This is a genomic window from Micromonospora sp. IBHARD004 (genome assembly GCF_052814115.1).
This window is the reverse complement of the sequence record NZ_CP199934.1, coordinates 6,406,098-6,461,452: the sequence shown is the minus strand read 5'-3', so window position 1 is coordinate 6,461,452 and position 55,355 is coordinate 6,406,098. Positions and strand designations below refer to the sequence as shown.

The following is a 55,355-nucleotide window of genomic DNA, read 5'->3' as shown; positions in this document are numbered from 1 at the left end:
GAGGAAGAAGGCGGCGGCGCCGCCCACGCAGCAGAGCAGGGTGAGGGCCGCCGTCAAGGCGGCGGCCACGACGCCGACCCGCAGCTTCCGGCGTCGGGGCGGAGGTCCGGCGTCCCCCCACTGTTCGGTCATTGGCGCTCCCAGTCCACCGCGTCCACCAGCCACCGGCCGTCGGGGGCCACCAGTTCCAGTCGGAGCCGACCGTTGTCCAGCGGGACGAGGACCTCCACGAAGGACTCCGTTCGGGGGCGGAGCGTGACCTGGCCGGTCACCCGCCGGGCGGGGACGCTCTCCGGGTCCGCGCCGGTCAGCTTCTCGGTCAGCGCGGGGGTCGACATCGGGCGCAGGCGCGCCTGCCAGTCGTCCCCGCTGCTGCCCGGGCCGGCCAGCCACGCGGTGGTGAACCGGCTGGCGGCCTGCTCGGGGGTCAGCTCGCCCGGCCGGGTCTTCGGCCTGGGGGGCGCCGGGCTCGACAACACCCCGTCATCACCGGCCTCCGGGTCCACGGTGCTGATCGGCTCCCGCGGCCGGTTGCTGAGGCCGGTGGACGGGTCGACGGGGCCGGAGACCAGGCGGGCCGCCCCGATCACGCCGAAGACCACGACGGCGATCACCACCGCGACGCCCAGCCGGGACCGCAGTGCCCGGGTGAACAGGAATTCCAGCGCCCGTCGCATCGTGCTCACCGCGCCTCGGAGCGCACCCGCGGACTCGGGTTGGCCGGCGCGCGTTCGGCGGAGCCCGGTCGGTAGATGGCGAAGGAGGGCGATTCCTCGGGCACGTCCGGTTCCCTCCAGGTGGCCGGCTGCCGACGTCGGGGACGCGGTGCGGTGGTCCGGCCGCCGCCCGGCTGCTCCGGTGTCGGCGCCTCGTCCGTCCGCTCCCGCCCGTCCGGCCGCTGCCGGTCGGCCGCGGCGTGCGACGGGTCCTCGTGCCGGGCCTCCGGCCGGAGGCTGCCCTGGCCGAGCGCCACGCCGCGGCGCCGGCCGAGCGCCGGCTCGGCCGTGCCGCCCGGCTCGACCACGTCCAACCGGGCGGCCACCCGCACGTCCCGGAAGAACCGGCGGTGCCACGACCCGGCGGAGCTGATCGCCTCGCTGCTGTCCTTGCCGCCGAGCTGGGTGATCCGCCGGTACGGGCGCAGCAGCAGCCAGCCGACCACGCCGCAGAGCCAGACCAGCACCACCTGGAGCCAGCCGGGCAGGGTGGGCGTGTTCATGATGAGGTCGACGGCGAAGAGGTAGATGGCCGCGCCGGTGCCGAAGATGGCGATGTTGAAGACCGCGGCGACCACGGCGTTCGCCAGCCGGCGCAGCCCGGCGCTGGCCGGGCGCATCAGACCGACCGTGCCGAGGATCGGCGCGGCGATCACCGCCCACCGGAAGATCAGGAAGCCCAGCAGTACCAGCAGCGAGGCGGTCAGGTCGAACATCGCGAAGAGCAGCGAGGCCAGCACCGCGATGAAGCCGGCGCCGATCCGGTCCATGTCCCGGACGCCCTGGAGGTACTCGTAGGCCTCCGGGTCCTCCGTCTTGATCTGCTCGGCGACCCGGGCCCACTGCTGCTGCTTCGCCTTGATGGTCGCCTCTCGGGTGGCCGGGTTCTGGCGGAGCTTCTCCGCCTCCTCCCAGGAGAGCGACTTGGCGTCGTAGAGGGCCGGGCCGTACTTCTTGGCGGTCTCGCTGTCGGCCGAGCCGAGCACCCCGCGCAGCCAGTTCCGGTAGAGCATCGTCTCGGTGGCCGTGTCGCTGGCCCGGACCGCCGGAGGGCGGTGATCCTTGCACGCCTGGGGGTTGGGGTCGTCGCACTGGCCCGGCGGAGTGTCCCGGGTGGCGGGGCCCACCGCGCCGTGCACCACGCTCAGCGTCGTGACCAGGGTGTTGTCGGCGATGTTCGCCGATTTTACCGGCCAGGCGGCCAGGGCGGTGACCGCCACCATCACCAGCAGCGCCCAGCCGGCCGTGGTCATGGCGTTGCTCATGTCCGACTGGCGGGAGCGCCAGAGCAGGTAGAGGCCGACCACGCACAGCGTGATGATGCCGAAGACGCTGAACACCTTCTGGTAGACGGCCTTGGTGGCCTGGTCCACCAGCGGATCTGCCCAGCCCCACATCGAGCGGGGATCCCAGGCGCGTTCCCGCAGCGCGTTCGAGGCGCCGATCACCGCGTTGGCGAACATGAACTCGCCGTTGGCCACCATGGTGGTGAAACGGTAGTCCGGATGGAGCACCGACGACGCGCAGCCGCCGTCGACGTCGTATGTCGTGTAGCTGTATCCGGCGTAGCCGTAGTCGCTGTAGAGGCCCTTCGGACCGGGCAGCTTGGCCGAGTCCGGGCGGGAGGCGAACCAACCGGCCAGACCGGAGTCCGGCGCCCCAGGGACCGGGGCGTTGCGGCACTCGACCTGGTCCTGGCTGACCTCCTTCAGCTTCGCGACGCAGGCGCGGAAGTCGGCCTGCCACTCCTTGGTGCTGCACAGCTCGGCCCGGGCCTGGGCGGCCGGCTCGGCGGCGTACGCGGGTGTCGCCCCGATCACCGGCCAGGCGATGGTGGCCACGGCGAGTAGGCCGAGCGCGAGGAGGAGCGCCGCGATCCGTGCCCGGGCCCTCGCCATGTCACGCCTCCAGATCAGCCAGGACGGTCGGCAGCGCCCCGGCCGCCTGGGCGACGGCCGCGGGAGTGGTGTCCAGGTGCTCCAGCAGCCCGGCGACGTACGACACGTCGACCCGGACCTTCTGCACCCGGCCGTCGACGTCGCGCATCACGAACTCCCGGAAGCCCAGCCGGGCGGCAGAGCCGGCGTCGGCCTGGGAGAGTGAGGCGAGTGTCGCCTCGTAGCCGTCGTTGACCGGCACCCGGAGCAGCCGGAGCGCCTCGGAGGCGATCTCGGTGTCCTCGGCGATCCGGCCGACGAAGACGGTGGAGACCAGGTTCTGCACGTCGAGACCGAGGATGTCCTTCGGGTTCTGCGAGGCGACCAGGGCGGCGAGGTTCCACTTGCGGGAATCCCGGGCGAGGCGGACCAGGAACGAACGCCCGGAGCGCCAACCCTCCATGAAGTGCGCCTCGTCCAGGCCGACCAGCTTCCGAGACGACATCGACCCGCCGTAGCAGCGGCGGACCGCGAGCCGGTGCGCGGTGTGCAGCATCGGCAGGGCGAGGGCCTCCTCGGCCGACCAGTACTCGCGTTCGATCTTGAGGTCGGGCAGCCGCAGCCCGGCCATCGTGATCACGGTGAGCGCCGCGTCGGCGCCGAGCAGCCCCTCCGGCGGCCGGCCGAAGAAGAGCATCGCGAGCGGCATCTCGGCGGTGTCCAGCAGCAGGTTGGCCAGCTCCCGGCCCGCGTCGTCGTCGAGCCCCTGGAGGCAGGCGACCACGTCGTCCAGGGTGGAGGTCTCCTCCGCCGGCACCTGGCGTACGGCGTGCCGGAACAGGGTGGCGGTGGAGGCCTCGCGGGCGACCTGCGGCGGCACCAGCATCATGCAGATGTCCTGCACCAGCATCCGACGCTCGGCGCGGGCGTTGGAGACCGCGATCTCGAACTCCCGGTCGCCGGCCGCGCCCGCGCCGAACTCGCTGCGCAGCGGCGTCGGGATCAGCGCGTACGGCGCCAGCGTCCCCTGCTCCGAGCCGGTCAGGTTGAGCACCCGGGAGTACGGCCGCAGCTCGGGCATCGAACAGAGCCGGGCCAGCGGGCCGGACGGGTCGAGCAGGGTGACCTGCACCCCGCGCCGGGCGGCCAGGTAGCCGAGCGCGCCGAGCAGGGTGGACTTGCCACCGCCCGGCTCGGCGACGAAGACCGCGAGCCCGGAGCGCTCCCGGACCTCCATCGGGAAGTGCAGGTCGAGGAAGACCGGGCGGCGGCAGGTGCCGGCGGTCCGCCCGATCAGGTCGCCCCGCCGGTCGCCGACCGTGGAGGCGGCCTGCGGCAGCGCGGCGGCGAGCAGCGGGACCGGCATCCGCCGGACGTAGCCGGTGTTGGCGATGGGCTCGCCGGGGATGAACTCGCGGGCCAGCCAGTCCTGGTTCTTCGGGTGCTGCAGCGAGATGCGCAGCTCGCGGGAGTAGAGCTGGATGAGGCGGCGGGCCCGCTCCAGGCACTCCTCCCGGGTCCGGCCGCCGACCGCGATCCGGTGCCAGCCGTGCGCGCGGGCCGAGTCCACCGGCAGCCCGGTGGTCATCTCGTCGCCGATCACCAGCGCCCGCTTGGCCAGTCGTTCCAGCTCGGGCGGGGCGTCGATGCCGTGCTCGGCGTAGTCGAGCTGCTGGGACCGGATCATCCGGAGCCGGTGCTCGAGGTTGCGGAAGGAGTCACCCGAACCAAGGATGTCGACCCGGGTGGAGATCTCCATCGGCCAGGGCAGCCGCTCGTGGAAGTGCAGCCAGGGTTCGTGCCGCTCGGGGATCTCCAGCGGCTCCATCCGGCCGACGGCGAGCACGGCGACATGCCGTTCCTCGCCGGTCATCCGGTTCACCAGCTTCACCGTCGAGCCGTACGGGGTGCGGTAGCGCTCCACCTGCTCGGTGAGGGCGAGCAGGTCGCCGCGCTCCCACCGGCCGTTCGTCACCGGGGAGAGGGTGCCCGGGGGCGACATGCAGAGCGCGACGGAGCGGTAGAGCAGCCACTCCAGCTCCTGCGCGGTGACCCGGCGACCCCGCATGCCGAACGCGCCGAGCACCTCGTCGAACTGCTCGACCGTCCGGCCCAGCTTGCGGCGCTCCCCGTCGGCGGTGCCCCGGCCGAAGGTGCGCAGCAGCCGCTCGGTGAGCGAGTCGCCGAGCGACCGGCGGGCGAAGGTGACGCCCAGGTAGGTCTGGCCCTCGGCGTGGTTGACCGCCATCAGGTGCCGCTGGGCGGCGACCAGGTGGTCGGCCCAGCCGGCCGTGCCGGACACATCGGGCAGCGGGGACGCGGTGTGCGCGTCGATGGTGCGGGCCCACTCGTCGGCGGGGAACGGCCGGGTGGTGCGGCGCAGGTGCAGCCGGAAGCCGGCCAGGCCGGCGTACTGCTCGGAGATGGCGGAGAGCAGCGCCTCCCGCTCGGCGTCCGGGCGGAACGCCCAGCGCACCTCGGGCAGCCAGTACCAGGCGGTGACGGTGTTCGGGGTGAAGGTCAGGTGACCGGCGATCTCGGTGATCGCCAGCTCGACCGACGGGTCGCGGTCGCCGAACTTGATCTTCGGGGGGCGGACCCGGACCGGCCTGGCGGGCCGGCCGCTCCGCTCGGCGGCGGAGCGCTGCCGGGGCGTGGCCACCTCGCGGGCGGGTGCCTGCGCCACCTCCCGGCTGGTCGGCGCGGCGATCTCGCGGACGCCCGGCGCGGCGAGCCGCGCCGCGTCGGCCCGGCGCTCGGCCCCCTCGGCGGTCTCCGGTTCGCGGCGCGCCGGGCGCTCCGGCGAAGGCTCGACGCCCGGATCGGTCAGCTCCGGTTCGGCGGTCCGCCGCAGCGCGGGGAGCCGGTCGCCGGGTTGGTGCGGCACCCGGTTGCGGCCGGTTGGCGCGGGCGCCGGATCGAGGGCGGGCACCCGGTCGGAGGGGTCGTCCGCCAGCTCGGGAACACGCGGCGTCGGCGGGACCGGCTCGGCGGGAGCGACGTGCTGGTGCGGAATCGGCAGCGCCTCCCGCCCGACGCCGCGGCGGGGCGGCGCTACCACCGGGGTCGGCTCGACGGCCGGCGGCGCCGGGGTCACCGCGGGCGGCGGCGCCGGGGTCACCGCGGGCGGCGCCGCCGGGCGTCGGCCGCCGGGCTGCGTGCCGCCGAACAGGTCGAGGAACGGCGAGTCGATGTCGCCGCTGTCGCCGACCGTCGGCGCGGACTGCTCGCCCGCCGCCGACTGGCCGTGCGGCCCGGCGGGCCGGGGCGGCTGGAAGACGCCGACCCGGCCGTGCCCGGGACTGGTCACCAGGGCCGGGTCGAGGGTGACCTCGTCCAGCTCCTCGGCCTCTGGGTAGTCGAACGATCGCGCACGGTTACCGTGCGGACCGGCGTGCCGCCCGGCCGGGGAGCCCGGCGTGGAAGAGCGATTCATGCGACCGCCTCACCCGCGTCGTTCGTCTGCCCGATCGGCGTACGCCCGGTCATGCCAGTTCCTCCCGGATCCTGATCCGGCTCGCCACCAGGCGCGGGTCGCGCAGCTCGGCGGCCGGCTCCCGGGTGCGTCGCCAGTCGGTCAGCGCGGTGCGGATGACCATGCGCGCCGGCCGGTCCGGGTCGACGTACCGGAAGATGAACGAGGTGGTCACGATGGCGAGCGAGATCTCCCACGCGGGGAACAGCTCGACCTTCAGCGTGAACAGCCAGTGGATGAACATGTAGAGGGGTACGAGCAGCATGAACAGGCCGTACTGGGCGTACGGCAGGTGCACGGGAAGGGTGTAGCCGGGCGGCCCGAGATAGACGAGACGTGCCCGGTAGATGTCGTCGTCGGTGCGCAGCCGCATGGTCGCCCGCGCCTATTCGAAGATCAGGTTGATCAGGTAGTCGCCGATGAAGAAGAGGGTGGCGGCGCCGGCGATGAAGGCCAGGCCGACGATGGCGATGGCGGAGCTGGTCAGCACCTTCGAGATCTCGCCCCGGCTGGCGCGGCCGATGAAGATGACGCCGAGCACGGCGAGCAGGATCGGCGCGATCTTGCTGGCGAAGAAGGTGACGACACCCTCGGTGTCGATCCCCTTGGGCGCCGGCTCGGCGAGTGGAGTCGACGCCAGGGTGTGGAGCGCGTGGTCGACGGCGGACGACGCCGTCCCCAGGAGCTCGATGGCGATCACTGGAAACCTCCCCATGTCGCGGCCGGCGACGCCGCGGTGGTGCAGTAGTCAAGCCTGGCGGGATCGTTGCTCACTGTGCGCAGCGTCGGCGACGCTGCGCTCGTTACCCACCACGCAGAGTGGTGAGCTTTGGGGGAATTCCTCCCGCTTCGGCCCTCCCTCCAGGCTTCGCCATCTCGATGCTGGGCAATTCCAAAGCGTACGGCCCGGTCACCTTTGCGACAACCCGCGAAGAGTCGACCCGGTTCGCCCCGGACGACCGATCGTACACCTGTTCCAATCGGCATGTCAGGGTCGTCGCGGACGGTCCTGGGCCGGGTCGCCGGAGGCCCTGCTGGCGACCGGTACGGTCTAGTCGTGACCGATCTGGTACGGGCGCAGGCCCCGGTGGTGATGGGCGTCCTGAACGTCACGCCCGACTCCTTCTCCGACGGCGGCAGGTACGCCGATCTCGACGCCGCCGTCGGACACGGAGTGCGACTGCGCGCGGCCGGCGCGGACCTGGTGGACGTGGGCGGGGAGTCGACCCGTCCCGGTGCCGACCGGGTCGACCCGGAGACCGAGACGGCCCGGGTGCTGCCGGTGATCCGCGAGCTCGCCGCCGCCGGCATCCCGGTCAGCATCGACACCAGCCGGGCCCGGGTGGCCGAGGCGGCCCTCGTCGCCGGCGCCGACGTGGTCAACGACGTCTCCGGCGGCCTCGCCGACCCGGACATGGCCCGGGTGGTCCGCGACGCCGGCTGCCCCTGGGTACTGATGCACTGGCGCGGGCACTCCCGCGGGATGCGCGACCTGGCCAGCTACACCGACGTGGTCGCCGACGTCCGGGCCGAGCTGGGTCAGCGGGTCGACGAGGCGCTGGCCGCCGGGGTGGCCGCCGACCGGATCATCATCGACCCCGGGCTCGGCTTCGCCAAGACCGCCGCGCACAACTGGGAGCTCAGCGCCCGCCTGCCCGAGCTGCTCGACCTCGGCTTCCCGCTGCTCTTCGGGGCGAGCCGCAAGTCGTACCTGGGCCGGTTGCTGGCCGGCCCGGACGGCACGCCCCGCCCGACCGCGGACCGGGAGGCGGCCACCGTCGCCACCAGCCTGCTCGCCGTCGCGGCCGGCGCCTGGGGGGTCCGCGTGCACGACGTCCGGGCCACCGCTGACGCGCTCGCCGTCTGGGCCGCCACCGGCCGCCCCCACCTGGTCGCCGGAGCCGCCGGCCGGCCCGCCGGCAGCGGCGGAGAGCCGCCCGGCCGGAGCGGGAGCGACGCTCCCGGCGGGGGCGACCAGCGGCCGCCCGGCGAGGAAGAGGGCCGGCCGGCGGGTGCGGCGCGCGGAGAGGGAGCACGATGAGCGACCGGATCGAGCTGACCGGGCTGCGGGCGCGCGGCCGGCACGGCGTCTACGACTTCGAGCGCGCCCAGGGGCAGGAGTTCGTGGTCGACGCGGTGCTCGAACTCGACCTGGCCCCGGCCGGCCGCTCCGACGAGGTGACCGACACGGTGCACTACGGCGAGCTGGCCGAGCGGCTGGTCGCGGTGATCACGGGGGAGCCGGTGAACCTGATCGAGACGCTCGCCGACCGGCTGCTCGCGGTCTGCCTCGCCGAACCCCTGGTCGGTGCCGCCACGGTGACCGTGCACAAGCCCGAGGCCCCGATTCCGCACGCCTTCCGGGACGTGGCCGTCACGATGCGGCGTACCCGGTGACCCGGGCCGTGCTGTCGCTCGGCAGCAACCTCGGCGACCGGCTCGACCACGTGCGCTCGGCGGTGGCCGCGCTCGGCGACGCGGTGCGGGTGGTCTCCGGCGTGTACGAGACTCCACCGTGGGGGGACGCCGAGCAGCCGGCGTACCTGAACGCGGTGGTGCTGGCCGTGGACCCGGCGGCGACCGCGCGGGACTGGCTGGAGCGGGCCCGGGCCGCCGAGGCGGCGGCCGGCCGGGTCCGTGACCCGGAACGCCGGTTCGGACCGCGCACCCTGGACGTCGACGTCGTCGCGGTCTGGGACGACGCGGGTGAGCCGGTGCTCAGCGACGACCCGGAGCTGACCCTGCCGCACCCCCGCGCCCACCTGCGGGCCTTTGTGCTCCGGCCGTGGATCGACATCGAGCCGCACGGTCGGCTGCCCGGCCACGGCTGGCTGACCGACCTGCTCAACGCCGAGCCGCTGGCCGGGGACGCCCTGGAACTGAGCCCCCGAGCGGATCTGGCGTTAGAGTCGGACGCATGACCCACTGGAGCCGGACGGCATGAGCCAGGCACAGTCCCCGCGCGACCCCGACCGCTTCCGGATGGGTCCGACCCGGATCTCCACGCTGGTGGTGGCCGCCCTCGCCGCCGCCGCGGTGGCCTGGCTGCTGATCAGCGGCTTCTACTACGACGTCGCGCCGAGGCTGCCCTGGCTGCCGGTGGTCACGCTGGCCGGCCTCGCGGTCCTGGAGGCGTACGCGGCGGTGAACACCCGCGGCCGGATCGAGGGGCGCAGGCCGGGCCGGGAGCCGGTCAACCCGCTGCTGGTCGCCCGGTTCGTGGTGCTCGCCAAGGCGTCCGCGCTGGCCGGGGCGATCTTCGCCGGCTTCTACGCGGGGATGACCGCGTGGCTCTTCGTCGAGCGGACCAACGCCGCCGTCGACGACCGGCCCGCCGCGGGCGCCGGGCTGCTCGCCTCGCTCGCCCTGGTCGGCGCCGCGCTCTGGCTGGAGCGGGCCTGCCGGGTGCCCGAGCAGGAGGACGACGAGGACCGCGAGCCCGGCGACCGGGAGAGCCGTCCCGGCCAGCGTTGATCAGGGGCTTCCCCCCACCCCTGCCCGCAGGTACCGTCCCTGGCGACCGGAAGCAACGGCCGCCGCCGGTCCGCCCGTGCGTCGGGCCGGACGGCCGGCGACGTGGGAGGCGCGGGTCATGGCGTACGACGAAACGGGCCGGGACGCACCGGCGGAGCCGTCGTCGGGTGTGCCCGCCGCCGTGCTGGAGAACGTCTTCGACGATCCCCTGCACGGCGAGCCCGGGCGGGACCGGATCGCGGTCCACGTGGTCTGGGAGTCCGTGCTGCTGGCCGGGCTGGGCGGCATGGCGTACCTGCTGTGGCGGGAGAACGCGGACGCGCTGCGCGGCGACGGCCTGAAGTCGCTGCTGGTCGACGCGGTCGCGCTGGGCCTGCTGACCCTCGCCGCCGGGCTGAGCCTGCGCGCCGCCGCGGTCAACCTGGCGGTCGGCCCGGTCGCGGTGGCCGCCGCGCTGCACGTCGCCGAGCAGGGCGACCGGGGCCTGCGGGAGGCGCTCCTCCCGGCGCTGGTGGTGGCCGCCCTGGGCGGCGCGGCTCTCGCCCTGGCGGTGGTGGTGCTGCACGTGCCCGCCTGGGCGGCCAGCCTCGCCGGCGCGGCCGGGGTGATCGTGTACATCGAGCGGCGGGCCAGCCCCGTCGTGGTCCAGGGCACGTACGACCCCCGGGGCACGGCGGTCAACCTCTTCGCCGGCTTCGCCGCGGTGGCCGTCCTCGGCGGCCTGTTCGGCGCGGTCAAGGCGATCCGGCGGCTGGTGGGCCGGTTCCGGCCGGTCGCCGACCCGGCCCGGCGGCGGGGCGTCGTCGCCGCGATGGTCACCGTCCTGGCGCTGGTCGGCTCCACCGTGCTGGCCATGCTCGCCGGGGTGCTGATCGCGACCAACGGGACCGGGCCGGTGGCGCCCACCTCCGGGCTGGACTGGTCGATCCTGGCCATCGGCACGGCGATGCTCGCCGGCACCAGCGCGTACGGCCGGCGCGGCGGGATCCTCGGCACCCTGATCGCGGTCAGCCTGGTCGTGGTCTTCCTCGCCTGGGCGCGGGCCCGCGGATGGACGGTCAGCCGATGGGCCGTCGGCGGGGCGGTGCTCGGCGGCGGGTTGCTGGTCACCCGGCTGGTCGAGGCGCTCGGTCGACCGCGGACGCCCACCGGCGAGGCGCCCGAGCTGGCGCCGGCCGGGGACGGCACGATCAGCACGGGCTGGGCGCTGACCCGCTCCGGCCCGGTCGACACCTGGCCGTCGGTGCTGCCGGTGCAGGCCGAGGAGACCACGGCCGACCCGTGGGAGGCGCACCGCTGGGAGACCGGCCCGCAGCGCTGGGACGCCGACGACCGCTGACCGGGCCGCGTCCGGTGCGCCGAGCCTGATCTCGCCGGTTAGGCTCGGCGGCATGACCGAATCTCCTGCCACCGGCGGCCGTACCTTCGACCAGCTCGACCAGCTCTCCACCGAGGAGCTGCGCGAGCAGGCGTTCGCCCTGGCCCGGGAGCGCCGCGACGTGGGCTTCTTCTGGTCGGTGCTGCGGCATCTGCCGAACGCGGACGAGGCCGCCGCGCTGGACGGCGCGCCCAACTCGGTCGGGCCGATCATCGACGAGGCCAACGCCCTCTGGCGGGAGCTGACCGGCCACGGTTACGAGGAGGCCGAGCCGTTGCTGCGGGCGGCCTTCATCGACTACCTGCTGAAGCACTGACTCCTCCGATGGCTGTCCGCCGACCCACGGCGGTCGCGCGTACGCGCAGGTTTGCCCGGCTGCGCAAGCCGGGAACTGACCGCACCATGGCCCTCACCAACCGCCCCCGGACCGTCAGCGGTTACGGCACCGCCGCGGGCACCGGCACCCTGGCCGCGCTGCTCCTGGTCGGGGTCGGCGGCAGTCCCGCGTACGTGGGATGGGTCCAGGACCACACGGACCCGAACGGCGCGGGCGGCTGGTTCCTGCGGCTGCTGGCCTGGCCGGCCTGGCGGCTGCACTCCGACGACCCGGCACAGGGGGTGTTCGCCACCGACCTGCGGGCCGTGCTGATGGTGATCCTGGCCGCGGTCCTCCTCTACCTGCTGCCCGCCTCGCAGGTGGCCCGGGTGCAGGGCTCGGTCAGCCAGTTCTTCTCCGGCTGGGCGGCGTACGCCCTGGCCGGCGGGTTCACCGGGCTGCTCGCCGCGTTGCTCGGGCCGGACGGGTCGCTGCTCGCGGCCTTCCAGGCGGCGAGCACCGGTGCCACGTACGGCCTCTTCGCCGGCTGGATCGTCGGCACCGCCAGCCTCGGCGGCCGCGCCTGACACGGCCGGGACCCGATGCCGGTCGCGCCTGACGCGGCCCGCCGGAGCGCGGTCGGCAGGCGGCGCGGTCAGGCCGCCACGGCCCCCAGGCTCAGCACCCGGTCCCGGCTGAGCAGCCCGACCGGGCGACCGTCCTCGGTGACCAGGGCGTGCTCGGCGGCCGAGGTGAGCAGCACGCCCAACGCGTCGTACGCGGACCCGCCCAGCGGCACCGCGGGCAGGCCCGCCGCGCCGCCCGCCGGGAGCGGATCGAGCACCGCCCGGGTGACCGGGGTGACCGCCAGCTGGCGGATGCCCCGGTCGGCGCCGACGAACTCGCGGACGAACGGCGAGGCGGGCGAGCCGAGGATGGCGGCCGGCGTGTCGTACTGCTCCAGCCGGCCGCCCTGGGAGAGCACCGCGATCCGGTCGCCCAGCCGGACCGCCTCGTCCAGGTCGTGGGTGACCAGCACGATGGTCTTGCGGACCTCGGCCTGGAGCCGGAGGAACTCCTCCTGCAGCCGGGTCCGGACGATCGGGTCGACGGCGGAGAAGGGCTCGTCCATCAGCAGCACCACCGGGTCGGCCGCGAGGGCCCGGGCCACCCCGACCCGCTGCCGCTGACCGCCGGAGAGCTCGTGCGGGTAGCGGCGGCCGAACTGGGCCGGGTCGAGGCCGACCAGTTCCAGCAGCTCGTCGACCCGCCGGCGGGTCCGCTCCCGCGGCCAGCCGAGCAGGCCGGGCACGGTCGCCACGTTCGCGCTGACGGTCTGGTGCGGGAAGAGGCCGACGTTCTGGATCACGTACCCGATGCGGCGGCGCAGCTTGACCGGGTCGACCCGGGTGACGTCGTCGTCGCCGAGCAGGATCCGGCCGCCGGTCGGCTCGATCAGCCGGTTGATCATCCGCAGCACGGTGGACTTGCCGCAGCCCGACGGTCCGATCAGCACCGCCAGCTCGCCGGCCTTCACCTCCAGGCTCAGCTCCCGCACCGCCTCGGTCCCGTCCGGGTAGCGCTTGCGGATGCCCTCCAGCGTGATGGCGGCAGCGCCGTGTCCGGCGTCGCCGGTGGTCCCCGGGGTAACGTCCACCTGTGTCCCTCCACCTGAGCTACCGGGCCGAGCCGGAGAACCCGTGGTTCTCGTGGCAGTACGTGCGGGACAACTCTGACACGATCCTCGCCGCGCTGCGCGAGCACGCCTCGCTGACCGCCCGGGCGGTGCTGATCGCCGCGGTGGTGGCGCTGCCGCTGGCCGTGGCGGCGTACTGGTTCCGGTCGCTCGCCGGGCCGATCCTGGCCCTCACCGGCGTGCTCTACACGGTCCCCTCGCTGGCGCTCTTCGCCTTCCTCGCGCCCTACCTGGGCATCGGCGCGGTGACCGTGCTCAGCGTGGTGGTGCTCTACGCCCTGCTGGTGATCGTCCGGAACGCGATGGCCGGGTTGAACCAGGTGCCCCCCGAGGTCCGCGAGGCCGCCGAGGGGATGGGGTACGGCCGCTGGGGCCGGCTGTTCCGGATCGACCTGCCGCTGGCCCTGCCCGGCATCCTCACCGGGCTGCGGCTGGCCACCGTCTCCACGGTGGCGCTGGTCACGGTCGGGGTGGTCGTCGGTCGCGGCGGGCTGGGGCAGCTCATCTTCGCCGGCTTCCAGAACAACTTCTACAAGGCGCAGATCATGACCGGCACGGTCCTCTGCGTCCTGCTCGCGCTGGTCCTGGACCTGGTCCTGGCCGGGGTGGGCCGGCTGCTCACCCCGTGGCTGCGCGGACGCGTCTCATGAACGCGATCGAACAGGCCGTGCGCTGGCTGAACGACCCGCTGAACTGGACAAACCCGGGCGGCATCCTGGACCGGCTCGGCGAGCACCTGAGCATGTCCGCCGCGGCGGTGCTGCTGGGCTGCCTGGTGGCCTGGCCGATCGGGCTCTGGCTCGGGCACACCGGCCGGGGCGGCGGCGCGGTGCTGCTGGTCTCGAACGTCACCCTGGCCATCCCGACCCTGGCCCTGCTGACCATCCTGCCGTTGACGTTCCTCGGGTTCGGCCGGCCGTCGGTGGTGGCCGCGCTGGCCGTCTTCGCGGTACCGCCGCTGCTGGCGAACGCGTACACCGGGGTGCGGCAGGCCGACCCGGAGGCCCGGGACGCGGCGCGCGGGATGGGGCTCTCCGGTGGGCAGCTGCTGCGCCGGGTGGAGCTGCCGCTCGCCGTGCCGTACCTGGCCGCCGGCTTCCGTACCGCCGCGGTGCAGGTGGTCGCCACCGCGGCGCTGGCCTCCTTCGTCAACGGCGGCGGGCTGGGCCAGATCATCCGGGCCGGCTTCGGGCTCGACATCGCGGCCGGCGGTGGTCAGATCGTCGCCGGCGGCGTGTTGGTGGCCGGGCTCGCCGTGCTGGTTGAGCTGCTCCTCGCGCTGGTCGAGCGGGTGGTCACGCCGCGCCCGCTGCGCCGGGCCCGCGGCGGCGCGGACCGCCGGGCCGCGGACGCCATCGCCGGTGGCGGCTGATCCGCCGGTACGCCCCGACGGACGCCCGCCGGTGTTCCGGTGACGATCCGGTGACGAAGGTCGCCACATGTTGTCGGTCCCGCCGGGCAAGATGTTGGGTGGACCTTGCGGGCGCATCAGTGGACCGATCGCCCGTCGGACACGCGGCCGGCCCGGAAGGGCCGCGCCGGGACACGGAAGGCGGGCTTTGATGCGCGCACGTACAAGGCTGGCCATCGGGGCGGTCGGCGCCCTGGCTGCGGCCGGGCTCCTCACCGGGTGCGGCAAGGGCGGTTCGTCCGGCACCGAAGCGCCCGAGAAGGGCGCCGCCGGGGCCGGTTGCGCCCCGGTCAAGGGTGACCAGCTGGTCGTCCTCACCGACGACAAGAAGCTCCAGAACACCGACAACGTCATCCCGGCGATCAACGCGAAGGCGGCCAGCCCGCAGCTCGTCGCCGCGCTGGACAAGGTCTCCGAGAAGCTGGACACGCCGAAGCTGATCGAGCTGAACAAGTCCGTCGACGTGGAGCGCCAGACCCCGCAGGTCGCGGCGAAGGAGTTCGCCGACTCCAACGACCTGAGCGAGGGCATCGAGCAGGGTCCGGGCGGCTCGATCACGGTCGGCGCGGGCAACTTCAGCGAGAGCCAGACCATCGCCGAGCTCTACAAGATCGCGCTGACCGCGGCCGGTTACCAGGTCAAGGTGCAGACGATCGGCAACCGCGAGCTCTACGAGCCCGCCCTGGCCAAGGGCGAGATCCAGGTCGTCCCGGAGTACGCGGCCACCATGGCCGAGTTCCTCAACACCAAGGCCAACGGCAAGGCCGCCCAGCCGGTCTCCGCACCCGAGCTGGACAAGACGGTCAGCGCGCTGAAGGCGGAGGGCGACAAGGCCGGGATCACCTTCGGCAAGCCGTCCGCCGCGCAGGACCAGAACGCCTTCGCCGTCACCAAGGCCTTCGCCGACAAGTACAAGGTGGCCACGCTCTCCGACCTGGCGAGCAAGTGCTCCGGCCAGGCCACCGTGCTGGCCGGCCCGCCGGAGTGCCCGCAGCGGCCGAAGTGCCAGGCCGGCCTGGTCGAGGTCTACAACTTCAAGGCCGGCTCGTTCAGCTCGCTGGACGCTGGCGGTCCGCAGACCAAGAACGCCCTGAAGACCGGCCAGGCGAGCGTTGGCCTGGTCTTCTCCTCGGACGGGGCGCTCGCCGCCAGCTGACCCGACCGGTCGCCGACGGGCCCGGGTGGCCCGTCGGCGACCGGTCGCGGTCGGGGTGACGGGTGCGGCGTCCCTGCTAGTGCTCTGACCACAAACGCTGGCCGGGTTGGGGAAAGTGTCGTGCCTGGTCGAGGACCTGGTCGCGGCGGCCAGCATCGCCACCCGTGTTCCGGGCGGCGGATCCACCACCCCGGCAGCGGTTGTGCTGCCGGGGTGGTCACGCACCGTCGAGCCGGCCGGCATCTCCCCGGTGCTGGCCGGTCCCGGCGTGACCCCCGCCGCCCACCGAGGGTGGCGCGAGGATCAGTTGGCCCGCGGAGGCCCGCCCCACCACCCGGTGGGGAGTCGCTCGCCCCAAGGCGAGGATCCACAACATCCACCGGACACCCCGGTGAACGTTCGTGGACACCGCACTAGATCGGTGCGTTCGGCCTGTTCCCAGCCGTGTGAACTCTCGGTACTCTGCACAGCCATGCCCGCCCCGGTTGCGCCCGCCGAGAAGCGCACTTCGCCGCTGCTGACCGTCCTGTTCTGGATCGGTGTGGCGTTCGCGCCCATGGCGGCGCTGATCCTCCTCGTGGCCGACGGCGACGGTCCGCTGCGCTTCGGCGCCGTGCTGGCCATCCTGGCCGTCGTGCTGATCGGTCTCTCCATCGCGCTGCGCGCCGAGGGCGGCGAGTCGCCGGGCTCCGAGCACCTGCTCGACGAGATCGAGCAGCTGCGCCGGGAGCTGCGCGGCGAGATCGTGGCCGCCGCGCAGCGCGGTAACCAGGCGCTCGACCAGGCCCAGCGCGCCCAGGAGTCGGTGACCGCGTTGCGGCGCCGGCTGGACGCCGCGGCCGCCGGCATCGCCGCCGCCGCGGGCATCTCCGCCCCGGCCGCCGAGGAGCAGGCCGGTGGCCGCGCCCGGGTGCCGGCCGCCGAGACGTACGACGACGCGCCGGGCCGGGGTCGCTACGCCCAGGAGGAGGCCCCGACCGGTTGGGGACAGCCCGCGGGCGACCGCCGTGACGAGGAGGAGGCGGTCCGCCGCCCCCAGCCCGCCGACCGGTACGCCGCGGAACGCCCCGCCGGCTACGCCGCCGAACGCCCCCAGGCCGGCGTGTACGGCGCCCCGCGCGCCGCCGAGCCGGAGCCGGCCCCGCGCCAGGTCGGGGTGGTGCACCACACCGAGACCGTGCACGTCACCACCCGGCACACCATTGTGGACGGCGCCGACCCGGTGGCCGGCAACCGCTACGGCGGCGGGTACGCCGGCCGGTGGTCGCCGGCCCCGGAGGAGCGGTCCTGGGGCGGTGCGGAGCCGGAGGAGCGCTCGTGGGCCGGTCACCGGGAGCCGGAGGAGGACCGGGGCTGGTCGGCCGACGACCGGTCGCGGGCCGCTCAGGCCGGTGCGCGCGACGACCGCGCCTGGTCCGGGCCGGGAGCGGCCCGGGACGACCGGTCGTGGCCCGGTGCGCCGGCCGACGAGCAGCGCTGGGCCGGGGCGGCCCAGGACGACCGGACGGGAGCGGGCGCGCCGCGCGACGACCGGGGCTGGGGAGCGGGCCAGGGCGGGCCGCGTGACGACCGGTCCTGGGCGGGTCAGGGCGGGGCGCGTGACGACCGGTCCTGGGCGGGCCAGGGCGCCTCGGGCGACGACCGGTCCTGGACCGGTGCGGGTGAGCCGTACGCCGCCCCGGAGGCCCGCGCCTGGGGCGCGTCCGAGCAGCCCGGCCGGGCCGCCGTCCCGGCGTCGGACGACCCGGACGGCGACTACTGGTCGGAGCTGCGCGCCGGGGACCGCTGGGCCTCGGTCCGCGACGACGAGCACGGCCGCGAGGTGCGGGTCGGTGAGCGGCGCGCGGCGGTGCACGCCGACGGGGCCGGCACGGAGTTCCGGGTCGAGGACCGCTGGGCGTCGGTACGACGTGGCGAGCCGCACCGCGACCAGGACCGGGACGCCGAGCCCGGCTGGGGTGGCGGCTGGTCCGAGGAGAGCCGCCCGGCGCTCCCGGCCGGCGGGGTGCCCGTACCCGACGAGTGGCGTCCCCCGACGCAGCGCACCGCGCAGTCGGCGGGCGAGTGGCGGGCGGCCGAGCCCGAGCCGGTCCGGTACGGCCGGCCGCGCGGCGAGGAGCGGTACGGCTACCCGCCGCAGGACGACGTGCCGCGCGCCGGTGGGGCGCGGTCCGCCGACCGCTGGCGCTGACCGCCCCGGCGGCTACTTGTCGATGTCGCCGACCACGAAGAACATCGAGCCGAGGATGGCGATCAGGTCCGGCACCAGGCAGCCGGGGAGCAGGGTGGCCAGCGCCTGCACGTTGGCGTACGAGGCGGTGCGCAGCTTGAGCCGCCACGGGGTCTTCTCGCCCCGGGAGACCAGGTAGTAGCCGTTGATGCCGAGCGGGTTCTCGGTCCAGGCGTAGGTGTGTCCCTCGGGCGCCTTGACCACCTTGGGCAGCCGGGTGTTCACCGGCCCGGTGAGCCGGTCCACCCGGTCCAGGCACTGCTCGGCGAGGTCGAGGGAGACGTACACCTGGTCGAGCAGCACCTCGAAGCGGGCGTGGCAGTCCCCGGCGGTCTTGGTGACCACGGGCACGTCGAGCTGGTCGTACGCCAGGTAGGGCTCGTCCCGGCGCAGGTCCAGGTCGAGGCCGGAGGCCCGGGCGACGGGCCCGGACGCGCCGAACGCGGCGGCGTCGGCGGCCGACAGCACCCCCACCCCGACGGTGCGGGCCAGGAAGATCTCGTTGCGCCGGATGAGGTGGTCGAGGTCGGGCAGCCGGCGGCGCACCTCGCCGATCGCGGCGCGGGCCCGCCCGGTCCAGCCGGCCGGCACCTCCTCCTTGAGGCCGCCGACCCGGTTGAACATGTAGTGGATCCGGCCCCCGGAGACCTCCTCCATCACCGCCTGGATCGTCTCCCGCTCGCGGAACGCGTAGAAGACGGGGGTGATCGCGCCGATCTCCAGCGGGTACGAGCCGAGGAACATCAGGTGGTTGAGCACCCGGTTCAGCTCGGCGAGCGCCATCCGCAGCCAGACCGCCCGCTCCGGCACCTCCATGCCCATCAGCCGTTCGACGGCGAGCACCACGCCCAGCTCGTTGGAGAAGGCGGAGAGCCAGTCGTGCCGGTTGGCCAGCACGATGATCTGCCGGTAGTCGCGGACCTCGAAGAGCTTCTCCGCGCCGCGGTGCATGTAGCCGACGATCGGGTCGGCGGCGACCACCCGCTCGCCGTCGAGTACCAGCTTCAGTCGGAGCACGCCGTGCGTGGACGGGTGCTGCGGGCCGATGTTGAGCACCATGTCGGTGCCGAGCTGCTCGCCGCCCGCGCCGGTGCCGACGGTCAGTTCGCGGAGGTCGCCGGCGTCCGTGGTCATGTCCGTCATCGTGCCATGAAGGGATCGAGGGTGACGCCGACCGGTTGCAGCAGCCACCAGTGCCCGCCGAGCCCGGCCGGGTCGGTCAGCTCGGCCGCCGTCGAGGCGGCGGCGAGCGCCCGCACGTAACCGGCCGGGTCGCTGGCGGCCAGGCTCAGCGGTGGTCGCGCGCCGTCGGCCCCGAGCGCCCGCAGCGCCTCCCGCTGCGGGACCAGGGTGTACGCACACCGGGCCACCCGCTCACCGGCGGAGGCGACCGAGTCCACGGCCACGTGCGCGGTGACGTCGCCCGACCCGTCCGGCACCGGCACGACCTGCCGCCCGTGCCGGTACCCGGTCAGCGTCCCGTCGACCGGCCGATCGTCTCTCCCGTGCCCGTAGTCCACGGCCAGCGCCAGCCCCCGGTCGATCTTGGTGATCGCGGTCGCCCAGGCCTCGTCCCTGGTCCGGCCGATCTCGGCCCTCGCGCCTGAGCCGGCCGGCGTGGTCGGCCACCACCCGTCCAGCCACTCCTCGTCAGCGGGGCTGACCGGGTCACCCACCGACTCCTCCCCGCTGGCGGGGTCGACCAGGAGGTAGCGCCAGCCATCGTCGGACTGCACGGCCACGTCCAGCGGGACGTTGTCCAGCCATTCGGTGGCCAGCAGCAGGCCGCCGATCCCGTCCGGAATCTCGTCCACCCAGTTGATCTCCTCGGGCAGGTCCTCGGGTCTGGCCGCGCGCTCGACTGCGGTGAGCCGCAGCCGGCGGGCGAGCGACGGACGGACGGCATCCCGGCCGGAGGGTGACGGCCGGGCGGAAACCCCCATCGCGGACCCGGCAGCGAGCGTGAGCAGCGCCCGGAGCAGCTCACCCCGGCCGGCACCCACATCGACCACCTGCAGGCAGGAGGGGTGGTCGAGGGTGGCGTCGACCCGGGTGAGGAGGCGGAGCAGGGCCGAGGCGAAGACCGGGGAGGCGTGCACACTGGTGCGGAAATGGGCGGCCGGACCGGGCCCGGAGACGAAGAAGCCGTCGGGTCCGTACAGCGCCCGGTCCATCGCCACCCGCCAGGGCAGCGGGTCCTCGGGAAACGTCACCCGCCGACCGTAGCGGTGCCCCGAATTCCGCCTTCCACACGCCCGGTGAAGGTTTTCACACATGCTTGTTTTCCTTCCGTAACCCCGGCGCATACTTGCGGTCGACCGGTACCCACTCGCAGGACTGGATCGATTGCCATGAGCGCACCGCTGCGCCCGCGTACGGCCGCCCCGCACGGGCCCGCCGCACCGTCGGGCGGCGCCTCTACCGGCGCCCCGCTGGTCTTTCCCCGCACCCTCACCGTCGGCGTGATCGGCGCCGGTCGGGTGGGCGCCGTGCTCGGCGCGGCCCTCGCCGCCGCCGGCCACCGGGTGGTCGCCGCCTCCGGCATCTCCGGCGCCGTGAAGGCCCGGATGGCGCTGCTGCTCCCGGAGACCCCGAACCGCTCCGCGACCTCGGTCGCCCGCGCCGCCACCGATCTGCTGATCGTGGCGGTACCCGACGACGCCCTGGCGGGCGTGGTCGCCGGCCTGGCCGAGACCGGGGCGCTGCTCCCCGGCCAGGTGGTCGCGCACACCTCCGGCGCGCACGGGCTGGCGGTCCTCGCCCCGGCCGCCGCCGTCGGCGCCCGGCCGCTCGCGCTGCACCCGGCGATGACCTTCACCGGTACGCCGGACGACCTGACCCGCCTCGCCGGCATCTCGTACGGGGTGACCGCCCCGGCGGAGCTGCGCCCGTTCGCCGCCCGGCTGGTGGCGGACCTCGGCGGCGTACCGGAGTGGGTGGCGGAGGCGGACCGGCCGCTCTACCACGCGGCCCTGGCGCACGGCGCGAACCACCTGGTCACCCTGGTCAACGAGGCGGCCGACCGGCTGCGCGACGCCGGCGTGGACCGGCCGGAGAAGGTGCTCGCCCCGCTGCTGCGGGCGGCGCTGGAGAACGCCCTGCGACTCGGCGACGACGCGCTGACCGGCCCGGTCTCCCGGGGCGACGCGGGCACCGTACGCCGGCACCTGGAACGGCTGGCCGCGACCGCGCCGGAATCCGTGGCCCCCTACCTGGCGTTGGCACGACGGACCGCGGATCGGGCCATCGCCGCGGGCCGGCTGCGCCCGGCGGACGCCGAGTCGCTGCTGGACGTGCTGAGCGGGACTCACCGGGGGGTGGCGGCATGACCGAGCTGGTGCACACGCGCAAGGAGCTGGCGGCGGCGCGGGACGGGCTGACCGGCACGGTCGGCGTGGTGATGACCATGGGCGCGCTGCACTCCGGGCACGAGACCCTGCTGCGGGCCGCCCGGGAGCGGGCCGACCACGTCATCGTCACGATCTTCGTGAACCCGCTCCAGTTCGGCCCGAACGAGGACTTCGACCGGTACCCGCGCACCCTCGACGCGGACCTGGAGGTCTGCCGGCGGGCCGGCGCGGACGTGGTCTTCGCCCCCTCGGTGGCCGACATGTACCCGGACGGCGAGCCGAAGGTGCGGCTCAACCCGGGCCCGCTCGGCGAGGACCTGGAGGGGCTGAGCCGGCCCGGCTTCTTTCACGGCGTGCTGACCGTGGTCATGAAGCTGCTCCAGCTCACCCGCCCCGACCTGGCGTTCTTCGGCGAGAAGGACTACCAGCAGCTGACCCTGGTCCGGCGAATGGTCCGGGACCTCGACGTGCCGGTCGAGGTGGTCGGCGTGCCGACCGTGCGGGAGCCGGACGGGCTGGCGTTGTCCAGCCGCAACCGCTACCTCTCCGCGCCCGAGCGGGCGGCGGCGCTGAGCCTCTCCGCCGCGCTGCGCGCCGGGGTAGCGGCCGCCGAGGAGGGCGGGGACGCCGGCGCGGTGCTGGCCGCCGCCCACCGGGCCTTCGACTCCGGTACGCCCGGCGCCCGGCTCGACTACCTGGTGCTCACCGACGCCGACCTGGAGCCGGGGCCGGTCTCCGGTCCGGCGCGGCTGCTGGTCGCGGCCCGGGTCGGCGCCACCCGGCTGATCGACAACATGGCGATCCCGCTCGCCCCCCGTTCCTGAACACCCACCACCACACCCCGCTGAAAGGCACCCCGATGTTCCGGACCATGCTGAAGTCGAAGATCCACCGGGCCACGGTGACCCAGGCCGACCTGCACTACGTCGGCTCGGTGACCGTGGACGAGGACCTGCTCGACGCGGCCGACCTGATCCCCGGGGAGCAGGTGGCGATCGTGGACATCACCAACGGGGCCCGGCTGGAGACGTACGTCATCCCGGGTGAGCGGGGCAGCGGCGTGATCGGCATCAACGGCGCCGCCGCGCACCTGGTGCACCCCGGTGACCTGGTCATCCTCATCTCGTACGGCCAGATGGACGACGCCGAGGCCCGCGCCTACCAGCCCCGGGTGGTCCACGTCGACGCCGCCAACAGGATCGTCGACCTGACCGCCGACCCCACCACCGCCGCCCCCGGCACCGCCGGCGACCCCGTCCCCAACCCCCTGGCCGCCACCCCCGCCTGACCCCGCGGTGCCCGACGACCCGACCCTGCGCTTCCGCAGCGGCGTGTTGGTCCGCCCGGCCGCCCCTGGCCGCTGGACCGTGGGGGACCGCGGCGTCCGCTGCTACCTGTGGCTCAGCGACCGTACGGGCCTCGCTGAAGGGCGCCGGCCCGGCCGGCCTGCCGGTCCGGACGCGGTAGCCGAAACCACTCGTCCCGCCCCCGCCGCCCGGGATGAGGGACGTTCGGGTTGACTGTGCTCATGGACCTTCCGACCGTCGACCTGCCGGCCCTGCCCAGGCTGCTGGCCGCGCCCGCACCCGGCTGGGTGGAGACCACTGACGTGATCGTCGTCGGCTCCGGGGTCGCCGGCCTGACCGCCGCGCTGCACCTGCGCGAGGCGGGGCTGCACGTCACCGTGGTCACCAAGGTCAACATCGATGACGGCTCGACCCGCTGGGCGCAGGGCGGCATCGCCGCCGTGCTCGACCCGGCGGACACCCCGGCAGCCCACGCCTCGGACACCGAGATCGCCGGGGTCGGCCTCTGCGACCCGGCCGCGGTGCGGGTCCTGGTCGAGGAGGGCCCGACCCGGCTGCGGGAGCTGATGCGGATCGGCGCCGAGTTCGACCGGAACCCGGACGGCTCGCTGATGCTCACCCGGGAGGGCGGCCACCGGGCCGACCGGATCGTGCACGCCGGCGGCGACGCCACGGGCGCCGAGGTGCAGCGGGCGCTGCACGCGGCGGTCCGGCGGGACCCGTGGATCCGGCTGGTCGAGCACGCCCTGGTGCTGGACCTGCTCCGCGCCCCGGGCGACGGCCCCGGCGGGCTCGGCCCGGCGTGCGGGATCACCCTGCACGTGCTCGGCGAGGGCAGCGAGGACGGCGTCGGGGCGCTCCTGGCCCGCGCGGTGGTGCTGGCCACCGGCGGCATGGGGCAGATCTTCGCCGCCACCACCAATCCGGCGGTCTCCACCGGCGACGGGGTCGCCCTCGCGGTGCGGGCCGGCGCGGCGGTCACCGACGTGGAGTTCGTCCAGTTCCACCCGACGGCGCTGATCACCCCGGCCGGGGTGGGCGTGCCGGGCGTCACCCGGGCCCAGCAGCCGCTGGTCTCCGAGGCGCTGCGCGGTGAGGGCGCCCACCTGGTCGACGCCGACGGCAAGCGGTTCATGATCGGGCAGCACGAGCTGGCCGAGCTGGCCCCCCGCGACGTCGTCGCCAAGGGCATCCACCGGGTGCTGCTGGCCACCGGCGCGGACCACGTCTACCTGGACGCCCGGCACCTCGGCGGGGACTTCCTCGCCGGCCGCTTCCCGACCATCGTCGCGTCCTGCCTGGCCATCGGCGTCGACCCGGCGACCGACCTGATCCCGGTCGCCCCGGCCGCCCACTACGCCTCCGGCGGCGTCCGCACCGACCTGCACGGCCGCACCTCCATCCCCGGCCTGTACGCCTGCGGCGAGGTCGCCTGCACCGGCGTGCACGGCGCGAACCGGCTGGCCAGCAACTCGCTGCTGGAGGGGCTGGTCTTCTCCCGCCGGATCGCCGAGGACATCGCCGCCGGCCTGCCCGAGCAGGCCAGGCCGGCGGAGACCGGCGCCTGGGTGGGCGGCGCGGGCTGGGTGGTGCCCGCCGAGGGCACGCCGGCCCTGCAACGGGCGATGACCCGGGGCGCGGGGGTGCTCCGCTCGGCGGAGACCCTCGCCGGGACGGCCGGCACGCTGACCGAGCTGGGCGGGGGACGCGGGGTGCCGCGTAAGGCCGACTGGGAGGCGACGAACCTGATCACCGTGGCGTCGACGCTGGTCGCCGCCGCGTACGCCCGCCAGGAGACCCGGGGTTGCCACTGGCGGGAGGACTTCCCGACGGCCGACGAGCGGTGGCTGGGCCACCTCGTCACGGCGGTCGGGGCGCACGGCAGGTTGACACAGCAGTGGGAGGAGTCAGCGTGAGCGCGAGGAGTGAGCCGATCTTCCGAGCCCCGCAGTCGCGAATTGAGGTGGCGCGGTGAGGGAGTCGACGGAGCAGGCGTTGCGGGCGGCGAGCCTGGACCCGGTGTGGGTGCAGCGGGTGATCGTCGAGGCGTTCGCCGAGGACCTGGGGCCGGACTTCCTCGACGTCACCACCGTCGCCACCATCCCCGCCGCGCAGAACGACACCGCCGACCTGGTCGCCCGGGCCGACGGCGTGGTGGCCGGGCTGCCCGTGGCCGCCGCCGTGTTCGAGCTGGTCGGCGAGGTGACCGGGGCGGACCGTACGGTCGAGGTGTCCCTGGTGGCCCACGACGGGCAGCGGGTGGCGCGCGGCGACGTGCTGGCCACGGTGACCGGCCCGACCCGGCTGCTGCTCACCGCCGAGCGGACGGCGCTGAACCTGCTCTGCCGGATGTCCGGGGTGGCCACCCACACCCGCGCCTGGGCGGACGCCCTGGCCGGCACGAAGGCGATGGTGCTGGACACCCGGAAGACCACCCCGGGCCTGCGGGCCCTGGAGAAGTACGCGGTCCGCGCCGGCGGCGGCACCAACAAGCGGATGGGCCTGCACGACGTCGCGATGATCAAGGACAACCACAAGGTCGCCGCCGGCGGCATCGGCGCGGCCTACCGCCGGGTCCGGGAGGCCTTCCCGGACGTGCCGGTGCAGGTGGAGGTGGACACCCTCGCGGAGGCGGTGGAGGCCGTCGAGGCCGGGGCCGGCTTCCTGCTGCTGGACAACATGACCCCGGCGCAGCTGCGCGAGGTGGTCGCCGCGGTGGGGGACCGGGCGGAGCTGGAGGCGACCGGCGGGCTGACCCTGCCGGTGGCCGCCGAGTACGGCGCGACCGGCGTGGACTTCATCTCGGTGGGCGCACTGACCCACTCCTCGCCGATCCTGGACATCGCCCTGGACCTGCGGGAGGAATGAGCCTTCAACCACCGGCCGTCTAGGCTTCGTGCGTGCTGCTCTGCATCGACATTGGAAACACCAACACCGTGCTGGCGACCTTCGACGGCGACAAGCTGGTGCACTCCTGGCGGATCAAGACCGACGCCCGCTCGACGGCGGATGAGCTGGGTCTGATGTTCCGGGGGCTGCTGGCCGGTGACGCCGTGGAGATCACCGGGGTGGCCGCCTGCTCGACGGTGCCGGCCGCGCTGCGCTCGTTGCGGACCATGCTGGGCCGCTACTACGCCGACCTGCCCAGTGTGATCGTCGAGCCCGGGGTGCGGACCGGGGTGCAGCTCGCGATCGACAACCCCAAGGAGGTCGGCGCTGACCGGGTGGTCAACACCCTGGCCGCGTACACCCTCTACGGCGGGCCGTCGATCGTGGTGGACTTCGGCACCACCACCAACTTCGACGTGATCAGCGGCCGGGGCGAGTTCCTCGGCGGCGCGTTCGCGCCGGGCATCGAGATCTCCTTCGACGCGCTCGCGGCCCGCGCCGCGCAGCTGCGCAAGGTGGAGGCGACCAAGCCCCGCTCGGTGATCGGCAAGAACACCGTGGAGTGCCTCCAGTCCGGCCTCTACTTCGGCTTCGCCGGCCAGGTCGACCGGATCGTCGAGCGGATGATCGAGGAGCTGGGCGAGGTGAAGGCGGTGATCGCCACCGGCGGGCTCGCCTCGGTGGTGATCGGCGAGTGCCGCACCATCACCCACCACGAGCCGATGATCACGCTGATCGGCCTGCGGATGGTCTACGAGCGCAACACCTGACCCCGGCCGCCACCGGGGTCGGGCGCCGCGCGGGCGTCAGCGTCGCCGGGCCCGGAACACCAGCGTCCGGTACGGCAGCTCGACGGTCTCCCGCCCGGCCAGGTCCGGGTGGGTGGCGAACAGTTCCCGCAGCTCCCGGTCGACCCGCTCCTGCTCGTGCGGTGGCGCGGTCAGCCAGTACGAGCGGGTGTGCAGCATGCCGACCACCTCGTCCGGGGTGAGCGTGGCCGAGTGAGTGAACTCGCCCAGCTCGACCGGTCCGAAGGTCGGGCCGAACCCGGTGACCTTCTCGACCAGGTTGCCGGCGGTGTCCCGCAGGTCGGCGATCCGGCCCAGCTCGGCCACCCATCTGACGCTGTCGTCCCGGGTGTTCCAGATGGGGGCGAACGTCCCACCCGACCGGATCGCCCGGCCGATCTCGGCGTGCGCCCGCTCCTTGTCGAACCAGTGGTACGCCTGCCCCACCAGCACCGCGTCCACCGCCCCGTCGGGCAGCGGCACCGACTCGGCGGTGCCCGCCAGGGCGGTGACGCCGGGCGTCACGTCGTCCAGCCGGGCCCGCATCCCCGGGTCGGGCTCCACCGGCAGCACCTCGTGGCCGAGGTCGAGGATCGCGCGGGTGAGGATGCCGGTGCCGGCGCCGAGGTCGACCACCCGGCCGGCCGGCCCCACACCGTCGAGCGCCCAGCGCACCGCCGCCTGCGGATAGCGGGGTCGGAACCGGTCGTAGTCGGCCGCCGCCGCGCCGAACGACAGTGCCTGAGTGGGGTCGGTCATGGCGGGCAGGTTATCCGGTAACGGCTCCCTGGGGGCTTGAGTACGCTCGGGGCCTGACCCCGCCGATATCTCCTTTCCGAGGAAGCGTGCCGTGACCGAGCAGAACGCCGTGCCAGTCGACCCCGCCGACGACCTTCCCGAGCAGATGAAGGTCCGCCGGGAGAAGCGGGACCGGATGCTCGCCGAGGGCGTCGAGCCGTACCCCGTCGGTTTCCCCCGGACCAGCACCCTCGCGGAGATCCGCGCGAAGTACGCCGAGCTGCCCACCGACACCGCCACCGGGGACAAGGTCTCGGTCACCGGCCGGGTGATCTTCGTACGGAACACCGGCAAGCTCTGCTTCGCCACCCTGCGGGACGGGGACGGCACCGAACTCCAGGCGATGCTCTCCCTGGACCGGGTCGGCGCGGAGCGGCTGGACGACTGGAAGCGCCTGGTCGACCTCGGTGACCACGTCGGCGTGACCGGCGAGGTGATCACCAGCCGCCGGGGCGAGCTGTCGGTGCTGGCCGACGAGTGGGCGGCCACCGCCAAGGCGCTGCGCCCGCTGCCGGTGGCGCACAAGCCGCTGAGCGAGGAGGCCCGGGTCCGGCAGCGCTACGTGGACCTGATCGTCCGCCCGCAGGCGCGGCAGATGGTGCGTACCCGGGCGGCCGCGGTGCGCAGCCTCCGCGATTGCCTGCACGGGGAGGGCTTCATCGAGGTCGAGACCCCGATGCTCCAGTTGCTGCACGGTGGCGCGGCGGCCCGCCCATTCGTGACCCACAGCAATGCGTTGAGCACCGATCTGTATCTGCGAATCGCGCCGGAACTGTTTCTCAAGCGGGCCGTGGTCGGCGGCGTCGACCGGGTCTTCGAGATCAACCGCAACTTCCGGAATGAGGGAGTCGACTCCTCGCACTCGCCCGAGTTCGCGATGCTCGAGGCGTACCAGGCGTACGGCGACTACGACACGATGGCGGAGTTGACCCGAAATCTGGTGCAGCGGGCGGCGATCGCGGTGAGCGGCTCGACGGTGGTGACCCACGCCGACGGCAGCGAGTTCGACCTGGGCGGCGAGTGGCGTTCGGTGACCCTTTTCGGGGCCCTTTCCGAGGCGCTCGGCGAGGAGGTCACCGTGCGCACCGACCGGTCCCGGCTGGCCGAGTACGCCGACAAGGCCGGCCTCGCCGTCGACCCGAAGTGGGGGCCGGGGAAGCTGGCCGAGGAACTCTTCGAGGAACTCGTCGTTCCGTCGCTCCAGGCGCCGACCTTCGTCCGGGACTACCCGGAGGAGACCAGCCCGCTGACCCGGGCGCACCGCAGCGAGCCGGGCCTGACCGAGAAGTGGGACCTCTACGTCCTCGGTTTCGAGCTGGGCACCGCGTACTCGGAGCTGGTCGACCCGGTGGTGCAGCGGGAGCGGCTGGTGGCTCAGGCGCAGCTCGCCGCCCGCGGCGACGACGAGGCCATGCGACTGGACGAGGACTTTCTCCGGGCGATGGAGTATGGAATGCCGCCGGCCGGTGGTATGGGAATGGGAATCGACCGGCTCTTGATGGCGTTGACCGGGCTGGGAATTCGGGAAACCATCCTCTTCCCGTTGGTCCGCCCGGAGTAGCCGTCTCCGGGTCGTTACCGCATCCTATTGACGCGGCAAGCAGCGCGCGGGTTATTGTGCTTCTGTATTGTCGCAGGAGCACACCCTGCTCGAAAGGAATGTGGGACGTGGCCAAGCAGATCATTCACAAGCTGGTCGATGACCTGGACGGCGGGGACGCTGACGAGACCGTCAAGTTCGCGCTGGACGGCGTGCAGTACGAGATCGACCTCTCGACTTCGAACGCGGAGAAATTGCGCGACGTATTCGCCCCGTACGTGGGGGCGGGCACGAAGGTCGGCCGGGGCGGCGTCGTCGTCGGCGGGCGGGCCGCGCGCGGGCGGGGCGGCGCCACCGCCGACCGTGAGCAGAACAGGGCCATCCGTGCCTGGGCCAAGAAGTCCGGCAAGGACATCTCGGACCGGGGCCGGATCCCGCAGGAGATCGTCGACGAGTACCACTCGAAGGCGGGCCACTGAGGCTTGACCCGTCATCGGGCGACACCGACGCCGGACCGGAGTGCCACTCCGGGCCGGCGTCGCCGTTTTCGCCCGGTCGCGCCGACTGTCCGGTTCGCGCCCGCCGGCACGCTCGCGCCCGTCGCGCCGGCTGCGGACCCCGCCGCCGGATGGGAAGAACCCGGGGTGGGTGGGCGTTGTCCACAGGCGGTGGAGATTTCATCCACAGGCTGTGGAGAGACGTTCCGGGGTGATCCCCGGGTTCGAGCGGGCCGGCTTCATCCGTGCCGCGCGGCTCCACGGAATTTCGCTCTGCGCGTACAGGTAGGGGTACCGGAACACCTCCTGAGCGCGGACGGTTGTCAGAAACGACGCGTACACGGCATTCCACGGGGACACACGACCTCAGCGGAGTCGGTCCGCGGCGATAGAGTAAGGAGGCACGGACGCCCGTCCCGGACGTCCGCGCACCGGCCCCGCCAAGATCTAGACCATCAAGGCGCACGGCACGTGAGGAGCACGAGGGCATGTTCGAGCGGTTCACCGACCGAGCGCGACGGGTTGTCGTCCTGGCCCAAGAAGAGGCCCGGATGCTCAACCACAACTACATCGGTACGGAGCACATCCTGCTGGGCCTGATCCACGAAGGTGAGGGCGTCGCGGCCAAGGCCCTGGAGAGCCTCGGCATCTCCCTGGAGGGCGTCCGCCAGCAGGTCGAAGAGATCATCGGCCAGGGCCAGCAGGCGCCGAGCGGGCACATCCCGTTCACGCCGCGGGCCAAGAAGGTGCTGGAGCTGTCCCTGCGCGAGGCGCTGCAGCTCGGCCACAACTACATCGGCACGGAGCACATCCTGCTCGGTCTGATCCGCGAGGGTGAGGGCGTTGCCGCCCAGGTGCTGGTCAAGCTCGGCGCCGACCTCAACCGGGTCCGCCAGCAGGTGATCCAGCTGCTCTCCGGCTACCAGGGCAAGGAGCCGGCCGCGGCGGGCGCCGCGCCGGGCGAGGCCGCGCCGTCGACCAGCCTCGTGCTGGACCAGTTCGGCCGCAACCTGACCCAGGCCGCCCGCGAGGGCAAGCTCGACCCGGTCATCGGGCGCGAGAAGGAAATCGAGCGGGTCATGCAGGTGCTCTCCCGCCGTACCAAGAACAACCCGGTCCTGATCGGTGAGCCCGGCGTCGGTAAGACCGCCGTGGTGGAGGGGCTGTCCCAGAAGATCATCAAGGGCGAGGTGCCCGAGACCCTCAAGGACAAGCAGCTCTACACGCTCGACCTCGGTGCCCTGGTTGCCGGTTCCCGCTACCGCGGTGACTTCGAGGAGCGCCTGAAGAAGGTGCTCAAGGAGATCCGCACCCGCGGCGACATCATCCTGTTCATCGACGAGATCCACACCCTGGTGGGTGCGGGTGCCGCCGAGGGCGCGATCGACGCGGCGAGCATCCTCAAGCCGATGCTGGCCCGTGGCGAGCTGCAGACCATCGGCGCGACCACGCTCGACGAGTACCGCAAGCACCTGGAGAAGGACGCCGCTCTCGAGCGCCGCTTCCAGCCGATCCAGGTGGGTGAGCCCTCGCTGGCCCACACCATCGAGATCCTCAAGGGCCTGCGTGACCGGTACGAGGCGCACCACCGGGTGAGCATCACCGACGCCGCGCTGGTGGCGGCGGCGACGCTCGCCGACCGGTACATCTCCGACCGCTTCCTGCCGGACAAGGCGATCGACCTGATCGACGAGGCCGGTGCCCGGATGCGCATCCGCCGGATGACCGCGCCGCCAGACCTGCGTGACTTCGACGAGCGGATCGCCCAGGTCCGTCGCGACAAGGAGTCCGCGATCGACGCGCAGGACTTCGAGCGGGCGGCGCAGCTCCGTGACAAGGAGAAGCAGCTGCTCGGCCAGAAGGCCCAGCGGGAGAAGGAGTGGAAGGCCGGTGACCTGGACGTCGTCAGCGAGGTCGACGACGAGCAGATCGCCGAGGTGCTCGGCAACTGGACCGGCATCCCGGTCTACAAGCTGACCGAGGAGGAGACCTCGCGCCTGCTGCGCATGGAGGACGAGCTGCACAAGCGCGTCATCGGCCAGGAGGACGCGGTCAAGGCGGTCTCGAAGGCGATCCGGCGTACCCGGGCCGGCCTGAAGGACCCGAAGCGCCCGTCAGGCTCGTTCATCTTCGCCGGCCCGTCCGGCGTCGGTAAGACCGAGCTCTCCAAGGCGCTCGCCGAGTTCCTCTTCGGCAGCGAGGACGCCCTCATCCAGCTGGACATGTCCGAGTTCCACGACCGGTACACGGTGTCCCGGCTGGTGGGTGCTCCTCCCGGCTACGTCGGCTACGACGAGGGCGGGCAGCTGACCGAGAAGGTGCGGCGTCGGCCGTTCTCGGTGGTCCTCTTCGACGAGATCGAGAAGGCCCACCCGGACGTGTTCAACACGCTGCTCCAGATCCTGGAGGACGGGCGGCTCACCGACGGTCAGGGTCGGATCGTGGACTTCAAGAACACGGTCATCATCCTGACCACCAACCTGGGCACCCGGGACGTCGCCAAGGCGGTCTCCCTGGGCTTCCAGGCGTCGGAGGACTCCGAGTCCAACTACGACCGGATGAAGCAGAAGGTCAACGACGAGCTCAAGCAGCACTTCCGGCCTGAGTTCCTGAACCGGATCGACGACACCATCGTCTTCCACCAGCTGCGCGAGTCGGAGATCCTCTCGATCGTCGACATCATGATCCAGCGGATCGAGACGCAGCTGCGCAACAAGGACATGGGCCTGGAGCTGACCGACAACGCCAAGAAGTACCTGGCGAAGAAGGGCTTCGACCCGGTGCTGGGCGCGCGTCCGCTGCGTCGCACGATCCAGCGCGACATCGAGGACAACCTCTCGGAGCGGATCCTCTTCAACGAGCTGACCCCGGGTCAGATCGTGGTGGTGGACTGCGAGGGCGACCCGGAGAACATCGACAAGTCCAAGCTCGTCTTCCGGGGCGCGGAAAAGCCGGTGGAAGTGCCGGACGCCGTCCCGGCCGATCTCGGTGGCGCCGCCACCGCGGGGGCGGACGAGTAAGCGACACCTGACAGGGCGACGGCCCCGGTTGGCGAAAGCCACCGGGGCCGTCGCCTTTTCACGCCCACCCCGCCCGGCTCGCTGGGCCGGGTCGGCGACCTGGAGTCGATCAACTGGGGAGGGGGACGGCGGGGCCGTCGCCGGTCAGGCGGATGGACGCCTCGCCGACCGGCTCGACCAGGCCGTCGGTGACCAGCCCGGCGAGCGCCCGGGAGCGCTGCACGTCGTCGGTCCAGACCTGATCGAGGCGCTGCCTCGGCACCGGTCCGGTCGCCTCCCGCAGCACCGCCAGGAGCAGACCGCGTACCTGGCGGTCGGTGCCGGCGTACCGCTGGGGGCGGCGGGTCGGGCCGGTGGGGGCGGCCTGGCCGGAGGCCCGCCAGGCGCAGACCGGTTCCACCGGGCACACCGTGCAGCGGGGCGAGCGGGCGGTGCAGACGACCGCGCCGAGCTCCATGAAGGCCGCGCTGGCCAGCGCCGCGGCGGCCGGCTCGACGGGCAGCAGCTCCTCGGTGGCGGTCAGGTCGGCGGGGCGGGTGGCGGGACCTGCGTCCGGTTCCCCGGCGACGGCCCGGCAGACCACCCGGCGGACGTTCGTGTCCACCACGGGGTGCCGCTGCCCGTACGCGAACGCCGCGACCGCCCGGGCCGTGTACGTCCCCACTCCGGGCAGCGCGAGCAGCTGGTCCAGCCGGTCCGGCACCTCGCCGCCGTGCCGCTCCACGATCGCCACCGCGCAGTCGCGCAGCCGTACCGCCCGGCGGGGGTAGCCGAGCCGCCCCCACATCCGGATCGCCTCGGCCGGGCTGTCCTCGGCCAGTGCGGCCGGCACCGGCCAGCGGGCCAGCCACGCCTCCCAGGCGGGGAGCACCCGGACCACCGGCGTCTGCTGGAGCATGACCTCGCTGACCAGGATCGCCCAGGCGCTGGTCCCGGGCTTGCGCCACGGCAGGTCGCGGGCGTTCTCCTCGTACCACCGGCTGACCAGGGTGGCGAATGTGGGCTCAGTCATCGCGCAGCCGATGATGTCACGGGTCGGATTCCCGCAGGATGGGCGGGCGGGCCGGGGTGCGGCGGCGGCCCCGGGCGGGCGGGGCAGAATGTCCGGATGAACGAGCTCGCGATCACCGTCATCGGCCGGGACCGGCCGGGCATCGTGGCCGACGTCGCCGAGGCGCTCGCCCGGCTCGGCGCGAACCTCACCGACTCCACGATGACCCGGTTGCGGGGACACTTCGCGATGACGCTGATCTGCGTGGGCCCGGCCGCCGCCGACGTCGAGGCCGCGTTGGCCCCGCTCGCCGCCGACGGCCAGCTGCTGGCGACCGTACGCGCGGTCACCCCCGACGGCGAGACCACGCCGGCCGGCGCGCCGTACGTGCTGGCGGTGCACGGCGCCGACCGGATGGGCATCGTCGCGGCGATGACCCGGGTGCTGGCCGACGCCGGTGGCAACGTCACCGACCTGAGCACCCGGCTGGCCGGGTCCCTCTACGTGGTGGTCGCCGAGGTGGAGCTGCCGCCCGCCAGCTCCGACGAGGTGGCCGGCCGACTCGCGCGTACCGCCGCCGAGCTGGGCGTCGGGGTCAGCCTCCGCCCGGCCGACACGGACCTGCTGTGAGGGCGGAGTACGTCGGCCTCGACGGCTGGACCCCGGAGGCGCTCGCCGTGCCGGGCGAGGTGCGCCCGGTGGTCTCCGCCCCCGACCGGGTGCTCAGCCGGCCGGGGCCGGAGGTCGACCCGACCTCGGACGAGGTGGTCCGCCTCGCCGCTGACCTGGTCGCCACCATGCGCGTCTCGCCCGGCTGCGTCGGACTCGCCGCGCCGCAGGTGGGGGTGAGCGCGCAGGTGTTCGCGGTAAACGTCACCGGCCACCCGAAGGCGGTCACCCTGCACGGGACGTTCGTGCTGTGCAACGCCCGGGTGATGGAGGCCAGCCGGTGGAAGGCCGGGCGGGAGGGCTGCATGTCGGTGCCGGATTTGACCGGTGACGTGAAGCGGGCCAGCCGGCTGGTGGTCGAGGGCGTCCTGCCCGGCACGGGCCGGCCGGTCCGGCTGATCACCGACGGGTTCGAGGCGCGGGCGCTCCAGCACGAGATCGACCACTGCGCGGGCCTGCTCTTCCTCGATCGGGTCGCCGGCGCACACGCCATCTACCAGCGCAAGGTCTACCTCTGACAGCCGCCGGAGCGTCGCGGCGGTGACCGCCCGCTCTCCGCTTCGGTGGTTGACGGCCGGACCAGGGATGTGGCGCGGTCAGCGGTGCCGGGGCGTCCCCGGGTCGGCGTCGCGGGGTGGGCCACGGTGGTGGCGCTGCGCGCGCGTGCGGGTCCGGTCGGTGACCGGCCGGCCCGGTCCGGTTGTCGCCTGTGGAACGCCGACCGGGTGCCGTGCTCGGCCCGGCGCGTCGCACCCCGCCCCGTGCGGTACGCCGCTACGGTGAACGCATCATGCGTCTGACGGTCGGCCCCCTGCCATCCGCTGTCTACTGGCGGCGTCGCGCCGTCGTACTCGGAGCGGGGCTTCTCTTCCTGATTGTCCTGCTCTATTCCTGCGGTTCGGAGCGCAACACGGGCGCGACCCCGGCGTCGACGTCCTCAGCGGCGGGCGCCGCCCCGTCGGTGGGCCCGGAGCCGTCCGGACCGGTGCTGACCCCGCAGTCGGCTGATCCGTCCGCCGCGCCGGGCGACTCCGGTGGCGGCTCGGACGGCGGGCCGGCGGGTGGCGGCACCGCGACGACCGACGCCCCGGCCGCGCCGGCGGCCCCGGTGGCCGACGACGGGACCTGCACGGACGCGGAGATCCTGGTGACCCCGGTGGCGCAGCCGGCGACCGCCCGGCAGGGCACCGTGGTGAATCTCCAGCTCAAGATCAAGAACAAGTCCCAGCGCACCTGCAGCCGGGACGTCGGGGCGGACCTCCAGGAGCTGTTCATCAAGTCCGGCGCGGAGAAGGTCTGGTCCTCGGACACCTGCGGCACCGGCAAGGGCTCCGACGTGCAGTCGTTCACGCCCGGCTTCGAGCGCCTCTACGAGCTGGGCTGGAACGGCCGGGACACCAGCCGCTGCAACGCCGGGCTGGCCGCCGGTCCGTACGCGCCGGCCGGCACGTACCAGCTCTTCGCCCGGGTTGGCACGAAGCTCAGCGAGCCGGTGAAGCTGACCGTCACGAGCTGAGCCGGCCGGGCCGGCTCAGACGTACCGCTCCAGGATGGACGCCTCGGCGAGCCGGGAGAGGCCCTCCCGGACGCCCCGGGCGCGGGCGTCGCCCACCCCCTCGACCGCCTGGAGGTCTTCCACGGTCGCGCCGAGCAGCCGCTGGAGGCTGCCGAAGTGCACCACCAGCCGGTCGACCACCGCGACCGGAAGCCGGGGCACCTTGGCCAGCAGCCGGAAGCCGCGCGGGCTGACCGCCGCGTCGAGCGCGTCGGAGGCGGACGGGTAGCCGATCGCCTTGGCGACCGCCACCAGGTCGATCAGCTCGGTGGCGCCGAGCAGGTCCAGCTCGACCAGCCCCTCGTCGAGGGTCCGCGACTTGCGGCCCACCGGGAGGTAGTCCCGGATGACCAGGGTGCGGTCGGCGTCCACGCCGGCCATCAGCTCGTCGAGCTGGAGGGCGAGCAGCCGGCCGTCGGTGCCCAGCTCGACGACGTAACCGGCGATCTCGTCGGCGATCCGGCGGACCATCTCCAGCCGCTGCACCACGGCCACCGCGTCCCGCACGGTGACCAGGTCCTCGATCTCCAGGGCGGAGAGGGTGCCGGAGACCTCGTCCAGGCGGAGCTTGTACCGCTCCAGGGTGGCCAGCGCCTGGTTTGCGCGGGAGAGGATCGCTGCCGAGTCGTCCAGCACGTGCCGCTGGCCGTTGACGTAGAGGCTGATGATCCGCATCGACTGGCTGACCGAGATGACCGGGTAGCCGGTCTGCCGGGCCACCCGCTCGGCGGTGCGGTGCCGGGTGCCGGACTCCTCCGTCGGGATGGACGGGTCGGGCATCAGGTGCACGCCCGCCTGCACGATCCGGGTGCCGTCGCTGGAGAGCACCACCGCGCCGTCCATCTTGCACAGCTCGCGGACCCGGGTCGCGGAGAACTCCACGTCCATCGGGAAGCCGCCGGTGCAGATCTGGTCGACCACCTTGTCGTAGCCGAGCACGATGAGCGCGCCCGTACGGCCGCGCAGGATCCGCTCGAGCCCGTCGCGAAGCGCGGTACCCGGCGCCATGAGAGCGAGATTTGCCCGCAGCGGGTCGCCGCCGGCCCCGCCGACGCTCCCGCTCACGCTGACGCTGATCGGACGGGCGGGCGAGCCCACCCCGCCGGTGCGGGCGTGCGGCGTCGCCGCGGCGGCGGGCTTGGTGGCATCGCGGTCGATCGGCACGGGCACAGTCTACGGACTGCCGTGCGTTGGGTGCTCTCGTGGTTACTGTGATGTGTCACGATGTCCGGCTTCCGCCGCCGCCGACCGGTCGGGTCAGCTGTCCGATATCGCCCAGCCGGTCCCGTCGCGCGGTCACCCTGGGTCACTCCGCCGACGCGCGGGCGGCAGCCTGGAGCGCCGCCCGGACGTCCGTGACCTCGATCACCCGCATGTTCTCCGGAGCAACCCCGCTGCTGCCCGGGCCGCAGCCGGTCGGCACCAGGGCGAGCCGGAACCCGAGCCGGGCCGCCTCGGCGAGCCGGCGGGGCACCGCGCCGACCCGGCGCACCTCGCCGGTGAGGCCGACCTCGCCGATCGCCACTAGGTGCGGGGCGATGGCGAGGTTGAGACCACCGGACGCCACCGCGAGGGCGACGGCAAGGTCCGCCGCCGGCTCCACCACCCGGATGCCGCCGACCGTCGCGGCGAAGACCTCCCGGTCGTGCAGGGTCAGCCGCTCCGTACGCCGCTGGAGCACGGCCAGCACCATCGCCAGCCGGGCCCCGTCCAGCCCGGAGACCGTACGCCGGGGGGAGCCGGCCACGGTCGCGCCGATCAACGCCTGCACCTCGGTCACCAGGGCCCGCCGCCCCTCCATCGCCACCGTGACGCAGGTGCCCGGCACCGGCTCGGAGTAGCGGGTGAGGAAGAGACCGGACGGGTCGGCCAGGCTGCTGATGCCGCCCTCGTGCATCTCGAAGCAGCCCACCTCGTCGGCGGCGCCGAACCGGTTCTTGACGCCCCGGACCATCCGCAGCGAGGAGTGCTTGTCGCCCTCGAAGTGCAGCACCACGTCGACCAGGTGCTCCAGCACCCGGGGACCGGCCACCTGGCCGTCCTTGGTGACGTGGCCGACCAGCACGGTGGCGATGCCGCGCTCCTTGGCGACCGCGACCAGGGCGGCGGTGACGGCGCGGACCTGGGTCACCCCGCCGGGGACGCCCTCGGTGCCGGTGGTGGAGATGGTCTGCACCGAGTCGAGCACCAGCAGGCCGGGCTTGACCGCGTCGAGGTGGCCGAGCACCGCCGACAGGTCGCTCTCGGCGGCCAGGTAGAGCTGGTCGTGCAGGGTGCCCATCCGCTCGGCGCGCAGCCGCACCTGGCTCACCGACTCCTCGCCGCTCACCACCAGCGACGGGCTGCCCGCGTTGGTCGCCCACTGCTGGGCGACGTCGAGCAGCAGCGTCGACTTACCCACCCCGGGCTCGCCGGCGAGCAGCACCACCGCGCCGGGAACGAGGCCGCCGCCGAGCACCCGGTCCAGCTCGGTGACACCGGTCGGCCGGGCCCGGGCCGGGGCGGCGCTGATGGTGGCGATCGGCCGGGCCGGCTCGGCGGGCATCCGGGAGCTGACCACCCGGCCGGAGACCAGCGGGCCGGTGACCGTGCACTCGACCACCGAGCCCCACTCGCCGCACTCCGGGCAGCGCCCGACCCACTTGGGCGGCTGGTGGCCGCAGGCGTCGCACTCGTAGGCCGGTCGCGGCTCGCGGGCCGAGGCCCGGCTCCGGCCGGCGGTGGACGCGCCGCGGGGGGAGGTCGAACGGGACGTGGTCACCCCAGGACGCTAACCGGGCGGTACGACGAAACCCAGCCGAAGACGAGAACACCGCCGGCGTGGCGGTCACCACGCCGACGGTGCCGTCGACAGTTCGTCCTTCGGATCAGCCGTGGCCGCCCTCGGTGCCGCCCTCCTCGCCACCCTCGCGGGTGATGATCGGGGAGGCCGGCGCGCCCGGGGTCAGCGGGACGCCGATCGGGGCCGCGGTCTTGATCGTCTTGCCGTTGCCGAAGTCGAAGACCAGGTTGACCTGCTGGCCGGCGAGCAGCTTGTCGTTCAGCCCGACGAGCTGGAGGCGCTGGCCGCTGCCGCCGGTGAGCTGGGCGTAGCCGAGGGCCGGGATTTCGATCCGGGCCGGCTGGACGGCCGGGGCCGACTCGCTCGCCGAGGCGGACGGGCTGGCCGAGGCGGACTCGCCGGCCCCGACGGACCGGCTCGGCGACGCGCTGGGGTCGCTCGCGGTCGGCGACGCGGAGGCCGGCTCGGTCGGCGACCCGGTCGGGCCCGCCTCGGCGCCGCCCGGGCCCGCGAGGACGATCTCGCGGGCGCTGTCCGTGGTGACGGTGACGGTGACCGGGGTCTTGCTGTCGTTGTAGATCACGACGTTCAGCGGGGCGTTCGCGCCCGCCCGGTAGCCCTCGGTGCCCGGGAACTGCACGTAGAGGCCGCGGACCTTGTACAGGTTGTCGGAAGTCTGGACGTTCACGCCCTGGACCGACGGGATCTTTTTGGCGGTCTCGGCCACCTGGCCGGCACCACACCCGGACAACAGCAGGCTCGCCGCCGCCGCCGTACCGGCCAGCAGCAGGGCCGCCCGTCCGGAACCCCTGATCGAGCGCGTCACGTCGGTCCTCCTCGTCACGATCCGCACCCGGCCGTACCCCGGGCACGGTGGCCATACCCGCGCAGACCGCGCTCCAGGGTAGTTGGGGCTGATCGACGGTCGCACGCCGACCCGGTAATGCCACCTTCCCGGGGAGCGGTCAGACCACCCGGCCGCTCGCCACCAGCAGGACCACGTCGATCAGCGCCACCACCATCACCGCCCGGAAGGCGGCCACCGGCCGGCCACCGGCCCGGGCCGCGCCGCGTCCGCCGTACCCAGCGACGGCCGGCACCAGCACGGCGGCGGCGACCGCCGACAGCCCGGCCCACGACGGCGGCCCGGGCGGCCCGAAGACCAGCGTGACGGTCGCCGCGAGGAGCAGCCCGGCGGCGGCCGCCCGGCTGCCCGCGGCCCCGAGCCGGTGCGGCAGGCCGCGCACCCCGGTCCGGGCGTCGTCGGCCAGGTCGGGCAGCACGTTGGCGAAGTGCGCCCCGGCGCCGAGGCAGGCCGCGGCGGCGACCAGCCAGACCGGCGGCGCCGGCGCGCCGGGCAGCGCCAGCACCACGAAGGCGGGCAGCGACCCGAAGGAGACCGCGTACGGCAGCACCGAGACCGGGGTCGACTTCAGCGGCCAGTCGTAGAGCAGGGCGGAGAGCAGGCCGACGGTGGCCCAGACCGCCGCCACCGGGTTCGTGGTCAGCGCCAGCACCGGGGTGGCCAGCGCGGCCAGCACCGCGGCGAGGCCCGCGGTGCGCCGCCGGAGCGCGCCGGTGGCGACCGGTTTGTCGGTACGCCCCACCGTGGCGTCCCGGTCGGCGTCGAGCGCGTCGTTGCTCCAGCCGACGGCGAGCTGGCTGGCGAGCACCGTGCCCACCACGGCGGCGATGCCGGCCGGCCGGTGCCCGGCCCCCCACGCCAACAGTCCGGCCACCGTGGTCACCGCGGCGGCCGGCTCCGGGTGGCTCGCCCTGACCAGCAATAGCACCGTTGACGACATGAGGGAAGTCTGGTCGTTACCGGGCAGTCGTGCCACGCTCGGTCCATGCGAGACGCGGCCCCGGTGTCCACCCCGCCCCGGGTGCTGCCGCCCAACGACCCCCGCCAGTACGACGACCTGGCCGGCGAGTGGTGGCGGACGGACGGCGCGTTCGCGATGCTGCACTGGCTGGCCAGGGCCCGGGCCGCGCTGGTGCCGCCGGCGTCCCGGCCGGGCGCCCTCCTGGTCGACCTGGGCTGCGGTGCCGGGCTGCTCGCGCCGCACCTGGTCGGTAAGGGTTACCGGCACGTCGGGCTGGACCTCACCCGCTCCGCACTGGCGCAGGCCGCCGCGCACGGGGTGACGGTGGTCAACTCCGACGCCACCGCCGTTCCGCTCGCCGACGGCTGCGCCGACGTGGTCTCCGCCGGAGAGCTGCTGGAGCACGTGCCGGACTGGCGGCGCGCGGTCGCCGAGGCGTGCCGGCTGCTGCGCCCGGGCGGCCTGCTGGTGCTGGACACCCTCAACGACACGGCGCTGGCCCGGCTCGTCGCGGTGGAGATCGGCGAGCGGCTGCCCACCGTGCCGCGCGGCATCCACGATCCACGGTTGTTCGTGGACGCCCGGGAGCTGATCGCCGAGTGTGCCATGCACGGCGTCGAGCTGCGGCTGCGTGGCATCCGCCCGGAGCTGCGCGGCACGCTGGGCTGGCTGCTGCGGCGGATGCGCGGCGGGTCCGCCCGCCGTCCGGTGGGGACGGAGGCGGGCCGCGAACCCCGGATCGTGCCGACCCGGTCCACCGCCGTGCTGTACCAGGGTCGTGGGCTCCGGGGCGGGTAGCGGGGGCCGCCCGGGGTAAAGGGGACGCCGAGAAGGGGGCGACATGGCTGTGCACGCGCTGGAGGCGGTCCGCCGGTTGGCGCCGCGACTGGCCGCCCGCGCGGCGGAGCACGACCGGCAGGGCTCCTTCCCGGTCGACGACTTCGCCGACCTGCGGGAGGCCGGGTTCTTCGGGCTGATGGTGCCCCGGGAGCTGGGCGGGGCGGGGGCCACCTTCGCCGAGTACGCCGCCGTCGCCACCGAGCTGGCCCGGGGCAACGGCGCGACGGCCCTGGTGTTCAACATGCACGCCTCGGTCACCGGCGCGCTCGACGCGGTCACCGAGGAGCTGGCCGAGGCGCTGGGCGTACCGGAGGAGGCGCTGGCCGCCCGGGACCGGCTGCTCCGCGCGGCGGCCGAGGGCTCCTGGTACGCGGTGGCGATGAGCGAACGCGGCGCGGGCGCCCGGTTGTCCCAGCTCAGCACGGTGTACGAGCCGGTGGACGGGGGCTGGCACATCAAGGGCAGCAAGACGTTCTGCTCCGGCGCCGGGCACGCCGACGGCTACCTGGTGGCCGCCCGCAGCGCCGCCGACCAGTCCGTCGTCTCCCAGTTCCTGGTGCCGGCCGGGGAGGGGTTGACCGTCGAGCCGACCTGGGACTCCCTCGGCATGCGCGCCACCTCCTCGCACGACCTGCACCTGGACGTCACCGTCCCGGCCGACCGGCTGCTCGGCGGGGTCGAGGGGCTGGCCCTGGTGGTCGCCCAGCTGATGCCGCACTGGCTGGTGGCCAGCTACGCCGCCGTCTACGTGGGGGTCGCCCAGGCGGCGATCGACGCGGCCGTCGAGCACCTGAACGCCCGCAACCTCGCCGGCCTGCCGGCGGTCCGGGCCCGGCTGGGCCGGGCCGACGCGGCGGTGGCGGCGGCCGGACTGGTGGTCGCCGAGGCGGCCCGCCGGGTCGACGAGGCGCCCGGCGACCCGGAGACGAACCGCTGGGTGTGGCGGGCCAAACTGCTGGCCGGCAACACCGCCGCCGAGGTGGCGGCGTCCATGCTGGAGGCGGCCGGCACCTCGGCGACCCGCCGGGGACACCCCCTGGAGCGGCTCTACCGGGACGCCCGGTGCGGCTCGCTGCACCCGGCCACCTCGGACGTCTGCGCGGACTGGCTGGGCATCGCGGCACTGGGCGGCGACCCGGACCGCGACGGATCGGCCCCTCGTTGGTGAAAGCGTGAGGAATGAGCCGGGGTTGCGAGCCCCGCAGTCTCGAACGAGGAGCGGCGCGGTGATGACGTGGGGGATCGTGGACGAGGGGTGGGGATCATGGCCATGCCGGTGATCGCGGGTCTGGGTGCGGCGCAGCCGCCGACCGCCGCGCAGGACGAGCTCTGGGAGGGCTTCTTCGCGAAGCACTTCTCCGGCACCACCCGGGCGCTGGCCGAGCGGATCTTCGCCAACTCCGGGGTGTCCCGCCGGCAGGCGGCGGTCAACCCGCTGCTGGAGGACGTCTCGGACTGGCCGACCGAGCGTCGGATGCGGCGGTACCAGGTAGAGGCCCTGCCGCTGGGCAAGGAGGCGGTGGGTCGGGCACTCACCGCGGCCGGCCTGGACGCGGGGGACGTCGGGCTCTTCGTGGTCTGTTCCTGCACCGGGTACGCGACCCCGGGGCTGGACATCCTGCTCGCCCGGGACCTGGGCATGGCCCCGGACACCCAGCGGATGTTCGTCGGGCACATGGGCTGCTACGCGGCCCTGCCGGGGCTCGGCGCGGCCAGCGACTTCGTCACCGCCCGGGGGCGGCCGGCGCTGCTGCTCTGCGCCGAGCTGACCAGCCTGCACATCCAGCCCGCCGGCGCGCGGGTGGACACCCAGCAGATCGTCTCGCACGCCCTCTTCTCGGACGCCGCGGTCGCCGCCGTGGTCGTCCCCGGCGGCCGGGGGTACGCGCTGCGCGAGGTCGCCTCGGTCACCGACACCTCGACCGCCGATCACATGACCTGGGACGTGACGGACACCGGCTTCCGGATGGGGTTGTCGCCGAAGGTCCCGCAGGTGCTCTCCCGCCACGTCCGGGGTCTGGTCGACGGCCTGCTCGCCCGGCACGGCCGGGCGTCGTCCGAGGTGGACGGCTGGGCGGTGCATCCGGGCGGCCCCCGCATCCTGAACGTGGTGGAACGGGAGCTGGCGCTGCCGCCGGAGGCGCTGGCGGCGTCGCGGGCCGTCCTGGACGAGCACGGCAACTGCTCCTCGCCGACGGTGCTGCTGATCCTGGACCGGCTGCTCCGGGCGTCGACGCCGCCGGACCGGATCGTGATGCTGGCGTTCGGCCCCGGCCTGACCCTGTACGCCGCTCTCCTCGAGCGCGGCGACTGACCGCCGCCGTTCGCGGCCGGACGGTGGGGCGGCCGGGCGTTACGCTCGCCGCATGGGCGCGAGGGCGGACGACCGGTTGCGCGGTGGGCTGCTGGCCGGGTTGGCCGTGGCCGCCCTGGTCGCCGGGGGATGGTGGTGGCGTTACGCCGCGCCGGCCACCGGTCCGGTCCCGGCGGCGGTCAGCTCCGCACCGGCCACGTCGGCCCCGCCGCCGGCGGCCCGACGGGTCCTCATCGACCCCGAGGACGGGCACATCATCCAGGGGCCGGAGGCCTATCTGGATGAGGCGCTGGTGTTCCACCAGGAGTCCGGCGCCCCGAACGCGACGCTCGTCTCGCACACCGTCTGGGAGGACACCTCGCACCTCACCAAGAGTGATCGGCCGCTGATCCGGCAGACGTCCCCGTCGGCGGGGGAACGCTACCTGCTCGTGGTCGGCTGCGCGGGTGCCGGGACGTTGACCGTCGCGTTCTCCGGCTCCGGAGACGAGGGGTCGGGTCGGCGGGTCACCTGTGCAGAGCTGCCGCTCACCGTCACGCTGACCGCGGCCGGGGGGCCGTTGCAGGTGCGGTTCACGGTGGCCGATGGCGAAGTCGACCTCGACGCCCGGCTGTCGGCGCTGTTCTGAGCCGGCCGGCCGCGGTCAGCCGGCGAGGCCCGCCAGGTCGGCGCGGTAGTCCTCGACGGTCTCCAGCTCCGGCACCACCCGGACCAGGGCGCCCTCCCGGTCCACCAGCAGCGCGGTGGCGGCGCCGGCGTGGGGCGGGAGGTGGAGGTAGGCGCGCAGGCCGCCGGCGGGGTCGGCCAGGGCGCGTACCGGCGCTCCCGCCGACGACGGGGCGGGGCGTACGTCCCGGCCGCCGGCCACGGTGACCACGGTGACTCCCGGCGGCGCGGCGATGGCCGCCTCCGCCACCTGGTCGGCGCACGCGCAGGCGTCGACGAGGAGGATCACCGCCGGCAGCAGGGCGCGCAGTGGCACCGGGGAGTCGTCGGCGTCGACCAGGTCCAGCGCGGGGAGCGGCACGACCGGGTCCGGGGTCGCCGGGTACGGGATGACCGTCGGGCTGCCCTCGGAGCGGGGCGACCGGGGCCAGGTGACCGCCGCCAGCCCGCCGAGGGTGGTCAGGACCGCGACCAGGAGGATCAGCACCGGCAGCCCGAGCGAGGGGCGGCCGTCCGCGCGGTGGGTGCGGCCCAGCCGGCGGCGCCAGGTGGCCTGCCGACGTGACCGGCGCAGCTCGCGGCGGAGCTGGCGGGCCTCCTCGGCGAGCGCGGAGGCGTCGTCCGGTACGACCACCCGGCCCCACTCCGGGGGCAGGTCGGGCAGCCCGTCTGGTGGCCCGTGGCCTTCTGCGTCAGGCATGCCCATCGGACCCCCAGGAACCGCCGCGGTGAGCGGACGTCGCGTCCACCTCAAGCGTCCCGCACCGACCGGCGTACCGCTACACCTGGGCGTACCTCGGATCGGCGGGATACCATGGAGGAGCGCATTGCCCTAGATATCGACGCTCCGATCACCCGTACCGGGTTGTCATCCGTTGGTCACGGAGCGTGTTGAAACCATCGGTTTGACGGCCTGTCAAGCTGAAGAAATACCTCTCACAGGGCCCCTGAGCTGCGCCAACGGTCAGGACATCGGTGAGACATCGGTGCCTGAGCGTGTTACCCTAGACACAGCGAAAGGGGTTTCGAACCTATGGTTTTCAGTGTCGGCGAGACCGTTGTTTACCCCCACCACGGGGCCGCACTCATCGAGGCAATCGAGACTCGGGTCATCAAGGGCGAGCCTAAGCAGTACCTCGTCCTGAGGGTCGCGCAGGGTGACCTGACGGTCCGGGTGCCCGCCGAGAACGCCGAGATCGTGGGTGTGCGCGAGGTGGTCGGCGAAGAGGGCCTGGGCAAGGTCTTCGACGTGCTCCGTGCACCGCACACCGAGGAGCCGACCAACTGGTCGCGGCGTTACAAGGCGAATCTGGAGAAGCTGGCCTCCGGTAACCCGCTGAAGGTCGCCGAGGTCGTCCGTGACCTGTGGCGTCGGGAGCGGGAGCGGGGCCTGTCCGCGGGCGAGAAGCGCATGCTCGCCAAGGCCCGCGACATTCTCGTCGGCGAGGTCGCGCTGGCCGAGAAGAGCACCAAGGACGAGGCGGAGTCGCTGCTCGACAAGGTGCTGGGCGAGGCCTAGTCCCCACAGCATCGTCGTACCCACCCCGTAGCAAAGAAATCCGAGGACCGCGACGTGACCGCGCAGCTCAATCCGCGCGGTGACGTCGCGGTCCTCGTTCCTGCGGCGGGTGCCGGCGTACGCCTCGGCCCGGGCGCGCCCAAGGCGCTCCGGCCGCTCGCCGGCGAGCCGCTCCTGGTGCACGCGGTACGCCGCATCGCCGCCGCCCCGTCGGTGCACACCATCGTGGTGGCCGCCCCGGCGGCCGACATCGAGTCGGTCCGGTCGATGCTCGCCCCGGTGGCGCCGGTGACCGTGGTGCCCGGCGGAGCGGAGCGGCAGGCCTCGGTGGCGGCCGCGCTGGCCGCCGTCCCGGCCGGCCCGGAGATCGTCCTGGTGCACGACGCCGCCCGCGCGCTCACCCCGCCCGAGTTGGTCGAGTCGGTGGCCGAGGCGGTCCGCTGCGGCCGCGACGCGGTGATCCCGGTCCTCCCGGTGGTCGACACGATCAAGGAGGTCGACGCCGGTGAGCGGGTCCTCGGCACGGTCGACCGGTCCGCGCTGCGGGCCGTGCAGACGCCCCAGGGCTTCCGCCGGTCCGTGCTGACCGCCGCGCACGCCGCGGCGGGTGACCCGCTGACCGACGACGCCGGCCTGGTCGAGAAGCAGGGCGTCGCGGTGGTCTGCGTGCCCGGCTCCGAGCACGCCCTCAAGATCACCCGACCGTTCGACCTGGCCCTCGCCGAGCACCTGCTGGCTGCCGGCGCCTGACGCGTACCCTCGGCTCATGATCGTTCCTCGGGTGGCCATCGGCACGGACGTGCACGCCTTCGAAGCCGGCCGGCCCTGCTGGGTCGCCGGCCTGCACTGGCCGGACCAGGACGGCCTGGCCGGCCACTCCGACGCCGACGTGGCCGCGCACGCCGCCTGCAACGCGCTGCTCTCCGCGGCCGGCCTCGGCGACCTGGGCGCCAACTTCGGCGTCGACCAGCCCGAGTGGGCCGGCGCGCCCGGGGTGGCGCTGCTCACCGAGAGCGCCCGGCGGGTCCGCGCCGCCGGCTTCCGGATCGGCAACGTCTCGGTCCAGGTGATCGGCAACCGGCCGAAGATCGGCCCGCGCCGCGAGGAGGCGCAGCGGGTGCTCTCCGAGGCGGTCGGCGCCCCGGTCACCGTCTCCGCCGCCACCACCGACGGGCTCGGCTTCACCGGCCGCGGCGAGGGGCTGACCGGCATCGCGGTGGCCCTGGTGTACGAGACGCCGACGGCGTGACGCGGCGACCGGGGACACCGTCCCCGGTCGCCGCTCCGGCTCAGTCCACGTCGGTGCAGACGTTGTGGGTCGTGCCGTGGAGCATCGTGATGGTCTTCTCAAAGGTCGGGGTGAACTCCACCGTGAACTGGCCGTCGACGATCCAGAGCCCCTTCGGCAGCGAGCCCGCGTTCTCCCGGAAGCCGAGCAGCACCGGACCGGTCACGTACCAGGTCATCGAGCCGTCGGTGCCGTAGACGACCATCGAGGTGCCACTCGCGTCCGCCGTGGAGGTGGCGCCGGTCTCCAGGTTGGTCACCTTGTCGATCAGGGCGCCGGTGTACAGCTCCCGCTTCGGCGAGCCGTCCGGGTACGTCGCCAGGGTCAGCTTCCGGACCTCGTCGACGATCGGCTCGACCCGTACCGCGAAGTCGCACCGCGCCCCGGCGGGCATCTCGAACGCCGCCTGCGGGGCCGGCTCCCAGGCGCCCGGGGCGATGTCGCCGCTCGCGGCGGACGCCGAGCCGGGCAGGGCCGCGACGATCGCGGCCACGGCCGACGCCACTGCGACGCTCATCCTGAAACGCATGATCACTCCATCTGTGCTTTTGGTCAGGGCCGGACCAGGATCGCCAGCCCCGCTCACCAGCCGCTCACCGCGTGCCGGCCGGGCCCGCAGCGGCCGCCGCCGGGTGACCCCGCGAAAGCCGCGGGAGCCGCCATCCGCTCACCGGTCCCGACAACCGAAGGCGGGGGCCAGGCTGTCCTGGTTGGTATGGAGTTCCGACTGCTCGGACCCGTCGAGGCCCGCCACGAGGGCGACCTCGTCGAGATCGGAAGCCGACGCCAGGAGCGCTGCCTCCTCGGCGTCCTCCTGCTCGACGCGGGACGCGTGGTCACCACCGACCGCCTCATCGACCTGCTGTGGAACGGCCGCCCGCCGGCTTCGGCGCGCGGTGCCGTGCAGACGTACATCGGGCGGTTGCGGGGGTCGCTGACGCCGTACGGGGTGGGGATCAGCACCCGGGGCGACGGGTATCTCGTCGAGATGGACGGGCACCGCGTCGACGTCGACGAGTTCGGTTGGCTCGTCAGGCAGGCCAGCGGCGCCGCCGATCCCGCCGAGCGGGTGCGCCTGCTCGACCTTGGGCTGGCGCTCTGGCGGGGCCCGCTGCTCGCCGACGCGGCCGACGACGAGCTGCGGGACCGACTCCACGGCACGGTCGAGGAGCTCCGGCTGGTCGGGTTCGAGCTGCGCGCCGAGGCGCAGCTCGCGCTGGGCCAGCACGCCCGCGCGATCGCCGAGCTGGTCCCGCTGGCCGCGCGGTACCCGACCCGGGAGCTGCTCGTCGCCACCCTGATGACCGCCCTGTACCGGGGCGGCCGGCAGGCCGACGCGCTCCGGCTCTACCGGGCCACCCGGGAGACGCTCGTGGGTGAGCTGGGGATCGAGCCGGGGCCGAGGCTGCGCGAGGTGCACCGCCGGATCCTCCGCGGTGACGACCGACTCGACCGGCCCGGGCGGCCGGTGTACGAGGTGCGGGTCCGCGACGAGTGCCTGCCGTGGAGCGTGGGCGGCCATCCCGCGCTGGAGTTCTGCAACACCTTCGCCGGTTGGGGGCACGAACCGCCGCTGCCCGGCTCGGAGTGGCTGCGCGGCTATTCCACCCTCGCCGTGTGGGCCGGCCACGTCGGCCTGATCGACGACGTCTCGGTGAGCCGGCTCCTGCACCTGGCGGGGCGGGACCCCGACGAGGCGGACGAGGTGCTCGCCGAGGCCCGGCGCCTCCGGGCCGAGCTGTACGCCTGCCTCACCGATCCGGACGACCGGCGCGCGTTCGACGTGGTCGCCCGGTACGCGGAGGCCGCCGCGAAGCAGCTTGTGTTCCGGCGCGACACCGACGGGCGCGGGCGCTGGTGGCCCGACCTCGCCGCCGGACTCCGGTTGCCCCTGCACGCCGCCGCCTGGAGCGCCGCCCAACTGCTGGCCGATGCGGGCCGGTTCACCGTCCGGTCCTGCCCGGACGAGCGCTGCGGCTGGCTCTTCCTGGACGAAGCCGGGCTGCGACGCTGGTGCAGCCTGGGGACGTGCGGTCGCCTGATCGCCCAGTCGCCCTGCCGCAGCGCCTGACCGGCCTTCCGCCGATCGGCTGGACGGTCGGACCGGCGGTGGCGGCTGCCCCGGGCGGCGGCGATCGGCGTTCCCGGGGGAGGGCGACTAGGCTCGCCGGGATGTCGAGTGACGCCGCCCCCGACCAGTCCGCCGCCGACGGCTACCTTCAGCGCGCGCAGCTCCTCGCCGAGCTGGGCCGCTACGACGAGGCCGCCGGTGAGCTGGGCTTCGCCATCGCCATGGACCCGGCGAACGCCGAGGCGTTGACCATGCTGGCCCGGGTGCACCTCGCCGCCGACCGGTCGACCGAGGCGCTCACCGCCGCCGAGGCCGCGGTCGCCGCCGCCCCCGGCGCCGTACCGCCGCTGGTGGCGCGGGGGTTCGCGCTGGTCGACCTGGGCGAGTTCAAGGCCGCCGCGGGGACCGCCGACGAGATTCTGGCGCTCGGCCCGACCGACGCGTACGCGCAGCGCAGCGCCGCCGCGATCCTGGCCGGCTCGCGCAACGGGCAGCAGGCCCTCAACGCCGCCTGGCGGGGCGTCGAGCTGGCCCCGGAGGAGCCGCAGGCGCACCTGGTGCTCGGTCTGGTGTCGGCCCGGCTGGAGGTGTACGACCTCGCCGAGCGGGCCTACCGGGAGGCGCTGCGGCTGGACCCGGAGCTGGCCGTGGCCCGGCACGACATGGGTGTCATCCGGCTGGAGCAGCGCCGCTACGCCGAGGCGCTGGAGCACCTGGTCGAGGCGGCCGCGATCGACCCGGCGGGGACGGACACTCGTCGTACCATCTCGGACGGTCTGCGCCGGCTGGTGCTCTACGGCGCCGGCTGGTCGCTGATCGCGACCGTGCTGGTCGCCTTCCTGGCCCCGGCCGGGCCGGGCCTCTCCCGGGTCTTCGCCGCGCTGGCCGCGCTCGGCGGGGCGCTGGTGGTGTGGCGCCACTCGACCCGGGTGCCGGGGCTGCTCCGCACGATCCTGCCCGGCCTGCTCCGCTCCGACCGGAGCCTGGCGCTGGCGGTCTACGCGGTGGCCGCCGGGCCGGTGCTGCTCCTGCTCTACGCAGTGGTCGGGACGCCGTGGCCGCTGGTCGCGGCGGTCGTCGCCGCCGCGTTGGCCGAGCTCGCGGTCTTCGCCCGTTCCCTGCGCTGACCGGTGGTCGGGGGTTCGCGACCCCGACCATGACTACGGACGCCGCGCCCAGGTCCAGGCGTAGCCGGAGTCCTCGCAGGCCGACGCCGCGTCGCAGAGGCCGAGGGGCCGGAAGGTGTCGACCATGACGGCCAGCTCGTCGAAGAAGTCGACGCCGATGGAGCGCTCGGCGGCGCCCGGCTGGGGGCCGTGGGTGAAGCCCGACGGGTGCAGCGAGATCGAGCCCTGCTCGATGCCGGAGCCACGCCGGGCCTCGTAGTTGCCGCCGGTGTAGAAGAGCATCTCGTCGGAGTCGACGTTGTGGTGGTTGTACGGCACCGGAATGGCGTCCGGGTGGTAGTCCACCTTGCGGGGCACGAACGAGCAGATCACGAAGTTCGGGCCCTGGAAGGTCTGGTGCACCGGCGGCGGCTGGTGGATGCGCCCGGTGATCGGCTCGAAGTCGTGGATGGAGAACGCCCACGGGTACATGTGCCCGTCCCAGCCGACCACGTCGAACGGGTGGTGGGCGTAGACGTACTTCGTCCAACCGCGCCGGTGCCGGACCAGCACCTCGACGTCGGTCTCGTCGACCAGCAGCGGGGTGTCCGGCCCCCGGACGTCCCGCTCGCAGTACGGCGCGTGCTCCAGGAACTGGCCGCGGACCGAGAGGTAGCGCTTGGGCGGGCCGATGTGGCCGGCGGCCTCGACGGCGAGCAGCCGGGTGGGCTCGTCGCCGGTGGGCACCAGCCGGTGGATGGTCGAGGTGGGGATGATGACGTAGTCGCCGGCCACCGCGTCGAGCACGCCGAACGGGGACTCCACCCGCAGCGAGCCGGACTCCAGGTAGAGGCAGTGGTCGCCGGTGGCGTCGCGGAACAGCGGGGACGGCCGGTCGGCCAGCACGTACGCGATCCGGACGTCGTCGTTGGCGAGCAGGTACTGCCGGCCGAGCACCGGGTCCGCGCCGGCCCCGTCGAGCTTGTGGGTGCGCAGGTGGCGCGGCTTGAGCGGCAGGTTGGGCACCCGGGTGAAGCCGGGCGGGGTGAACTCCTCGGCGGCGACGATCGCGGTCGGCGCGTGCCGGTGGTAGAGCAGGGACGAGTCGGAGGAGAAGCCCTCCTGGCCGACCAGCTCCTCCGCGTAGAGGCTGCCGTCGGGCTGGCGGAACTGGGTGTGGCGCTTGCGGGGCACCTCGCCGACGCTACGGTAGTACGGCATCTCGCCTCCCGATATGTCCCGTTCTCCGGTCGGTGGCGTCCGATAATCGGACGCTGTTGTCCGTTCCTTGTAGCGTCCCGTAAATTCTTGTCTCGTGTCAACGCAGGTGCCCCGCGTCTTCGCCGGTCTCGTCGACGACGCCGCCGTCTTCCCGCCCGGCAGTGCCGCGCTGCCCGACGCGGTGGTCGCCCACCGGCGGCACCGCAGCGCCTGGTACGCCGACCTGGTCGGCCCGCTGCTGCTGCCCGCCTCGAGGCTGCCGGAGCTGCCCGACCTGCTCGACCCGGACGAGCCGGTGGCGGTCGGCGTCATCGGTGACGTGCCGATCGGGCAGCTCGACGCGGCGCTCGCCGAAGCCGACCCCCGGATCACCGTCCGGCAGGTCGAGGCGGCCGTCGCCAAGCGCGGCGAGGACCCGCAGCCGGGCCTGGCGGAGCTGGTCAAGCTCGGCGAGCGGCTGGGCGGCATCCCCGTACACGCCGAGATCCCGCTGGCCTTCGGGCTGATGGGGGCGCTGGACGCGGTCGCCGAGGCGCGGGCCGGCGGGCTGCCGGTCGCGGCGAAGTTCCGCACCGGCGGGCTGGCCGCCGAGCTCTTCCCGACGCCGGTCGAGCTGGCCGCGGTGATCGGTGCCTGCCGCGACCGGGAGCTGCCCTTCAAGCTGACCGCCGGGCTGCACCACGCGGTGCGGCACCGGGACCCGGAGACCGGCTTCACCCACCACGGCTTCGTCAACGTGCTCGCCGCCGCGCTCGCCGCCACCGACGGCGCCGAGGTGGACGCGGTGGCCGAGCTGCTCGCCGCCACCGACCCGGTCCGGCTGGTCGAGCGGGCGCGGGCCGACCGCGACGCGGAGCGTCCGCTCTGGATCGGGTACGGCTCGTGCAGCATTGAGGAACCACTGACCGATCTGATCCGGCTGGGGCTGGTGAACGGGGGCTACGAGCAATGACCTGGGTGACGGGAGCCGACGGTTCGCCGTACGGGGTGCGCAACCTGCCGTACGGGGTGTTCCGGCGCGGCGGGCAGGAGCCGCGGATCGGCGTACGGATCGGGGACTTCGTGCTGGACCTGGCCGGCGCGGAGGCCGCCGACCTGGTGCTGGCCGCCGGGGCGCTCGGCCGGCCCACGCTGAACGACTTCATGGCGCTGGGCCGCCCGCAGTGGACGGCCGTCCGGCAGCGGGTCACCGAGCTGCTCACCGACACCACCCACCGGCCGGCGGTGGAGCCGCTGCTGGTGCCGCTGCGCGAGGTGGAGCTGCTGCTCCCGTTCGAGGTCGCCGACTACGTCGACTTCTACTCGTCCGAGCACCACGCCGGCAACGTCGGGCAGATCTTCCGCCCCGGCCAGCCGCCGCTGCTGCCGAACTGGAAGCACGTGCCGATCGGCTACCACGGCCGGGCCGGCACGGTGGTGGTCTCCGGCACCCCGGTGGTCCGCCCCTGCGGGCAGCGGGCCAGCGCGCAGGGCCCGACCACCGGCCCCTCCGTACGCCTGGACATCGAGGCCGAGGTCGGCTTCGTGGTCGGGGTGCCGAGCGTGCTCGGCGACCGGGTCGCGGTGGCCGACTTCGCCGACCACGTCTTCGGCGTGGTGCTGGTCAACGACTGGTCCGCCCGGGACATCCAGGCCTGGGAGTACCAGCCGCTCGGCCCGTTCCTCGGCAAGTCCTTCGCCACCTCGGTGTCGGCCTGGGTGACGCCGCTGGACGCGCTGGCCGACGCCTTCGTGCCCGCCCCGGACCAGGACCCGCCGGTGCAGGGGTACCTGCACGACATCCCGCGCGTCGGGCTGGACCTCAGGCTGACGGTCGAGTGGAACGGCGAGCGGGTCAGCGAGCCGCCCTTCGCCACCATGTACTGGACGCCGGCCCAGCAGCTCGCCCACCTGACCGTCAACGGCGCGTCGCTGCGTACCGGCGACCTCTACGCCTCCGGCACCGTCTCCGGCCCGGACCGGAGCCAGGTCGGCTCGTTCCTGGAGCTGACCTGGGGCGGCGCCGAGCCGGTCAAGTTCGCCGACGGTGGCACCCGGACGTTCCTGGAGGACGGCGACACGGTCACCATCACGGCCACCGCGCCCGGCCCGGACGGCACCACGATCGCTCTGGGCGAGGTCACCGGGAGCATCCTCCCCGCCCGCTGAACCGGCCCCACCGTCCACCGGTCCCCGGTCGCACCCGCTGTGCGGCCGGGGACCGCGTGTCCGGCGCTGAACCGGACCGTCCTCCGATGCCCCGCCCGGGGCACCGGTGGCGGAAATGTCACCGAGGGCTCCCCGTTTCCCGTTCACGCGCCGTACCGTGGACGACACGGGAGGTGTCATGTCGACGGTGACGGTTACCGCATTCATCGAAGCGCAGGACGCCGACGTCTGGCGGCTCCTCACCGACCTCTCCGCCCGGGCCGGCTGGCTCTCCGGCGTCGGCGCGGTGGAGGTGCTCACCACCGAGGCCTTCGCCGCCGGCACCGCCTGGCGGGAGACCCGGGTCCGCCCGGGCGGCGACGAGGAGTCCGAGGAGTTCCTCGTGGTGGAGGCCGCCGCGCCGCACCGGCTGGTGCTCAGCTCCCCGGGGGCGGGCGTGGACTACCGGATCACCTGGACGCTGCGGACGGTCGAGCGGCGCCGGCGCGGCTGCACCCAGGTCACCGTCGAGCAGGAGGCGGTGCCGACCGCCCCGTACGGCCGGGTGCTGGCCCTGATCCTCGGCGGCCTCGCCGCCCGCGCGGTCGAGGGCGCCCTCCGGCGCGACCTGGCCGACCTGGCCCGCGCCGTCGCCCCCGCCTCCTCCGCCGAGGCCGCCTGACCCGACCCGCCTCCACCTGACAGGGGAATGCGGGGTCCGGCTGGGTAGGGTGCCGGGCGGAGGTGCGGCATGGGGTTCCCCACGGGACGACGGCGGGTCGTGACGGCGCTCGCGGCGGTGCTCGCCGTCGGCGCGGTCGCCGCGGTCGTCTACCGGGTCCTCGCCCCCGCCGAGGTGAGCACGGTCGCCCGAGGCGCCTACCCGCCCGCGGCCACCCCCGAGGTCGGGGTGATCGGCCGGCTGCCGGTGGCCCCGCTGATCGTGGACGGGCGGCTCCGGGTCTACGCCGGCACCCGCCAGGTCTACGCCGACCAGCCGATCGACGGGAAGCACCGGGTCACCCCGTTCTGGTCGTACCGGCGCTGGCCGGCGAAGCTCGTCGGCGTGCTGGCCAGCGGCGCCACGGTGGTCAGCCGCTGGTCCGACGGGACCCTCGTGGCGCTGGACGCCCGGACCGGGCGGGTCGCCTGGCGGGCGGACGGGCCGGAGCCGGAGCCGGTGCCGAAGCCCCGGCGTACCTTCGCGTCGACGGTCTGGGACCAGGCGGGGCTGCACGTCACCCGTACCGCCGACGGCCGCGCGGTGCTGGTGGCCGCCGGCCGGCGGCAGATGGGCGGGTTCGCGCTGGCCGACGGCCGGCAGCTCTGGCGGGCCGACGTCCCGGCTGGCTGCCGTACCGACGTGGGGACCACCGCGGCCGGCGAGCTGATCGCGGTGGACGGCTGCGCCGGCCCGGCGACGGTCGAGTTCCGGGACGCGGCGACCGGGGCGGTACGCACCCGCTGGCGCCCCTCGGGCGGCGCGAACGAGCTGGTGGTGACCCCGGTGGGCTGCGTCGACGGGCACTCGGAGTGCCGGGGGCTGCGGACCGCCGGGCCCGGCGACGACGCCGGCCGGGGCTGGCTGGTCGGGGCCGGCGAGCCGGTCGCCGCGCCCGGCCTGGACGGGCCGGACGCCGAACTCGCCGGCGAACGGGCCGTCGGCAGCACCGCTGGGGTGCTGACCGGGCGGTCGGCGCGGACCGGCGAGGAGCTGTGGCGGCGGGCCGACCTCGGGCCGGTGCGGATCATCGCCGTGCAGCCCGGTCGGGTGCACCTGCTGACCGAGCGGAACGACCTGGTCACCCTCGACCCGAGCACCGGCGCCAAGCGGTCCCGCTTCGCGATGGACATCGGCCGCGACGGGGTGGGCTGGGTGCCCGGGCGGGCGTACGCGGCGGACGGCTACCTCGCCGTGGAACGGGTCCGGGAGCAGGCCACCCCGGACTCGGACGACCAGGCGTACTTCCTGATGTCGGAGCCGGTGCTGCTCGCCGCGACCTGACCGGGTCGGGTCGCGGCGAGCAGCCCGGTCAGGCCAGCGCCGACTCGGCGGCGGCGAGGAAGGCGTCGTTCTCGGCCGGGGTGCCGATGGTGACCCGCACCCCGTCGCCGGCGAACGGCCGGACGATCACGCCGCGGGCCTCGCACGCCTTGCCGAACTCGACGGCCCGGTTGCCGAGCGGCAGCCAGACGAAGTTGGCCTGGCTGGCCGGCACGTCCGGGACGAACTTGCGCAGCGCCTCGGTGACCCGGTCCCGCTCGGCGACGACCAGCGCGCACCGGCGCTCCACCTCGTCGGCCTGGGCCAGCGCGGCCAGCGCGCCGGCCTGGGCGGCCATGCTGGTGGAGAAGGGCGTGACCACCTTGCGGACGGCGGCGGCCACCTCCGGGGCGGCGACGAGGAAGCCGATCCGCAGCCCGGCCAGCCCCCACGCCTTGGACAGGGTGCGCAGCACGAC

At 74.2% G+C, this 55,355-nt stretch carries 55 protein-coding genes and 1 pseudogene (2 of these 56 cut by a window edge); 37 read left to right on the top strand and 19 right to left on the bottom strand.

Annotation, left to right across the window (positions count from 1 at the left end; translation table 11 throughout):
* The 6 genes in view from ACTWO6_RS31460 to ACTWO6_RS31435 are tightly spaced (at most 49 nt apart) and all read right to left on the bottom strand, a layout consistent with a single transcriptional unit that may run on beyond the window.
* Positions 1-132, bottom strand: partial view of a M23 family metallopeptidase gene (locus ACTWO6_RS31460; RefSeq protein WP_446217292.1) — the 5' portion only. Its footprint begins 1,056 nt before the window's first position; the window shows 132 of its 1,188 coding nt (coding positions 1-132); it begins with the start codon at positions 130-132; its stop codon lies beyond the left edge, outside the window.
* Positions 129-686: a hypothetical protein gene (locus tag ACTWO6_RS31455; protein WP_446217291.1), complete on the bottom strand. Its 558-nt coding sequence runs from the start codon at positions 684-686 to the stop codon at positions 129-131. Before ACTWO6_RS31455 ends, ACTWO6_RS31460 begins: the two co-directional genes overlap by 4 nt.
* Positions 683-2,614: an MFS transporter gene (locus ACTWO6_RS31450; RefSeq protein ID WP_446217290.1), complete on the bottom strand. Its 1,932-nt coding sequence runs from the start codon at positions 2,612-2,614 to the stop codon at positions 683-685. Before ACTWO6_RS31450 ends, ACTWO6_RS31455 begins: the two co-directional genes overlap by 4 nt.
* Before the next feature lies 1 nt (position 2,615).
* Entirely contained in the window at positions 2,616-6,029 is a 3,414-nt protein-coding gene (locus ACTWO6_RS31445) for an ATP-binding protein (protein WP_446217289.1), read from the bottom strand.
* Between the two features lie 49 nt (positions 6,030-6,078).
* Positions 6,079-6,441 carry a hypothetical protein gene (locus tag ACTWO6_RS31440; protein ID WP_130329622.1) on the bottom strand — a complete coding sequence of 121 codons (363 nt, stop codon included), beginning with the start codon at positions 6,439-6,441 and terminating at the stop codon, positions 6,079-6,081.
* Positions 6,442-6,453: 12 nt separating this feature from the next.
* Positions 6,454-6,768, bottom strand: a complete 315-nt coding sequence (locus ACTWO6_RS31435; protein WP_130329620.1) for a hypothetical protein — start codon at positions 6,766-6,768, stop codon at positions 6,454-6,456.
* 357 nt (positions 6,769-7,125) lie between these two features.
* Here ACTWO6_RS31435 and folP point away from each other — a divergent pair, with 357 nt between their 5' ends.
* From folP to ACTWO6_RS31400, 7 genes are all read left to right on the top strand, one after another.
* Positions 7,126-8,109: a dihydropteroate synthase gene (folP, locus tag ACTWO6_RS31430; RefSeq protein ID WP_446217288.1), complete on the top strand. Its 984-nt coding sequence runs from the start codon at positions 7,126-7,128 to the stop codon at positions 8,107-8,109.
* On the top strand, positions 8,106-8,465 hold the full coding sequence (gene folB, locus ACTWO6_RS31425; RefSeq protein WP_446217287.1) for a dihydroneopterin aldolase: 360 nt from the start codon (positions 8,106-8,108) through the stop codon (positions 8,463-8,465). Before folP ends, folB begins: the two co-directional genes overlap by 4 nt.
* A complete protein-coding gene (folK, locus tag ACTWO6_RS31420) occupies positions 8,462-8,989 on the top strand; it encodes a 2-amino-4-hydroxy-6-hydroxymethyldihydropteridine diphosphokinase (protein WP_446217286.1) in 528 nt (175 codons plus the stop codon). Before folB ends, folK begins: the two co-directional genes overlap by 4 nt.
* A gap of 61 nt (positions 8,990-9,050) precedes the next feature.
* Positions 9,051-9,542, top strand: coding sequence for a DUF3180 domain-containing protein (locus ACTWO6_RS31415; RefSeq protein WP_446220836.1), 492 nt, complete (start codon positions 9,051-9,053; stop codon positions 9,540-9,542).
* 118 nt (positions 9,543-9,660) lie between these two features.
* Positions 9,661-10,881, top strand: coding sequence for an ABC transporter permease (locus ACTWO6_RS31410; RefSeq protein ID WP_446217285.1), 1,221 nt, complete (start codon positions 9,661-9,663; stop codon positions 10,879-10,881).
* A 52-nt stretch (positions 10,882-10,933) separates the two neighbouring features.
* The gene (locus tag ACTWO6_RS31405) at positions 10,934-11,236 is read left to right on the top strand and encodes a hypothetical protein (protein ID WP_446217284.1); all 303 of its coding nucleotides are present in this window, start codon (positions 10,934-10,936) and stop codon (positions 11,234-11,236) included.
* A gap of 86 nt (positions 11,237-11,322) precedes the next feature.
* A complete protein-coding gene (locus ACTWO6_RS31400) occupies positions 11,323-11,823 on the top strand; it encodes a hypothetical protein (protein ID WP_446220835.1) in 501 nt (166 codons plus the stop codon).
* A gap of 68 nt (positions 11,824-11,891) precedes the next feature.
* Here ACTWO6_RS31400 and ACTWO6_RS31395 read toward each other — a convergent pair whose 3' ends face one another.
* On the bottom strand, positions 11,892-12,893 hold the full coding sequence (locus ACTWO6_RS31395) for an ABC transporter ATP-binding protein (protein ID WP_446217283.1): 1,002 nt from the start codon (positions 12,891-12,893) through the stop codon (positions 11,892-11,894).
* Positions 12,894-12,895: 2 nt separating this feature from the next.
* Here ACTWO6_RS31395 and ACTWO6_RS31390 point away from each other — a divergent pair, with 2 nt between their 5' ends.
* From ACTWO6_RS31390 to ACTWO6_RS31375, 4 genes are all read left to right on the top strand, one after another.
* Positions 12,896-13,582: an ABC transporter permease gene (locus ACTWO6_RS31390; protein ID WP_446217282.1), complete on the top strand. Its 687-nt coding sequence runs from the start codon at positions 12,896-12,898 to the stop codon at positions 13,580-13,582.
* Positions 13,579-14,304, top strand: coding sequence for an ABC transporter permease (locus ACTWO6_RS31385; RefSeq protein WP_446217281.1), 726 nt, complete (start codon positions 13,579-13,581; stop codon positions 14,302-14,304). The genes ACTWO6_RS31390 and ACTWO6_RS31385 overlap by 4 nt, the downstream gene beginning before the upstream one ends.
* A 190-nt stretch (positions 14,305-14,494) precedes the next feature.
* The gene (locus tag ACTWO6_RS31380) at positions 14,495-15,499 is read left to right on the top strand and encodes a glycine betaine ABC transporter substrate-binding protein (protein WP_446217280.1); all 1,005 of its coding nucleotides are present in this window, start codon (positions 14,495-14,497) and stop codon (positions 15,497-15,499) included.
* Between the two features lie 472 nt (positions 15,500-15,971).
* Entirely contained in the window at positions 15,972-17,690 is a 1,719-nt protein-coding gene (locus tag ACTWO6_RS31375; protein ID WP_446217279.1) for a hypothetical protein, read from the top strand.
* A 12-nt stretch (positions 17,691-17,702) separates the two neighbouring features.
* On the opposite strand, the gene ACTWO6_RS31370 is transcribed toward ACTWO6_RS31375, so the two are convergent.
* Together ACTWO6_RS31370 and ACTWO6_RS31365 are read right to left on the bottom strand one after the other, a co-directional pair.
* Positions 17,703-18,872: an NADH-quinone oxidoreductase subunit D gene (locus tag ACTWO6_RS31370; RefSeq protein WP_446217278.1), complete on the bottom strand. Its 1,170-nt coding sequence runs from the start codon at positions 18,870-18,872 to the stop codon at positions 17,703-17,705.
* Positions 18,869-19,903 carry an SAM-dependent methyltransferase gene (locus ACTWO6_RS31365; RefSeq protein ID WP_446220834.1) on the bottom strand — a complete coding sequence of 345 codons (1,035 nt, stop codon included), beginning with the start codon at positions 19,901-19,903 and terminating at the stop codon, positions 18,869-18,871. The genes ACTWO6_RS31370 and ACTWO6_RS31365 overlap by 4 nt, the downstream gene beginning before the upstream one ends.
* Positions 19,904-20,080: 177 nt before the next feature.
* On the opposite strand from ACTWO6_RS31365, the gene ACTWO6_RS31360 reads away from it, so the two are divergent.
* The 7 genes and pseudogenes from ACTWO6_RS31360 to ACTWO6_RS31330 all read left to right on the top strand — a co-directional run bounded on the left by ACTWO6_RS31360 (position 20,081) and on the right by ACTWO6_RS31330 (position 26,045).
* The gene (locus ACTWO6_RS31360; protein WP_446217277.1) at positions 20,081-21,058 is read left to right on the top strand and encodes a Rossmann-like and DUF2520 domain-containing protein; all 978 of its coding nucleotides are present in this window, start codon (positions 20,081-20,083) and stop codon (positions 21,056-21,058) included.
* Complete coding sequence (gene panC / locus ACTWO6_RS31355) at positions 21,055-21,903, top strand: pantoate--beta-alanine ligase (RefSeq protein ID WP_446217276.1); 849 nt, start codon at positions 21,055-21,057, stop codon at positions 21,901-21,903. The genes ACTWO6_RS31360 and panC overlap by 4 nt, the downstream gene beginning before the upstream one ends.
* 35 nt (positions 21,904-21,938) lie before the next feature.
* Positions 21,939-22,367, top strand: coding sequence for an aspartate 1-decarboxylase (gene panD / locus ACTWO6_RS31350; RefSeq protein WP_446217275.1), 429 nt, complete (start codon positions 21,939-21,941; stop codon positions 22,365-22,367).
* Positions 22,368-22,374: 7 nt separating this feature from the next.
* Positions 22,375-22,546: pseudogene (locus ACTWO6_RS31345) on the top strand (septum formation family protein); the annotation flags it as partial.
* 61 nt (positions 22,547-22,607) lie between these two features.
* Complete coding sequence (locus ACTWO6_RS31340; protein ID WP_446217274.1) at positions 22,608-24,302, top strand: L-aspartate oxidase; 1,695 nt, start codon at positions 22,608-22,610, stop codon at positions 24,300-24,302.
* 55 nt (positions 24,303-24,357) lie between these two features.
* On the top strand, positions 24,358-25,254 hold the full coding sequence (gene nadC, locus ACTWO6_RS31335) for a carboxylating nicotinate-nucleotide diphosphorylase (RefSeq protein ID WP_446217273.1): 897 nt from the start codon (positions 24,358-24,360) through the stop codon (positions 25,252-25,254).
* A 32-nt stretch (positions 25,255-25,286) separates the two neighbouring features.
* Positions 25,287-26,045 (top strand): type III pantothenate kinase, encoded by a 759-nt coding sequence (locus tag ACTWO6_RS31330; protein ID WP_446217272.1) that lies wholly within the window; start codon positions 25,287-25,289, stop codon positions 26,043-26,045.
* A gap of 36 nt (positions 26,046-26,081) precedes the next feature.
* Here the strand turns inward: ACTWO6_RS31330 and ACTWO6_RS31325 are convergent, their stop codons facing one another.
* Complete coding sequence (locus ACTWO6_RS31325) at positions 26,082-26,822, bottom strand: class I SAM-dependent methyltransferase (protein ID WP_446217271.1); 741 nt, start codon at positions 26,820-26,822, stop codon at positions 26,082-26,084.
* Between the two features lie 91 nt (positions 26,823-26,913).
* Here ACTWO6_RS31325 and lysS point away from each other — a divergent pair, with 91 nt between their 5' ends.
* The 3 genes from lysS (at position 26,914) to ACTWO6_RS31310 (ending at position 31,918) form a co-directional block, all read left to right on the top strand.
* Positions 26,914-28,422: a lysine--tRNA ligase gene (gene lysS, locus ACTWO6_RS31320; RefSeq protein WP_446217270.1), complete on the top strand. Its 1,509-nt coding sequence runs from the start codon at positions 26,914-26,916 to the stop codon at positions 28,420-28,422.
* A 107-nt stretch (positions 28,423-28,529) separates the two neighbouring features.
* Positions 28,530-28,880, top strand: coding sequence for a histone-like nucleoid-structuring protein Lsr2 (locus ACTWO6_RS31315; RefSeq protein WP_446217269.1), 351 nt, complete (start codon positions 28,530-28,532; stop codon positions 28,878-28,880).
* A 506-nt stretch (positions 28,881-29,386) separates the two neighbouring features.
* Positions 29,387-31,918, top strand: a complete 2,532-nt coding sequence (locus tag ACTWO6_RS31310) for an ATP-dependent Clp protease ATP-binding subunit (protein ID WP_446217268.1) — start codon at positions 29,387-29,389, stop codon at positions 31,916-31,918.
* A 109-nt stretch (positions 31,919-32,027) separates the two neighbouring features.
* Here the strand turns inward: ACTWO6_RS31310 and ACTWO6_RS31305 are convergent, their stop codons facing one another.
* Positions 32,028-32,930, bottom strand: a complete 903-nt coding sequence (locus ACTWO6_RS31305; protein WP_446217267.1) for an A/G-specific adenine glycosylase — start codon at positions 32,928-32,930, stop codon at positions 32,028-32,030.
* Between the two features lie 96 nt (positions 32,931-33,026).
* On the opposite strand from ACTWO6_RS31305, the gene ACTWO6_RS31300 reads away from it, so the two are divergent.
* The 3 genes from ACTWO6_RS31300 to ACTWO6_RS31290 all read left to right on the top strand — a co-directional run bounded on the left by ACTWO6_RS31300 (position 33,027) and on the right by ACTWO6_RS31290 (position 35,094).
* Entirely contained in the window at positions 33,027-33,539 is a 513-nt protein-coding gene (locus ACTWO6_RS31300) for a glycine cleavage system protein R (RefSeq protein WP_446217266.1), read from the top strand.
* Positions 33,536-34,096, top strand: a complete 561-nt coding sequence (locus ACTWO6_RS31295; protein WP_446217265.1) for a peptide deformylase — start codon at positions 33,536-33,538, stop codon at positions 34,094-34,096. The genes ACTWO6_RS31300 and ACTWO6_RS31295 overlap by 4 nt, the downstream gene beginning before the upstream one ends.
* A 272-nt stretch (positions 34,097-34,368) precedes the next feature.
* Positions 34,369-35,094, top strand: coding sequence for a hypothetical protein (locus ACTWO6_RS31290; RefSeq protein WP_446217264.1), 726 nt, complete (start codon positions 34,369-34,371; stop codon positions 35,092-35,094).
* Between the two features lie 15 nt (positions 35,095-35,109).
* On the opposite strand, the gene disA is transcribed toward ACTWO6_RS31290, so the two are convergent.
* The 4 genes from disA to ACTWO6_RS31270 form a co-directional block, all read right to left on the bottom strand.
* A complete protein-coding gene (disA, locus tag ACTWO6_RS31285; RefSeq protein ID WP_446217263.1) occupies positions 35,110-36,297 on the bottom strand; it encodes a DNA integrity scanning diadenylate cyclase DisA in 1,188 nt (395 codons plus the stop codon).
* A 142-nt stretch (positions 36,298-36,439) separates the two neighbouring features.
* Positions 36,440-37,894 (bottom strand): DNA repair protein RadA, encoded by a 1,455-nt coding sequence (gene radA / locus ACTWO6_RS31280; RefSeq protein WP_130329561.1) that lies wholly within the window; start codon positions 37,892-37,894, stop codon positions 36,440-36,442.
* 106 nt (positions 37,895-38,000) lie between these two features.
* Positions 38,001-38,741 carry a hypothetical protein gene (locus tag ACTWO6_RS31275; protein WP_446217262.1) on the bottom strand — a complete coding sequence of 247 codons (741 nt, stop codon included), beginning with the start codon at positions 38,739-38,741 and terminating at the stop codon, positions 38,001-38,003.
* A gap of 139 nt (positions 38,742-38,880) precedes the next feature.
* Positions 38,881-39,720, bottom strand: coding sequence for a UbiA family prenyltransferase (locus ACTWO6_RS31270; RefSeq protein ID WP_446217261.1), 840 nt, complete (start codon positions 39,718-39,720; stop codon positions 38,881-38,883).
* A 45-nt stretch (positions 39,721-39,765) separates the two neighbouring features.
* Between ACTWO6_RS31270 and ACTWO6_RS31265 the strand changes: the two genes are divergently transcribed.
* The 4 genes from ACTWO6_RS31265 to ACTWO6_RS31250 all read left to right on the top strand — a co-directional run bounded on the left by ACTWO6_RS31265 (position 39,766) and on the right by ACTWO6_RS31250 (position 43,523).
* Entirely contained in the window at positions 39,766-40,539 is a 774-nt protein-coding gene (locus tag ACTWO6_RS31265) for a methyltransferase domain-containing protein (protein ID WP_446217260.1), read from the top strand.
* 43 nt (positions 40,540-40,582) lie between these two features.
* Positions 40,583-41,749 (top strand): acyl-CoA dehydrogenase family protein, encoded by a 1,167-nt coding sequence (locus ACTWO6_RS31260; RefSeq protein ID WP_446217259.1) that lies wholly within the window; start codon positions 40,583-40,585, stop codon positions 41,747-41,749.
* An 87-nt stretch (positions 41,750-41,836) separates the two neighbouring features.
* A complete protein-coding gene (locus ACTWO6_RS31255; RefSeq protein WP_446220833.1) occupies positions 41,837-42,895 on the top strand; it encodes a type III polyketide synthase in 1,059 nt (352 codons plus the stop codon).
* A 52-nt stretch (positions 42,896-42,947) separates the two neighbouring features.
* Positions 42,948-43,523 carry a hypothetical protein gene (locus ACTWO6_RS31250; protein WP_446217258.1) on the top strand — a complete coding sequence of 192 codons (576 nt, stop codon included), beginning with the start codon at positions 42,948-42,950 and terminating at the stop codon, positions 43,521-43,523.
* Positions 43,524-43,538: 15 nt separating this feature from the next.
* Here the strand turns inward: ACTWO6_RS31250 and ACTWO6_RS31245 are convergent, their stop codons facing one another.
* A complete protein-coding gene (locus ACTWO6_RS31245; protein WP_446217257.1) occupies positions 43,539-44,267 on the bottom strand; it encodes a hypothetical protein in 729 nt (242 codons plus the stop codon).
* 327 nt (positions 44,268-44,594) lie between these two features.
* On the opposite strand from ACTWO6_RS31245, the gene ACTWO6_RS31240 reads away from it, so the two are divergent.
* The 3 genes from ACTWO6_RS31240 to ispF are packed head-to-tail and all read left to right on the top strand — an operon-like array spanning position 44,595 to position 46,329.
* On the top strand, positions 44,595-45,080 hold the full coding sequence (locus tag ACTWO6_RS31240; protein WP_089012187.1) for a CarD family transcriptional regulator: 486 nt from the start codon (positions 44,595-44,597) through the stop codon (positions 45,078-45,080).
* 54 nt (positions 45,081-45,134) lie between these two features.
* Positions 45,135-45,830 carry a 2-C-methyl-D-erythritol 4-phosphate cytidylyltransferase gene (gene ispD / locus ACTWO6_RS31235; protein WP_446217256.1) on the top strand — a complete coding sequence of 232 codons (696 nt, stop codon included), beginning with the start codon at positions 45,135-45,137 and terminating at the stop codon, positions 45,828-45,830.
* A gap of 16 nt (positions 45,831-45,846) precedes the next feature.
* The gene (ispF, locus tag ACTWO6_RS31230; RefSeq protein ID WP_446217255.1) at positions 45,847-46,329 is read left to right on the top strand and encodes a 2-C-methyl-D-erythritol 2,4-cyclodiphosphate synthase; all 483 of its coding nucleotides are present in this window, start codon (positions 45,847-45,849) and stop codon (positions 46,327-46,329) included.
* 40 nt (positions 46,330-46,369) lie between these two features.
* Here the strand turns inward: ispF and ACTWO6_RS31225 are convergent, their stop codons facing one another.
* On the bottom strand, positions 46,370-46,885 hold the full coding sequence (locus ACTWO6_RS31225; RefSeq protein ID WP_446217253.1) for a hypothetical protein: 516 nt from the start codon (positions 46,883-46,885) through the stop codon (positions 46,370-46,372).
* Between the two features lie 198 nt (positions 46,886-47,083).
* Between ACTWO6_RS31225 and ACTWO6_RS31220 the strand changes: the two genes are divergently transcribed.
* Positions 47,084-48,439: a BTAD domain-containing putative transcriptional regulator gene (locus ACTWO6_RS31220; RefSeq protein ID WP_446217252.1), complete on the top strand. Its 1,356-nt coding sequence runs from the start codon at positions 47,084-47,086 to the stop codon at positions 48,437-48,439.
* 101 nt (positions 48,440-48,540) lie between these two features.
* A complete protein-coding gene (locus ACTWO6_RS31215) occupies positions 48,541-49,566 on the top strand; it encodes a tetratricopeptide repeat protein (protein WP_446217251.1) in 1,026 nt (341 codons plus the stop codon).
* 33 nt (positions 49,567-49,599) lie between these two features.
* Here the strand turns inward: ACTWO6_RS31215 and ACTWO6_RS31210 are convergent, their stop codons facing one another.
* The gene (locus tag ACTWO6_RS31210; RefSeq protein WP_446217250.1) at positions 49,600-50,766 is read right to left on the bottom strand and encodes a homogentisate 1,2-dioxygenase domain-containing protein; all 1,167 of its coding nucleotides are present in this window, start codon (positions 50,764-50,766) and stop codon (positions 49,600-49,602) included.
* A 94-nt stretch (positions 50,767-50,860) separates the two neighbouring features.
* On the opposite strand from ACTWO6_RS31210, the gene ACTWO6_RS31205 reads away from it, so the two are divergent.
* The 4 genes from ACTWO6_RS31205 (at position 50,861) to ACTWO6_RS31190 (ending at position 54,898) form a co-directional block, all read left to right on the top strand.
* The gene (locus tag ACTWO6_RS31205; protein ID WP_446217249.1) at positions 50,861-51,718 is read left to right on the top strand and encodes a hypothetical protein; all 858 of its coding nucleotides are present in this window, start codon (positions 50,861-50,863) and stop codon (positions 51,716-51,718) included.
* Positions 51,715-52,914 carry a fumarylacetoacetase gene (fahA, locus tag ACTWO6_RS31200; RefSeq protein WP_446217248.1) on the top strand — a complete coding sequence of 400 codons (1,200 nt, stop codon included), beginning with the start codon at positions 51,715-51,717 and terminating at the stop codon, positions 52,912-52,914. Before ACTWO6_RS31205 ends, fahA begins: the two co-directional genes overlap by 4 nt.
* A gap of 178 nt (positions 52,915-53,092) precedes the next feature.
* The gene (locus ACTWO6_RS31195; protein ID WP_446217247.1) at positions 53,093-53,575 is read left to right on the top strand and encodes an SRPBCC family protein; all 483 of its coding nucleotides are present in this window, start codon (positions 53,093-53,095) and stop codon (positions 53,573-53,575) included.
* A 69-nt stretch (positions 53,576-53,644) separates the two neighbouring features.
* Complete coding sequence (locus ACTWO6_RS31190) at positions 53,645-54,898, top strand: outer membrane protein assembly factor BamB family protein (RefSeq protein WP_446217245.1); 1,254 nt, start codon at positions 53,645-53,647, stop codon at positions 54,896-54,898.
* Between the two features lie 28 nt (positions 54,899-54,926).
* On the opposite strand, the gene hisC is transcribed toward ACTWO6_RS31190, so the two are convergent.
* Positions 54,927-55,355, bottom strand: the final stretch of a protein-coding gene (hisC, locus tag ACTWO6_RS31185; RefSeq protein ID WP_446217244.1) for a histidinol-phosphate transaminase. It continues 675 nt past the right edge of the window; 429 of the gene's 1,104 nt are visible here — the last part of the coding sequence; its start codon lies beyond the right edge, outside the window; the stop codon is at positions 54,927-54,929.

Bases quoted from the DNA above. Each gene is read 5' to 3' on its own strand.
- ACTWO6_RS31340 (WP_446217274.1), top strand. From the start codon at position 22,608: ATGGACCTTCCGACCGTCGACCTGCCGGCCCTGCCCAGGCTGCTGGCC.
- folB (WP_446217287.1), top strand. From the start codon at position 8,106: ATGAGCGACCGGATCGAGCTGACCGGGCTGCGGGCGCGCGGCCGGCAC.
- ACTWO6_RS31300 (WP_446217266.1), top strand. From the start codon at position 33,027: ATGAACGAGCTCGCGATCACCGTCATCGGCCGGGACCGGCCGGGCATC.
- ACTWO6_RS31290 (WP_446217264.1), top strand. From the start codon at position 34,369: ATGCGTCTGACGGTCGGCCCCCTGCCATCCGCTGTCTACTGGCGGCGT.
- ACTWO6_RS31220 (WP_446217252.1), top strand. From the start codon at position 47,084: ATGGAGTTCCGACTGCTCGGACCCGTCGAGGCCCGCCACGAGGGCGAC.
- ACTWO6_RS31195 (WP_446217247.1), top strand. From the start codon at position 53,093: ATGTCGACGGTGACGGTTACCGCATTCATCGAAGCGCAGGACGCCGAC.
- ACTWO6_RS31210 (WP_446217250.1), bottom strand. From the start codon at position 50,766: ATGCCGTACTACCGTAGCGTCGGCGAGGTGCCCCGCAAGCGCCACACC.
- ACTWO6_RS31445 (WP_446217289.1), bottom strand. From the start codon at position 6,029: ATGAATCGCTCTTCCACGCCGGGCTCCCCGGCCGGGCGGCACGCCGGT.
- ACTWO6_RS31410 (WP_446217285.1), top strand. From the start codon at position 9,661: ATGGCGTACGACGAAACGGGCCGGGACGCACCGGCGGAGCCGTCGTCG.
- panD (WP_446217275.1), top strand. From the start codon at position 21,939: ATGTTCCGGACCATGCTGAAGTCGAAGATCCACCGGGCCACGGTGACC.
- ACTWO6_RS31405 (WP_446217284.1), top strand. From the start codon at position 10,934: ATGACCGAATCTCCTGCCACCGGCGGCCGTACCTTCGACCAGCTCGAC.
- ACTWO6_RS31325 (WP_446217271.1), bottom strand. From the start codon at position 26,822: ATGACCGACCCCACTCAGGCACTGTCGTTCGGCGCGGCGGCGGCCGAC.
- ACTWO6_RS31260 (WP_446217259.1), top strand. From the start codon at position 40,583: ATGGCTGTGCACGCGCTGGAGGCGGTCCGCCGGTTGGCGCCGCGACTG.
- ACTWO6_RS31375 (WP_446217279.1), top strand. From the start codon at position 15,972: ATGCCCGCCCCGGTTGCGCCCGCCGAGAAGCGCACTTCGCCGCTGCTG.
- ACTWO6_RS31415 (WP_446220836.1), top strand. From the start codon at position 9,051: ATGGGTCCGACCCGGATCTCCACGCTGGTGGTGGCCGCCCTCGCCGCC.
- ACTWO6_RS31245 (WP_446217257.1), bottom strand. From the start codon at position 44,267: ATGGGCATGCCTGACGCAGAAGGCCACGGGCCACCAGACGGGCTGCCC.
- panC (WP_446217276.1), top strand. From the start codon at position 21,055: ATGACCGAGCTGGTGCACACGCGCAAGGAGCTGGCGGCGGCGCGGGAC.
- ACTWO6_RS31190 (WP_446217245.1), top strand. From the start codon at position 53,645: ATGGGGTTCCCCACGGGACGACGGCGGGTCGTGACGGCGCTCGCGGCG.
- ACTWO6_RS31265 (WP_446217260.1), top strand. From the start codon at position 39,766: ATGCGAGACGCGGCCCCGGTGTCCACCCCGCCCCGGGTGCTGCCGCCC.
- ACTWO6_RS31270 (WP_446217261.1), bottom strand. From the start codon at position 39,720: ATGTCGTCAACGGTGCTATTGCTGGTCAGGGCGAGCCACCCGGAGCCG.
- ACTWO6_RS31440 (WP_130329622.1), bottom strand. From the start codon at position 6,441: ATGCGGCTGCGCACCGACGACGACATCTACCGGGCACGTCTCGTCTAT.
- ACTWO6_RS31240 (WP_089012187.1), top strand. From the start codon at position 44,595: ATGGTTTTCAGTGTCGGCGAGACCGTTGTTTACCCCCACCACGGGGCC.
- ispF (WP_446217255.1), top strand. From the start codon at position 45,847: ATGATCGTTCCTCGGGTGGCCATCGGCACGGACGTGCACGCCTTCGAA.
- ACTWO6_RS31365 (WP_446220834.1), bottom strand. From the start codon at position 19,903: ATGGACCGGGCGCTGTACGGACCCGACGGCTTCTTCGTCTCCGGGCCC.
- ACTWO6_RS31400 (WP_446220835.1), top strand. From the start codon at position 11,323: ATGGCCCTCACCAACCGCCCCCGGACCGTCAGCGGTTACGGCACCGCC.
- ACTWO6_RS31250 (WP_446217258.1), top strand. From the start codon at position 42,948: ATGGGCGCGAGGGCGGACGACCGGTTGCGCGGTGGGCTGCTGGCCGGG.
- ACTWO6_RS31450 (WP_446217290.1), bottom strand. From the start codon at position 2,614: ATGGCGAGGGCCCGGGCACGGATCGCGGCGCTCCTCCTCGCGCTCGGC.
- ACTWO6_RS31380 (WP_446217280.1), top strand. From the start codon at position 14,495: ATGCGCGCACGTACAAGGCTGGCCATCGGGGCGGTCGGCGCCCTGGCT.
- fahA (WP_446217248.1), top strand. From the start codon at position 51,715: ATGACCTGGGTGACGGGAGCCGACGGTTCGCCGTACGGGGTGCGCAAC.
- ACTWO6_RS31225 (WP_446217253.1), bottom strand. From the start codon at position 46,885: ATGAGCGTCGCAGTGGCGTCGGCCGTGGCCGCGATCGTCGCGGCCCTG.
- ACTWO6_RS31370 (WP_446217278.1), bottom strand. From the start codon at position 18,872: ATGACGGACATGACCACGGACGCCGGCGACCTCCGCGAACTGACCGTC.
- ACTWO6_RS31305 (WP_446217267.1), bottom strand. From the start codon at position 32,930: ATGACTGAGCCCACATTCGCCACCCTGGTCAGCCGGTGGTACGAGGAG.
- ACTWO6_RS31310 (WP_446217268.1), top strand. From the start codon at position 29,387: ATGTTCGAGCGGTTCACCGACCGAGCGCGACGGGTTGTCGTCCTGGCC.
- ACTWO6_RS31385 (WP_446217281.1), top strand. From the start codon at position 13,579: ATGAACGCGATCGAACAGGCCGTGCGCTGGCTGAACGACCCGCTGAAC.
- ACTWO6_RS31360 (WP_446217277.1), top strand. From the start codon at position 20,081: ATGAGCGCACCGCTGCGCCCGCGTACGGCCGCCCCGCACGGGCCCGCC.
- ACTWO6_RS31215 (WP_446217251.1), top strand. From the start codon at position 48,541: ATGTCGAGTGACGCCGCCCCCGACCAGTCCGCCGCCGACGGCTACCTT.